This is a genomic window from Hymenobacter segetis (assembly GCF_054776495.1).
On sequence record NZ_BAAHBV010000002.1, the window covers coordinates 1,437,969 to 1,495,639 of the forward strand.

Below are 57,671 nucleotides of genomic sequence, written 5' to 3' on the forward strand. Positions count from 1 at the left end.
AGTGCAGATAGTAGGCGTTGGTGAGCCAGTCGTACTGCCAGGCGTTGCGCTTCACGTCGAAGGTACTGTAGCGGGCCGGGGGCGTACCTTTTTCGGCGGGCCACCAGTAGTAGTAGTCGCGGTAGGGACTGGTGCGCGAGCTGCGCGACTGCTTAAACCACTCGTGCTCGTCGGAGCTGTGGTTCACCACCAGGTCCATCACCAGTTTCAGGCCGCGCTGGTGCATGCCCTTGAGCAGCGCATCGAAATCCTGCATGGTGCCGAACTCGGGCATAATCTGCCGGTAGTTGCTGATATCGTAGCCGTTATCATCATTGGGCGAGGCGTAGATGGGATTCAGCCACACCGCGCCCACACCTAGGCTTTTCAGGTAGTCGAGCCGCGAATTGATGCCTTTGAGGTCGCCCACGCCGTCGCCGTTGCTATCCTGGAAGCTGCGCGGATAGAGCTGATACACCACCGTTTCCTTCCACCAGTCGGGCTTTTTGGCCACCGTGCTGTCCGTCACGGCAGCCGCGCCCGTTGTGGGCTTTTCGACAGTTTCAGCTTTTTTCTCGCTATGCCCACAGCCCGCCAGCGCCAGCAGCAACGCGCCGCCCGGCACCAGCCGCCGCAACAGCAGCCCGGTGGTATTCAGCAGGAAGGAAGCGGATGTGGAAAGTGGCATCACTCGAAAAGTTAACAGAAATTATTTTCTTTAACAAACAGTTTTTTAAGGCGTTACCGATTGACTGAGGTCAACCAGACGTAAGCTGGTCAGTTGCGCTGGGCCGTCAGTGACTATGGTGATGCGGCCGGTGTGCTGCCGGGGAAAAACCAGGTCCGTGAGGGTAGTTTCGCCATCCTGGGCGAAAACCTCGACCACTGACTTGTCCACTAGCAGGCGCAGTTGGAGTTGGCCGTCGCGCAGGGGCACTTTCGCAGTTTCGAGACTCATAGCGAACATGGGATGGAAGGCCACGTTGCCCGACTGCCGCCGGTCGAGCGTGAGTTCCTGTTTGGCTACGTCATAGCGCAGCACGGTTTTCTCGTCGGCGCTTTGCAGCAGGTTCAGGGTAAGCAAATTGGCTTTGCCGGGTTTCAGGGTCAGCTCCAAATCGTAGGATTCTCCGCGAAACGGCAGCTCGTAGCCGGCAGCGCCGGGCTTGAGGTCGCGGCTTTTCACGGTCAGGGTTTCCTTGCCCAGGCGGCGCAGCTCGGCCAGGGGCTGCTGGGCAAGCACGAGGCCAGCGGCGGTGCGGTGCAAACTCAGCTCGCGGGGCACGGCGAAGCTGCCGCGCCACTCGGTACCGGTGGGCACGGCCTGAGCGTAGGCCCAGTCGTTGGCCCAGCCCACCAGTAGGCGGCGGCCATCGGGGACGTTGTTGAAGGTGACGGCGGCAAAGTAGTCCTTGCCGAAGTCGAGGTAAGCCGGCTCTTCGTAAGCCTGGTCGGGCGTAAACGTCTTGCCGTCAAAATGCCCCAGAAAATACTGCTGCCCCCGGAACTGCTCCACCGGGTTGCCGGCCGAAATCAGCAGCACCCACTTGGTGCCGCCGCCGGGCACGGGCAGCTCGAATAAATCGGGGCATTCCCACTCCTTCACCGTGTTGCCGGCGCGGCCCCAGCGGCTCAGGAAGGTCCAGTTTTTCAAGTTCTTTGACTCGTAGAGGTACACCTGTTGGCGGTCGGCTTTCACAGTGGCCATCACCCACTTCTGCTGCGGCGCGTACCAAAACACCTTGGGGTCGCGGAACTCCTTGCTGCCGATGTCGAGCACAGGATTGCCGGCGTAGCGCTGCCAAGTGCGGCCACCGTCCTGGCTGCTGGCCAGGTTCTGGTGCTGGGCCACTACCGCGCCGGCACGCTCTTGGTGGCCGGTGTAAAAGGCCACCAATCCGTCGGTTTTGCCGGCCGGAAACAGGCCCGAGGTGTTGTCTTTATCGACCACCGCGCTGCCCGAAAAAATCATGGTATTGCTGCCGTCGGGGCTGGCGTACTCGGTCAGGGCTACGGGCTGATGCGTCCAGCGCAGCAGGTCGGGACTGGTGGCGTGGCCCCAGGCCAGGTGGCCGGGCTGGGCGCTCTGCGGGTTGTATTGATAAAACAGGTTGTACTGCCCATTGCTGTACACCAAGCCGTTGGCGTCGTTTATCCAGTTTTTGGGGCCCGTGAAGTGGTACACCGGCCGGTACGGGTCGGCGGCCGGCACCGGAGTTTGGGCCGGGCTGGAGATGCTCACGAGCAGAGGCAAAGCGCAGAGGAGCAATCGGTTCATCGGGTGGGAAATGGACAGCTTGAGGCAGATGATAGAGTCAAATAATCAGGCAGTAGCGGCGGCCAGCTCGCGCACCATACTTTCGGAGATGGCCGGCGTGGCTCCCTGGAAAGTGGCCACCAGCGAGCCAGCCGCGCAGGCAAAGGCGAGGTTGTCGGCGGGCGGCTGGTGGCTGAGCAGGCCCCGAAGCAGGGCCGCCAGGAAAGCATCGCCGCTCCCGATGGTGTCCTGCACGGCCACGGCGATGCCCGGGCTGCGGTAGAACTGCCCGCCGGTCCAGAGGGCGGCCCCGTCGGCTCCTTTGGTCACGCACACGGCTTGCAGCTGGAAGCGGGCCGCCAGCCATTCCAGGGCCGTTTCCTCGGCCGGACTGGCTCCGAACCAGTCCATGATTTCGGTGAGCTCGTGGTGGTTGAGCTTCACGATGTCGGCGTGGCGCAACAGGTATTGCACCACGTCGCGCGAATAATGAGGGGGCCGAAGATTGACGTCGAAGACCTTCAGTGGCGCCTGTTGCAGCAGGCGATACAAGGTTTCGCGGCTCACCGGACTGCGAGCAGCTAAGCTGCCAAAGACGAAGGCTTCGGCCCCCTGAACCAAGTCGCTAAGCGCGGGTTCATATTGAATGTAGTCCCAGGCCACCGGCTGGACTATCTTATAAGTCACTTCATTGGTATTGCTCACGTTGGCTTTCACCACGCCCGTCAGGTGGGTTTCGCCGCGTTGCACGTACTTCGTGCTCAAGCCTTTGCTTTCTACAAAAGCCAGCAGCTCAGTCCCCAAATCATCGTGCCCCACGCGGCTGATAAGCTGCGCTTCGAGCCCGAAATTGCGCAGGTGCACCGCCACGTTGAGCGGGGCACCGCCCGGTTGCTTTCCGGTGGGCAGCACGTCCCAGAGCATTTCTCCGAAGCAGGCAATGGCCATGGCGTGAGGGGTGGGTTTTGGAGGTGAGAGTGAGTGGCGGCGGGCGGTAATGACCGTGGTCGACGCGCTAGTGCATAACCAAAGCTTTATCGACCTGCTCCAGACTAGTGCCCTTGGTTTCGGGCATAAAGCGCAGGACGAAAATGAGTTGCAGCACCATCATGCCGCAGAAAAAGGCGAATGTGTTGCCCCCACCTAGGTGCTCGGCAAACCAGGGGAAGGTGAAGGCGATGACCGTGGCCATCACCCAGTGCGTGCTGGAGCCCAGCGCCTGGCCCTTGGCCCGCACCGCGTTGGGGAAAATCTCGGAGATGAAAACCCAGATAACCGCCCCCTGCGAGAAGGCGAAAAAGGCGATGTACACGAACAGCAGCACCGGCACCAGCACCCCGCCAAACTGCTGCGTGTAGAAGGCCCGCGCCACCAGCCCCAGCGTGGCAATGAGCCCCACCGAGCCCACCAGCATGAGCGTGCGCCGCCCAAACCGGTCAATCAGATTGACCCCCAGCAGCGTGAAGATGAAATTGACCAGCCCAATTCCCGCCGACGACAGCAGCGAAGCACCCTGCCCTAGCCCGGTCATCTCAAAAATGCGCGGCGCGTAGTAGATGATGGCATTGATGCCAGACACTTGATTGAAGAAGGCGAAGGCCACGGCCAGCAGCACCGGCGTGCGGTACTGCGTGCTCCAGAGCGACTCATCCTGCCCGGCATCATGCGCCTGGGAGGTGAGGATGGCCGTTACATCAGTATCCACGGTGGCCGGGCTGATGATGCGCAGCACTTCGCGGCCTTCTTCGAGGCGGCCGTGTAGCAGCAGCCAGCGTGGGCTTTCGGGCACCCGGAACAGGAACAATAGAAACAGCACCGCCGGCACGGCCTGCACGCCCAGCATCAGGCGCCAGGAATGCTCGCCCACATTGGCCAGCAGGTAGTTGGAAAGGTAGGCGGCAAGGATGCCGAACACGATGTTGAACTGGAACAAGCCCACCAGCTTGCCCCGCGATTCGGCCGGCGAAATCTCGGAGATGTAGAGCGGTGCCGTCACTGACGACGCCCCTACTCCCAGCCCACCCAAAAACCGAAACACCATGAACGGCACCCAAGCCGGGGCCAGCGCCGCCCCTACCGCCGATACTAGATACAAGACCGCAATCCACCGCAGCGTTTGCCGCCGCCCGAGCGCATCGGACGGAATGCCGCCGAAAATGGCCCCCAGCACCGTGCCGATGAGGGCAATGGAAATGGTGAAGCCGTGCTCGACCGCGCTCAGGTGCCAGAGCTGCTGAATGGCTTTCTCCGCGCCCGATATTACCGCCGTATCGAAGCCGAACAGGAAGCCGCCCAGTGCCGTGACGATGGACCAGAAAAGGACTTTGCGCTGCACCATGAGAATGCGGGACGAGATGAGGTTTGCTCAAAAGTCCGGTGCGGGCATCCCAATGGCTTGCTCGTTTCTTTCAATTCCTTACAGAATTCTTACATAAGCTCGCACTCATCACAAATAACTTATTATCTGCGACTTAATTTCATCCAATCAACGTGCTACTTCAGCCTGGCTTTCATTAATCCGACCCGATTTGCAAAAATATTTCAGGTGCGCCCGGGCGTATGCAGGGCTTTAAACTCCGAGGGCGACACCTGGTACTTGCCTTTGAAGGCCGTGGAGAAGTACGAGGGCGAGGAGAAGCCGGTGAGGTAGGCTATTTCGGCGATGGTGCTGCCTTCCTGCAGCAGCAACAGCCGGGCTTTGGTAAGGCGCAGGCTCTGGATGTAGTCCGACACGCCGGTGCCGAGCAGGGCTTTCACCTTGCGGTAAAGCTGCATTTGGGACACGCCCAGGCTGCGGGCCACGTCGTCCACGCTTAGGGTAGGCTGGTCGAGGTTGGCTTCGATGATGGCGGTGAGGTCGGCGAGGAATTTCTGGTCGACGCGCTGCGGGGCTACGGTGGCGGTGTCCACGCTCAGCTCGCGGCGGAAATGCTCGCGCTGCTGGTCGCGGTTGCGCAGCAGCGTGCGCAGGCTTTCTACTAAGAAAGTGGGATTGAAGGGCTTGGTGAGGTAGAGGTCGGCTCCGGCCTGCACGCCGGCCACCTGCTCCTCGGGGGCGCTGCGGGCCGTGAGTAGCACCAGCGGGATGTGCGAGGTGCGCCAGTCGGCCCGCAGCTTAGCCACCACTTCCAGGCCGCTCAGGCCGGGCAGGTTCACGTCGCACACCACCACATCGGGGATGGTTTCGCCGGCCAGGCGCAGGCCGGTGAGGCCATCGGCGGCGGAACTGACCTGAAAGTACGGTTGCAACTTCTGGAGCAGGAAGTTGCGCACGTCGTCGTTGTCCTCAATCACCAGGGCGGTGGCATCGGTGCGGGCCAGCGGCGGGGCGGGCTCGGCGAGCTCGTCATCGGGCAGGAGCTCGGCGGTGGGGGCTGAGCGCGACTCGGGGTCGGCTTCGAGGAAGGTGGCGGGCCGGGCCAGAGGCAGCTTCACTTCGAAGGTGGTGCCATGGCCGTGCTCGGTCCGAAACGTGAGCGAGCCCTCGTGCAGCCGCGTCAGGCCCTCGGCCAGCGCTAGGCCGATGCCCGAGCTGTTGGCCGACGACCGGGTGCCCTGGTAAAACCATTCAAACACGTGCGGCTGGTCGACTTCGGCAATGCCCCGGCCGTTGTCCTCCACGCTCACGCGCACCACGTGGGCCACCAAATCAGGCTGCAGACTCACCGTGATGTGGCCGCCATCGGGCGTGTACTTGAAGGCATTGGATAAGAGGTTGAAAAACACCTTGTCCAGAATTTCGCCATCGAACCAGAGCTGCACCACCGGCTCGGCCGGCAGAAACCGGTAGGTGATGTTGCGCCGCCGCGCCGTTTTTTCAAACACGTCCATCAACTCGCGCACGAAGTCGACGAGGTTGCCCTCGGTGGCCCGCACCGACATCCGGCCCACGTCGATTTTACGGAAATCCATGAGCTGGTTCACCAGCCGCAGCAACCGCTGGGCGTTGCGGCGCACTAACTGCAGGTCCTGACGCTGCCCGTCCGAGAGGTCGGCCCCATCGGTCAGCAGCTCTTCCACCGGCCCCAAAATTAGGGTGAGCGGCGTGCGCAGCTCGTGCGAGAAGTTGGTAAAAAACCGCAGCTTGGCTTCCGAGGAGCGGCTGGCTTCTTCGGCCGTGCGGCGGCCGGCCTCGGCCAGCTGCTCAATCTGGTTGCGCTGGGTGCTGATTTCGGCGTTCTGCTGCTCCAGCTGCCGCCGGATGCGTCGGTTGAGGCGCAGCGCCCGCCACGCCGACGCGCCCAACAGCGTAGCAACCAGCAAGCTGGCCAACAGCAGATACACGGCGGTGCGCTGGCTGGCATAGCGGTGCATCTCCGATTCGAGCTGCTGCTGCTGCCGCCGCAGGTCGTGCTGTTGGATGGCTAATTGCTCAGTCTGAGCGCGCATCGGCCCCACGTTGGCTGAGTCGATGACCATCGTTTCCAGCATATTTTCCTTGGCGAAAGGCTCGTGGCGCAGGATGTGCAGCGCCGTCCGGATAGCCTCCTCGCCGCCCGTTGGGTAGAGCATGGTGGCATTCAGCACACCATCTTCCACCAATTGCAGGCCATTGCCGGGCCCGGCCAGCCCATCAACCCCGATGATGCGGATGGGGTGGGGCAGCGCCAGTTGCGTCACCACCTGGTAGGCGGCGCGGGCCATGGGGTCGTTGTGGGCAAAAATCAGGTCGGTTTCGGGGTGCGCCCGCAGCACCGCCGGCAGCTGGCGCAGCACCGAGGCGGGCTGCCAGTCGCCGGCTATCTGCGCCGTCAGGCGGATATCGGGGTAAGCGACCAACACTTGGGCAAAGCCCTTGGCGCGGTCGGTGGCGGGTGAGGAGCCCGGCCGGCCCAGTATTTCGAGCACCTGCCCGCGCTGGTGCAGCAGCTGGGCCACGTAACGCCCAGCGGTGCGGCCCACCTCCAGGTTGTTGCCGCCCACGTAGGCGGTGTAGAGGCGCGAAGTGGTGCGGCGGTCCAGTATCACCACTGGAATCCCTTGGTTGTAAGCCGTTTCGGTGAGGGCCGTGAGCGGGCCGGACTGGTTGGGAGAAATAATCAGCAGGTCGACTTTCTGCTTAATCAGCTGCTCGACCTGCTGGCGCTGCAACTCGCTGTTATTGTGGGCATCCAGTACCTGAAACTGCACATTGGGATGGAAGCTCAGCTCCTTTTCCATGCCCGCCAGCATGGCCCGCCGCCAGTCGTCGCCCATGGTGCACTGCGAAAAGCCGATGCGGTAAACGGGTTCGGGCGGAGCAGCGGCGCAGCCTCCCAATAAGGCCCCTACTTGCATCAGCAGCAAGATTCGACACCAAAATAAGCTCAGGTAATCAGCCACTTATATATTGAAAACAAGAAACTACGGGGTAAACGTATGAGCCAGGTGAGCCAACAGCTCATGCCTGCTGCAAACTACACATTATATGATGATTCAGGTGAATTGTAGAAACCAGCAACCCTTTAGCCATGCCAAATGCGCACAAAGTCAACCCAAGCTATATCGAACCTGTGGCATTCAACTATTCACAGCAATTACTATCCTTAATCTATTAAAAATGCACCCATTGGTTTGCAAGGCGTGCAGCAGATGCTCGGGGCTATGCGCCGGTTTGAATGCGATGGGTGCGCCCTGAAGCCGCGGCAGGCAATGACCCACTCCGTGAAAACGAAGTAGATTCGTTGACCGGAAACTACCGAACCTGACTGATAGTCTTGGCGAACAGTCACGTTAAGGCATAGTTGGCAGGCTGACCGATAGCTGGTTACTGGCGGTGTTCCTCGATAATTCTATGGCCAAAGGCAGCAAACGTATTTCTATTCAGGACCTGGCGGCGGAACTGGGCCTTTCCGTATCGACCATTTCCCGGGCGCTCAACAATGCGGTCGATGTGAGCGATGCCACGAAGGCCCAGGTGTGGGCGCTGGCCGAAAAGCTAAACTACCAGCCCAATAGCATGGCCGCATCGCTACGTAGCGGGCGCAGCAACGTACTGGGTGTCATTGTGCCCCACATCAACGGGGCCTTTTTTCCGGCCGTCGTGCACGGCATCGAGCGCCTGGCCAGCCAGGCAGGTTTTAACGTGATGATATGCCAGTCGAGCGAGGAGGTGGACCGCGAAAAGAAGCACATCAACGCCCTGCTGAAGGCGCAGGTCGATGGCGTGTTGGTGTCCATGTCCAACACCACCCGCGATTTTGCGCACTTTGAACAGGTGCGCCGCAAAGGCATTCCGCTGGTGTTTTTCGACCGCATGCCGGATATCCCTAACGTGTGCGGCGTGGTGGCCGACGACTACCGCGGGGCCTACCAGCTCACCGAACATCTGATTGCGCAGGGCTGCCGGCGCATTGCGCACTTGGCCGGCCCGCAGCACCTCAACATTACATTCAACCGCCACCAAGGCTACCACGATGCCCTGCTAAAACACGGACTGCCTTATGAGAAGGCCCTCGTGATTCCGCTGGCCAACTCCCGCGAAAAGGCCGGCGCAGCGGCAACGGAACAGTTACTGGCAGGCCCGGCACGGCCTGATGCCATCTTTTCGGCCTATGATTTTGCGGCGGCCGGGGCCCTGCGGGTGCTGGAGGAACACGGCATCCGGGTGCCGCAGGACATGGCCCTGGCGGGCTTCAGCAACGAGCCGTTCACCACCATGGTGAAGCCCCAACTGACTTCGGTAGACCAGCACGGCGAGCTGATGGGCGAGGCGGCGGTCCAGCTATTCCTGCAGCTGCAAAAGCGCTCCGACACATTTACCGGGCAGCGCATTGTGCTCAAGCCCAAGCTGATGATTCGCGAGTCCTCGCTGCACGGGCAAGCAGCCACCACGAAGTCGCAATAGCTCACGGGCAACAGGCTACTGCGGCGCGCCATTCCACCGCAGCATGTTCAGCAGCAGTTGCTGGCCCACGAGGTTGGCCCGGTTGCCGCGCGAGGTGTCGAGCGAAGTGAGGGCGGCATTTTCGCCGTCGCCTTCGGCTTTTTTGCCCACTTTCACACCGCGCAGGGTCGAGAACATATCCAGAGCGCAGAGGATGATGCGGCCGCGGCCGTGCGGCACCACGCTCAGGGCTGAGTACACTTCCTTCTTGTGGTCGGACACACACCCCACAATGGTTTCGCCATTGAACAGGCGCAGGCCCAGCCGGGCACGGTCGTAGGTGGCAAAGCACTGGTACTCCCAGTTGAAAACCCCGGCCGGCGGCAGACCGGCAAACAACGGGTGGCTTTTGGCGAAGTAGTTGCCGCCGTACCAGCTGGTGCCCAGTTCCTTGGAGCCCCGGTAGTCCACCACTTCCTTGCGGCCCAGATGGGTGGCCCATTTGTCAATGTTGTTCACCACGATGAGCGTGTGGCCTTCGTTCACCCATTCCAGAATGTCGGTTACCAGCGGGTTGCCGGTTTGCTGCGGATTGAAGGCGCCCACCAGCAGATAGTCGCCCACTGGCCGGCCCGATTTAAATTCTTTGAACGAGTTGACACCGACGGATTTGAGGTAGCCGGCCAGTACGCCACTGGTATCGGCCACCATGCCGGTGGCGGGCAGGCCGGCGGTATTCAGGCGCACGGCGTAGAGCTTATCGTCGCCGTTGGCCACGGCAGTGCTGCCGCTCAGCAGCTCGGCCCGCACGGTAGTGTAGCCGGCATTGGTGGGGATAATGGGCAGCCCGGCCGTCAGCAATTCGCCGTAGGTGGTACCGCCGGTGGCTTTTACGGACAGGGTTTTGGTGAAAACTACCTTGCCTTGCTCGTCGGTGGCCTGCACGCGCAGCTTGTATTTACCGTGCAGGTTGACTTCGTTGATGAGGTAGAAATCGGCGCGGGCGGTGTCGCCCACGCCCAGCACTTTGCGGGTCAGCTTCACGGCCACGTACACCGGGCGGTTGTAGCGGGCGATGAGCTGCACGTCGCCCTTGGGGTTGCGGTAATTGTCCACGATGCCGGAGTGGTTTTCCAACATCATGCTTTCCCAACCGTTCACGGCGTAGCCATCGGCCACGTTGTTGAGGCGCACGTTTTCGATGGCCCGACCCTGGTAGTAGTAGGCAGTATTGCCCATGGCCGTGGTCAGGGCATCCACCGTCGGAAAGACCTGGCGGAAGCCGGGCGTGTTGGTCAGGAATTGGTCGTAGGCATTGTACCACTGCAGATAGCTGGCGCTTTCCCAGCCAATGTCCTTCCCGGTTTTCAGAATTTCGTCCCGAATGAGCTGCAGGCGCGGCGGCGTGCCGATGGCCCCGTCCTCGCCCCAATAGATGATTTCGTCCTTGTGGTCGGTGAAGCGCAGGTACTTGCCGGGGCCGGAGTACAGGGCATTGTTGTACACGCCTGGCCCACCGGCGTGGTGCTGGTCGAACCAGCCGTAATCGTAAAATTTCGCGTCGTAGGGCCGCAGGTGCAGCTTGAAGCGCGGATTGGGCTTGAGGGTGGGGTCGCCGTTGGAAGAATTATAGGTGAGCAGCCGCGTTTCGTCGAGGGCGTGGGCGGCGCTCATCTCGGTGCGGTCCTGCGGTTCGGGTGGCGCGCCGCGCTCGTTGTGGAAGTTGTAGATGATGAGCGAGGGGTGGTTGCGGTCGCGGCGCACCATGCGCAGCACCTTTTCGGTGCGGGCGGCCAGGTAAAAATCCGCCTGCTTTTTGCCCAGCGAATCGGTGGCGTTCATCAGGTTGGCCGGGTACTGGTTGCCGCCGGGCTCCTCGAAGTAGAGCAGGCCCAGCTCGTCGGCGTAGTCCAGCACGTTGGTCTGGCCGATGGTGCGGTGGAAGTTGAGCATGTTCAACCCCAGCGCCTTAGCGGTTTCCACCTGCTTGCGGGCCAGCGCATCGCTCGGCGCAATGCCATTCACCGGCCAGAAGCCCCAGGAAATGGCCGTGCGCAACACAATGCGTTTGCCATTCAGGAAAAACTGCCGGTCGCCGCCCGCCACGTCCCGCGCCTCAAACCAGCGGAAGCCGAAGCGCTGGTGATAGGTATCGGTGGCGTTATTGGCACCCTTCCAAGTGGCCGTGAACTGGTATAGGTTGGGGCTTTCGACGCTCCAGAGCTTGGCTTCGGGCACCTTCACCTTCACGGTTTGGGTGCTCTGCCCTGCCGGCACTTGTGCCAGGGGCAGTTCCTGGGTGAAAACCGTCTTTTGCGCACCGCCAAATTCCTTTACTTCCAGCCGCAGGGTCCCGCTGGTGGGCTGGCTGGTTTGGTTGGCGGTGGTCACCTGTACGTCGACTTCGCGCAGGGCGGGCTTGTTTTTCACGAACACATCCTGCACAAAAACCAGCGGCGTGGCCACCAGTTCCACCTTGCCCGTGATGCCGCCGAAGCCGTGCGTGGGCTGGGTGCGGTAGCTGCCCCACATAAAATTCTGCGAGTCGCGCCAGTCGAAATTGCCGTTGGGGTCGGTGATGCGCACGGCCACGTCGTTGGCCTGCCCGTAGTGCAGCAGTTTCGTTACGTCGATTTCAAACGGCGTGCTGTTCACCAAGTCGTAGCCCGCCAGTTGCTGGTTCACAAACACCTCGGCCCGAAACCGCACGCTCTCGAAGCGTAGGACCACTCGCTGACCTTGTAACGCGGCCGGTACCGCCAACCGCGTACTGAACCACGACACGCCGAGGTAATTGCCGCTCAGCCCGAAGCTATTGCCATTCTGCCCCCAGTAATACTGCTCCACCGTGGCCGGCAGGCGCACGATTTTCCCTTCGCCTTTGGCCAACGTCGCCCAACCGCCCGTGGGCTGGTTTACTGGCAGTTGACTGATGTTCACTGGTGGCGCATAAAGGCGGTCCATCGCCCAAGGTGCAGCCTTATCCAGCCACATTCGCCAGTCCTGATTCGATAAATCCTGCACGAATCGGCCATTATCGGATTGAGCATTAGCCGTGAAGCCGAGGCTACACAACCCGGCGAGCAATAACCGGCGGAAGGCAGTGAAAACGGGCATAAATTGAGGAATGATGGCTGGATTAGGCTTTAAGAATGGTCGGCAATGGCACAAAGAAGCCGTCCTGCGGCGCGCCGCCGAAGCAGCTCGCACGTAGTGAGTAATCCAATCGCAATAAGAGAATTACCACCACACGCGAGCTGCTTCGGCGGCGCACCGCAGGACGGCCTTTGGGTCCGGTCGAAAGGCGCTAGATGTAGCGGTTCAGCAGGTTTTCCATATACTCCTGGCGGCCGCTGATGATGGCGGGCTCGCCGTTTTCGGCGGCGTAGTCGCGCAGCTGCTCCAGCGTGAGCTGGCCCTGCTCGAAGGCCTTGCCCGCGCCGCTGTCGAAGGAAGCGTAGCGCTGCTGGCGAATCTGCTTGTAGTCAGATTTTTGCAGCACGTTATCGGCCGTAATGAGGGCGCGAGCGAAGAGGTCCATGCCCCCAACGTGGGCGTGGAACAGGTCCTGCACGTCGGTCGAGTTGCGACGGATTTTGGCGTCGAAATTGATGCCGCCGCCCTGCAGGCCACCGGCTTCGAGCACCACCAGCATGGCCTCGGTCAGCTCGTAGATGTCGTTCGGGAACTGGTCAGTATCCCAGCCGTTCTGGTAGTCGCCGCGGTTGGCGTCCATGCTGCCGAGCATGCCGGCGTCGGCGGCCACCTGCAGCTCGTGCTGGAAGGTATGGCCGGCCAGCGTGGCGTGGTTCACCTCCAGGTTCAGCTTGAAATCACCCAGCAAATCGTATTGGCGCAGGAAGCCGATGACGGTGGCCGCGTCGTAATCATACTGGTGCTTGGTGGGCTCCATGGGCTTGGGCTCGATGAAGAACGTGCCCGTGAAGCCGTTGCGACGGGCGTAGTCCTTGCAGGTGTGCAGGAACTTGGCAAAATGCTCCTGCTCGCGCTGCATGTTGGTGTTCAGCAAGGACATATAGCCCTCACGGCCGCCCCAGAACACGTAGTTTTCGCCGCCCAGCGCAATAGTGGCGTCAATGGCCGCCTTCACCTGGGCCGCCCCGTGGGCCAGCACGTGGAAGTCGGGGTTGGTGGCCGCGCCGTTCATGTAGCGGCGGTGCGAAAACAGGTTGGCCGTGCCCCAGAGCAGTTTCAGACCGGTTTCGCGCTGCTTTTCCTGGGCGTATGCCACCATGGTCTGGAGGCGGCGCTCGTTGTCGGCCACGTCGTTGGTGTAGTCCACCACGTCCACGTCGTGGAAGCAGTAATACGGCAGGTTGAGCTTGGTAAGGAATTCAAAAGCGGCATCCATCTTGGCCTTGGCGGCGGTGATGGGGTCGCGCTCGGTATCCCACGGAAACAGGTGCGTAGGCTCGCCAAACGGGTCGGCCCCGCTACCGTTGAAGGAGTGCCAGTAGGCCCCGGCAAAACGCAGCCAGTCTTTCATCGGCTTGCCAGCCACCACACGCTCGGCATCGTACCAGCGGAAAGCCAGCGGGTTATCGGATTCCAGGCCCTCAAACTTGATTTGTGGGATGCTGGAAAACAAAGTTTTTTCGCTTGTGAGGATGCTCATATTAGGGGTATTTTAAAGGTTCGTATGAAATGATTCGGCGTGTTATGCCGGCTGGTGTTGGGATATAGCTGCCAGATTTAGCCGGCTCATCAGCAGCGCTTTCCATTGCTGATACGCCTGCTCGTAAATATCGACTTCGTCATCGGGCTCAATGGTTTGCAGGCGCTCCATGCGCTGAAAAGCCTCAGCGGGTGTGGTGTAAGCCCCTACCCCAATGCCCGCGCCCAGCGCGGCGCCCACGCTGCCATCGGTCTGGTACAGCTCTACCGTGAGGCCGGTGGCATTAGCGAAAGCTTGGGCGAAGACCTCGCTCAGAAACATATTGGTTTTGCCGGCCTTCACCACCGTGGGGTGCAGGCCGTTTTCGCGCATCAAATCCAGGCCGTAGCGGAAGGCGAATGCCACGCCTTCCTGCCCGGCGCGCAGCAGGTGGCCGGGCGTGTGCAGATTCAGGTCGATGTTGTGCAGGTGCGCGCCGACCTGCTGATTAGCCAGCATGCGCTCGGCGCCGTTGCCGAAGGGCAGGCAGAGCAGGCCGTCGGAGCCGGCGGGCACGGCGGCAGCGCGCTCGTTCATCTCGGGGTAGCTCAGCTGCGGACCGGCAATGCTCTTCATCCAGCGGTTGAGGCTGCCCGTGCCGTTGATGCACAGCAGTACGCCCAGGCGGGGCTGCTCAGCGGCGTGGTTGACGTGAGCAAAGGCATTCACCCGCGACTGCGCATCGACAAACAGCTGGTCGGTCACGGCATAAATCACGCCCGAGGTGCCGGCCGTAGCCGCCACCTCGCCCGGCTCCAACACACCCAATGACAAGGCGTTATTGGGCTGGTCACCCGCCTTGTAGGTCACCGGAATGCCCGGTCGCAGCCCCAGCTCTGCGGCCACCGCCGCCAGCACCCGGCCGTGCGCCGCAAAAACCGGCTGCACCGGCGGAATCAACTCCTTGTCAAACCCGAAAAAGCGGAACACGTCCTCAGAAAGCGCGTGCTCGGCAAAGTCCCAGAAAATGCCTTCCGACAGCGCCGAAATGCTGGTAGTGGCTTTGCCGGTGAGCTGCAGGGCCAGGAAGTCACCGGGCAGCAACACCTTGTCGATGCGGGCGTACACCTCTGGTTCCTCGGCTTTCACCCAGGCCAGCTTGGCGGCGGTGAAGTTGCCCGGCGAGTTGAGCAGATGCTCCAGGCTGCGGGTTGCGCCGATGGCGGCGAAGGCCTCCTCGCCGTAGGGCACCGCCCGGCTATCGCACCAAATGATGGCGTCGCGCAACACGTGCTGCTGCGCATCCACCACCACCAGGCCGTGCATCTGGTAGGCAATGCCGATAGCGCCAATCTCCTGCGGGTCATAGGCTTGGGTGGCATTGGCTTTCAGAATAGCCTGCCGCACATCGAGCCACCACTGGCGCGGGTCCTGCTCAGCCCAGCCGGGCTGGCGGGTCAGAATTTCGCGCTCCGTGTCGGGGTAGCTCACCGAGGCCAGGCACTGGCGCGTGTCGGCATCTACCACCGACACCTTGACGGATGAAGTTCCCAGGTCTATTCCGAGCAGCAGCATAGTTGAAAATCAATGAGTAAGAACAGGATAACAAGCCACTACAACCGGCTTATTTATCAATGCGAAACCAGTCAACATCGGCGCTGCCGGCATCGTTGAACTTGGCCGTGCGCGAGCAGAACAAGCCCACCTTCGCGCCAATCCACTTGCCTTCGCGGGCTATGAACTCCGCCCCGAGCGGCTGAAAAGTCTGCCCATCGAAGCTGTAGCTGAACTGGCATTTGGCCCCGGCCTTGGTAGTCACGCGCAGGTAGAGCGGCTTGCCGGCCAGCGCGGCGGGCACCTCCACCGGGGCCGTCGTGGTTTCCGGCTTCAGCTTGTCGGCATCCTTGCAAACCGTTTGACTGAGCTGCAGCTTGCCTCCCTGGTTGGTGAGTGAGAGGTACGCATAATCAAGCCCCATCATCATCAGACCCACTTTTTCACCTTCGATGCGCGACGTGAACGTCAGTTTGGTGGTGACAGTGAAGGTTTCAGCGGGCAGCTTTTGCAGCAGCAGGTTGGGCACCTGCCAGTAGTTTTTGAAGCCCTCGGGCAGAGCTACCGAATACAGGCGCAACTGGCCCTGCGCCGGGTTCAGGTAGGCCCAGTAGTCCTGCGGGTTGGCGTGCCACTGCCACTGCAGGCCCAGCTTAGCGGCACTGAACTCGTCGGAGGTGGGCGGCGTGGCCAGCGGCTGCGCGGGGCTCTTGATGCGGGGCTTGCGGTGCGTGAGCACGGGCTGGCCCTTGCCGTCGCCGTCCGGGTCTTCGCCAATTACGGGCCAGTCGTTTTTCCACACCATAGGCTGCAAATGCACCACCCGGCCATAGGCGCCCTGGTCCTGGAAATGCAGAAACCAGTCCTCGCCCGCATCGGTGTCTACCCACGCACCCTGGTGCGGACCGTTGATGGGCGTTTTGCCCTGGTCCATTACAATCTTCTCTTCGTAAGGCCCGTACACGTTCCGGGAGCGCAGCACCAGTTGCCAGCCAGTGGGCACGCCACCGGCCGGCGCGAAGATGTAGTAGTAGCCGTTGCGCTTGTAAAACTTCGGGCCTTCCAGCGTGGGGTGGCCGGCGTGGCCATCAAATACCAGCACATCATCACCGGTCAGGCGCTGTCCGTCGGGGCTCATCGGGCTCACGGCCAACACGGTTTTGATGCCGGCCCGCGAGCCCGCAAAACCGTGCACCAGATAGGCTTTGCCGTCGGCGTCCCAGAGCGGGCAAGGGTCAATCCAGCCGCTGGCCTGCTTCACGCACACCGGTGCCGACCACGGGCCGGCCGGGTTCTTAGCCTTCGTGACGAAGATGCCTAAATCCGGGTCGGGGTAGTAGATATAGAACTCCTGGTTGTGGTAGCGAATGGCGGGCGCCCACACGCCATTGCCGTGCTGGGGCTCGCGGTAGCGGGCCAGCGGCGGCTGTTGCTTAAACACCGCCCCAATAATGGACCAGTTCACCAGGTCCTTGGAATGCAGGATTTGCAGGCCCGGCACCGCGTTGAAGCTGGAAGACGTGAGGTAGAAGTCGCTGCCAACCCGCACTACGTCGGGGTCGGAATAGTCGGCGTAGAGCACCGGGTTTTTATAGGTGCCATTACCTAGGTCGGGTACCCAGACTTTGGAAACGCCGGGCGGCAACGACTGCGCCTGGCCATCCTGGTGGTAGCTCCCTACGAGTGCTAGCAGCAGGATAAACCGGTAGCGGATACTACTCTTTGCCATAAAAGGAAGCAGGAAGCTATAGAGCGGATGGAAGCACTTCATGATTGAGCAAAGCTATCGAAACAGCTGCTGAATGAGTCATTAATTGATTCACAAATTAACGACTCTTTTATGATTTTATACAATTCGGTATCGATACCGCATTGTTGAACCAATCGAATTTAGCAGCCAATTATCTGTACTGTGTACACATTCTTTGATTTGTGATAAGACAGTCAAAATAATAGTACTTTACTTATTTTTGGCTCGATTATATCGAAGCAACGAACGCATGACTGCTAATTTTTAATTGCAATCAATTGTATAGCAGCATCTTTTACATTCGTTAAGAAGATATTTAATACGCTCCTGCAAAAGCAAAAACCACTTCGCCCCGCTCCCTTTACATATTGAATCATCTTTCGGCATCGTTCCCGGCATCGTTCCCGACGATTTATATCCCAACTTTGTTGTTTCTATTAAAAATGATATTCACATTTACTTCATGAAGGCTGAGTCCACACTTTCATTCCATCCTTACCCCACCCACCCGGACCATGAAAAACAGACCGAGCAACAGTCAAAAGCTATTGCATTCCAACATCGGTGTTATCCCCGTATTTGCGGCCCTGTTTTTCGGCGCGCTGACTGCTCAAGGCCAGCGGCTCATTGCTTTTCCGGGGGCGGAAGGAGCTGGGAAGTACACCTCTGGCGGGCGCGGTACGGCCGCCGCCCCAACCACAGTGTATGAGGTGACGAGTCTGGCCGACACCAATACGGCGGGCACGTTACGCTACGCGCTGAGCCAGTCGGTCACCACTGTGCCCAACCGCACGGTGGTGTTTCGGGTGTGTGGCACCATCCACCTGCTCACGCAGCTGCGCATTCCGGCCAATACCACGCTGGCGGGCCAGACCGCTCCCGGCGATGGCATTTGCCTGGCCGACCGGCCCGTAACGGTGAACGGCAACAACGTGCTGGTGCGCTTCGTGCGTTTCCGCATGGGCGACCGGTATCAGAACCAAGGCATGGTAGATGGTGCCGGCTCCGATGATGCTTTTGGGGGCCGCTTCAATGTGAAAACCATGGTGGACCACTGCACCATGAGCTGGAGCACCGACGAGGCCTGCTCCTTTTACCAGGGCGACAGCACTACGCTGCAATGGAATCTGATTTCGGAGCCGCTGGACTATTCCTACCACTTTGAAGCGGGCGATACCGATTTTGAGCACCACGGATTTGGCGGGGTGTGGGGCGGGCGGCACGCATCCTTCCACCACAACCTGATTGCGCATTGCAAGGGGCGCATGCCCCGGTTCTCGGGCAGCGGCGGCCTTACGCCAGCAGTGGCCGGCGCGGAAATGGCCGATTTCCGCAACAACGTCATCTACGACTGGGGCTCCTACAACACCAACGGCGGCGAGGGCGGGGCCTACAACCTGGTGAACAACTACTATAAGTATGGCCCGGCCACTTCCAGTGGCTCGACCAGCGGCGTGGCCATCAAGTCCATGATGTTTTACCCGTTCTTCAGCGCGGCCCTACCCTTCCCGCAGGCCTACCTGAGCGGCAACTACGTGGACAATTACCCCGCCGTGACCCGCAACAACTGGCTGGGCGTGGCCCCCGGCAGCGCCCCCCGCTCCGATACCACGCGCATAAAGGTGACCGTGCCGTTTGCCACCACGCCCCTGCCCACCCAAACGGCGCAGGATGCCTACACGGCCGTGCTGGCCCAGGCTGGCTGCGTGCTGCCCGTGCGCGATGTGCTGGACCAGCGCATTATCAACGACGTGCGCAACCGAACCGGCGGGCTGATTGACGTGCAAGGGGGCTACCCGGCTCACGTTACGCCTTACAGCGTGTCGCAGGCGGCCTGGCCGGTACTAAGCTGCGGCACCGCGCCCGCCGACTCGGACCACGACGGCATGACCGACGCCTACGAAACTGCCAACGGCCTGAATCCTAACAACGCCGCCGACCGCCAGGGCGTGGCCGCCAACGGCTACACGAACCTCGAAAATTACCTCAACGGCATTGCCAGCGTGCTGCTGACTACCAAAGCCGCCGAAGGGAAAATGGGCCTGGAAGCCTACCCCAACCCGGCTACGGCGCAGTGCCTGCTACTACACCCGGCCGTGGGCCGCGAGGCCAGCATTTCGCTGTACTCGGCCACGGGCCAGCGGGTGGCCACGGTGGCCTGCGCACCCGGCACCCAGCAAACATCGCTCGACCTCCACGGCCTCGCAGCCGGCCGCTACCTGGTGCGCTACACCAGTGGCGCAACTCAGTTTGCGGTGCCCCTGCTCAAGGAATAGCCCTGCTTCAGATTCAAAATTCCCACTCTCAATGACCTTTATTATGAAACGAAATTTCCTGCTTTACTGGCTTTTGTTCTGCCTGAGCATTAGTCTGGCGGCGGCCCAAAACCGCTCGCTTTCCGGCACGGTGAAGGATGCCAAGGGCGATGCCCTGCCCGGCGTGACCGTGCTGGTAAAGGGTACCACCAGCGGGGCCTCGACCGGCCCTGATGGCCGCTTTCAAGTGGCCGTGCCGGCGGGCACTGCGGCCCCTACGCTGGTATTCAGCTACGTGGGCTTCCTGTCGCAGGAAGTGGCCGTGGGCAGCGGCACCACCTACGACGTGACCCTGACGGCCGACAACAAGCAGCTCGACGACGTGGTGGTGATTGGCTACGGCTCGGTGCAGCGTAGCGAGCTGACGGGGTCGGTATCATCGGTGAGCGCTGCCCAAATCAAGGATATTCCGGTAAACTCCGCCGCCGAGGCCCTTACGGGCCGACTGGCCGGGGTGCAGCTCACGTCATCGGAAGGCACGCCGGGGGCCAACGTCACCATCCGGGTGCGCGGCGGCGGCTCTATTACCCAAGACAACTCGCCGCTGTACGTGGTGGACGGCATTCAAATTGAGAATGCTTTGAACGTGATTTCGCCCCAGGACATTGCCTCGGTGGATGTGCTGAAGGACGCGGCTTCTACGGCCATTTACGGCGCTCGCGGGGCCAATGGCGTGGTTATTATCACCACCAAAAACGGGATTGAGGGCCGCACTACGGTGGCGTACAGCGGCTTTGCCGGGGTGCGGCGGCTGGTGAAAAGCCTGGACGTACTGAAGCCCGGCGAATTTATCGACCTGCAATACGAGCGCGCCGCACGCAGCAGCGCGGATTTGGCCGCGTTTCGCGGGGCGTATGGCTCGCGAAACTTCCTGAGCGATACGCTGGCGCGGGCGCGGCAGTCGCCGTTTACCGACTGGCAGAATGAGGTGTTTGGGCGCGATGCCTTCCAGCAAACCCACAACCTGACGGTGTCGGGCGGGGGCAAGGGCACGGTGTACTCGCTGAGCCTGACCAGCAACCGCGAGCAGGGCATTCAGCTGGCCTCGGACTTCGACCGCAAGCTACTGAACTTCCGCCTCGACAACAAGGCTACCGATAAGCTGCGTCTTGGCTTCAACGTGCGTTTGAACGACCAGACCATCAATGGGGCCGGCACGGCCAGCGGCGGGCTGGCCAGTTCGTCGCGCCTGCGCAACACGGTGCAGTACCGCCCCTTCACCACCAACCTGGGCACCGGCGTAGTGCTCGACCCTACGCAGGAAGACGAGGAATACTACATCCTGAGCGGCGGCAACAACGGCTTGATTAACCCAATCGTGCTGGCCAATTCGGAGTATCGCCGCGACGGCCAGCGCCTGGTGAACTCCAGCGCTTACGTCAACTACAACTTCACCAAGAGCCTGAGCTTCCGCTCCACGGTGGGCATCGACTACCGCGCCACCCGCACGGAGGCATTCAACAGCAAGGTGACCGGCGTGGCCCGCCAGAACGGCAACCAGCCCACGGCCTCCATCGGCACGGGCACGCAGTTCACGCTCAACAACTCGAACGTACTGACCTACAAGCTGTTTTCCAAAAGCAAGCACAGCTTCGACGTGTTGCTGGGCCAGGAAGTGTACCAGACCCTGAACAACTCGCTCAACATCTCGGCCTTCTACCTGCCCACCGACATCGAGCCCGAAAAGGCGCTGGCCAACTTCAACCAGGCCCAGGCTCCGGCCGGCTTCGTGCAGCCCTCCCCCACCACCAACGAAGACCCCAACCGCATTCTGTCGGGCTTCACCCGGGTGAACTATGCCTATGATGATAAATATCTGTTTACGGGCACGATGCGCGTGGATGGCTCGTCGAAATTTGCGGAGGGCAAGCGCGTGGGCGTATTCCCGGCGGCTTCGGTGGCCTGGCGCTTGTCGAAGGAAACCTTTATGCAGCCCCTGACAGCCGTGTCGGACCTGAAGCTGCGCCTGAGCTACGGCCTGGCCGGCAATAACCGCATCAGCAACAACCTGTTCCGCGAAACCTACTCGACCAGCGGCGTGGAGTATTCCGTTGAAAACGGCCGCACGCCGGGCCTGGCCACCTCGGCCCTGGCCAACCCCAACCTGAAATGGGAAACCACCCACTCCCGCAACCTGGGCGTGGACCTGGCCCTGTTCAGCAACCGCGTGCAGCTCACCGCCGACCTCTATTACAACTCGACCTACGACCTGCTCATTGCCCAGCCCGTGCCCGTGACGTCGGGCTACGCCACGCAGCTGCGCAACATCGGCGAGACGTCTAACCGCGGCATTGAGCTGCAGCTGAGCGGCACGGCGGTACGGACCCCAGACTTCACCTGGAACATCAACGGCAACATTTCCTTCAACCGCAACCGGGTGGAGGACCTGGGCGGCCAGGCTTATTTGCCTGGCATCAACTCGGGCTGGACCAGCGACACCGGCACCGACTACCTGGTGCAGCCCGGCAAGCCCGTGGGCCTGATGTACGGCTACGTGTCGGACGGCTTTTACAAAGTGAGCGACTTCAACGCCACGCCCAACGGCAGCGGCGGCTGGAACTACGTGCTGAAGGACGGCGTGCCGAACAACAACGGCGTGGTGGCCGACAACACCGGCTACACCGTGCCCACCGTGACCGGCGTGCCGGCCCCCAAGGGCGGCTACCTGCAGCCCACCCCGGGCGCCATGAAGTTCAAGGACATCAACGGCGACGGCGTGGTGGACACCAACGACCGCACGGTGATTGGCAACGCCAACCCCAAGTTCACGGGCGGCCTCAACCAGCAGTTTGCTTACAAAGGGTTTGATGCCAGCATGTTCCTCAACTTCGTGGTGGGCAATGACATCTACAACGCCAACAAAATCGACTTCACCAGCGGCTACAACGCCAACCAGAACGTGCTGGGCCTGATGCGCGACCGGTTTCGCACGATTGATGCCGCCGGCAACCTCGTGACCGAGCCCACGGCCCTGGCCGCCCTCAACGAAAACGCCCAGGTGTGGCGGCCCACCCGCGGCCGCTACCTGCTCAGCTCCTGGGCCATCGAGGACGGCTCGTTTCTGCGCGTGAACAACATCACGGTGGGCTACTCGCTGCCGAAGTCGATTATTCAGCGCGCCAAGCTCACGCAGTTGCGCTTTTACGTGACGCTGAACAATGTGTACACCTTCACCAAGTACTCGGGCTACGACCCCGAGGTGAACACCCGCCGCGGCACGCCGCTCACGCCGGGCGTCGACTACGCGGCCTATCCGCGCAGCCGCGCTTTCCTGGCCGGCCTGAACCTGACCCTTTAATTCCCACCCGCTTCCTGATATGAAATCTTCCTTCATCCTTCGCGCCGCCCTGGCCACCAGCTCTTTGTTGGGTGCCACGGGCCTGCTCACGGCCTGCAAAGACTACCTCGACGTAAGCCCGGCCTCGTCCTACATTTCTGACGACGTATTCAGCAGCGTGGCCAACGTGAACAGCGCCGTGATTGGCGCCTACGACCCGCTGTCGGGCGACAACGGCTACGGCGTGCGCCTCTCCACGGGCTACCCCTCCGACACCGACGAGGGCCAGAACCGGGCCGGCGCGGCCGACGGTGGCAGCCGCGACATCAACCGCTACCGCGTGACGGCCGGCACCACCGAGCTGATTGGGCCCTTCACCACGCTCTACCAAGGCGTGGAGCGCGCCAACATCTGTATACAGAACATCCCGCAGATGGCGCTCTATAAAAACGGCACCGCCGCCGAGCAGAAGGCCCTGCGCCGCGCCTACGGCGAAGTGCTGGCCCTGCGGGCGCTGTACTACATGGAAATAGTGCGGAACTGGGGCGACGTGCCGGCGCAGTTCAAGCCCTCTTCGGCCTACACCGACCTGAACCTGCCCCAGACCCCGCGCAACGAGATTTACGACCAGATTCTGGGCGACCTCGCCCTGGCCTCGAAGCTGTTGCCCTGGCGCCGGGAGTCGGACGTGAACGCCTACGAGCGGTTCACCAAAGGCGCGGCCAAGGCCCTACGCGCCCGCATTGCCCTGGCCCGCGGCGGCTGGCGTTCCAGCGCCCGCACCGGCCAGATGGAACGCCCCAGCGACTACCTGACCTACTACACCATGGCCCGCGCCGAATGCGACACGCTGCTGCAAAACCGCAGCCAGCACACCCTCAACCCCAGCTACGAGCAGGTGTGGCGCAACATCAACGAGGCCAAGTTCGACACGCAGTACGGCGAAATCATGTTTGAAGTGGGCATGGGCTCGGGCTCGGCCGCCTCGGACAGCAAGCTGGGCTACAACAACGGCCCGCGCCTCGACGTGGCCTCGAAATGGGGCCAGGGCGGCGGCTCCTACACCATCAACCCGAACTACTTCTACACCTTCGACTCGACTGATGTGCGCCGCGACGTGACTGTGACGCTCTACCAGACCGTGGCCGCCACGCCCAACACCCAAACCAGCACCACGCTGAACGCCTTGCGCGACGGCAAATTCCGCCGCGACTGGCGCGTGCCGCTGCTCACCGGCTCGTCGCAAACTCTGGGCCTGAACTGGCCCATTGTGCGCTTCGCCGACGTGCTGCTGATGTTTGCCGAAGCCCAGAACGAACTGGCCGACCCCGCCACGGCCTACCACGGCACCACACCGGTGCAAGCCCTGGAAGAAGTACGCCGCCGGGCCTACCCCGCCAGCCGCTACGCTGCCCTGCCCACCACCCAGGTGGGCACCAAAACCGGCTTCTTCGACGCGCTGGTGAAAGAGCGCCTGCTCGAATTCGGCGGCGAAGGCATCCGCAAATACGACCTGATTCGGTGGAACCTGCTGGGCGCGAAAATCGCCGAAGCCAAGGCCATCATGACCGATATCCGCAATGGCACGGGCATCGGGGCCAGAGTTCCGCTGTATGTGTACGGCTACGCCGTGAACGACCAACTGCGCTACGTCCGCTCGCTCTACCGGCCGTTTGACGTCAGCACCAACACCATTCCGATTCCGGGCTCCACCGCCACGGCAGCCAAATTCAGCTGGCGCCAGGCGCTGACGGGGGGGACGACGTCCACGTTCATCGACCTGTTTGCCGCCAACTACGTGCCCAATTCGGGCGACGAGCTGCTGGCGTTCCCGCAAACCGTGGTTGATTCCAACCCCAACCTCAAGCAGAATTTCGGCTACCTGTAAGCCTGAAACGACATGAACAGCCTCATTCGGGTGGGAGTCCAAATGGGGGCTGTTCGGGCAACTCCAACCGGTGCTGTAAACGAGCATCGGGTGGGGTTGCCCACCGTTTTTTTCGCCCTGTTCGCTTGCTTTTTCCACGTTATTCTTTCCTGATGAAAGTAGTGCCGCTGCGCCGGAAGGCCTCCACGTACCTGTCCATCGGCCTGGGCCTGTTGGCGGCGGGCGTATCGCCCGCTGCTGCCAAACCATTGCCAGTCACGCCGCTCAAGCTGTGGTACGACCACCCGGCCGCCAACTGGAACGAGGCCCTGCCTATCGGCAACGGCCGGCTGGGCGCAATGGTCTTCGGCACGCCCGAGCGCGAGCGGCTACAGCTGAACGAGTCGACCATCTGGGCCGGCGGCCCGAACAACAACGTGAAGCCCGACGCGCTGCCCATCATCCGGCAGTTGCGCGAGCAGCTGAAAGCCGGCCAGCAGGTAGAAGCCCAGGCCCTGGCCCAGGAAAAAATGCTGCCGCAAGGCAACAGCGGCATGCCCTACCAGATGGCGGCCAACCTCTACCTAACCTTCCCCGGCCATGAAAAAGCCACCAGCTACTACCGCGACCTGGACATTGGCCGCGCCGTGGCCTCGGTGAGCTACCAGCTGGACGGCGTGAGCTACAAGCGCGAAATGTTCAGCTCGTTTCCCGACCAAGTGATGGTGGTGCGGCTGACGGCCAGCAAGCCGGGCAAAATCGACTGCCAGCTCAGCGAAGAAACGCTGGTAAAATCCACCCTGCGCACCGAAAATAATCAGCTGATTCTCGACGGCAGCGGCAACGAGCACGAAGGCCAGCCCGGCCAAATCAAGTTCCAGACCCGCGTGCAAGTGGTGGCCGAGGGCGGCAAAGTGCTGGCCGAGCCGCAGGGCCTGCGCATCGAGCACGCCACCAGCGCCACGCTCTACATTTCCATCGGCACCAATTTCATCAACTACCACGACGTGAGCGGCGATGCTGCCCAGCGGGCCAGCGCCTACCTGGCCCAGGCCGTGGGCAAGCCCTACGAGCCCGCCCGGGCCGCGCACGTGGCCGCCTTCCAGCAGTATTTCAACCGCGTGAGCCTGAGCCTGGGCGTGACGCCCGCCGCCCAAAAGCCCACCGATGTGCGCCTGGCCAACTTCGCCAACGGCCAGGACCCCGCCCTGGCGGCCCTGTATTTTCAGTACGGCCGCTACCTGCTCATCAGCTGCTCGCAGCCGGGCGGGCAGCCGGCCAACCTGCAGGGCATCTGGAATGACAAGTTGAAAGGCCCCTGGGACAGCAAGTACACCGTGAACATCAACACGGAAATGAACTACTGGCCCGCCGAGCCCACCAACCTGCCGGAGATGCACCAGCCGCTCTTCGCCATGCTCAAAGACCTGAGCGTGACCGGCCAGCAAAGCGCCCGCACCATGTACGGCGCCCGCGGCTGGGTGATGCACCACAACACCGACATCTGGCGCATCACCGGGCAAGTCGATAAGCCCAATTACGGCCTCTGGCCGATGGGCGGGGCCTGGCTCTCGCAGCACCTCTGGGACCATTACCAGTTCACCGGCGACCAGGCTTTTCTGCGCGAATACTACCCCGTGCTGAAGGGCGCGGCCACCTACTACGTGGATGCCTTGCAGGAGGAGCCCACACACAAGTGGCTGGTGGTGAGCCCGTCGATGTCGCCCGAAAACTCTTACCAGCTTGACAATACCAAAATCAGCATCGTGGCCGGCACCACCATGGACAATCAATTGGTGACGGACCTGTTTTCCAAAACCATCCGGGCCAGTGAGCTGCTGGGGACCGATAAGGCCTTTGCCGATACACTGCGCACCATGCGGGCGCGGCTGGCCCCCATGCAGATTGGCCAGTACGGGCAGGTGCAGGAGTGGCTGCAGGACCTCGACAACCCCAAGGGCACGCACCGGCATATCTCACACCTCTACGGCCTGTTCCCGAGCGGGCAGATTTCGCCCTACCACACGCCCGAATTGTTCGAGGCCGCCCGCGTCACGCTCACCCAGCGGGGCGACATTTCCACGGGCTGGTCGATGGGCTGGAAGGTGAATTTCTGGGCGCGCATGCAGGACGGCAACCACGCGTATAAGCTGCTCACCAACCAGCTGCGCCTCCTGCCCGGCACCGTGGAAAAGGTGAACGAAGCCACCGGCGGCGGCACCTACCCCAACCTGCTCGACGCCCACCCGCCGTTCCAGATTGACGGCAATTTCGGCTGCACCTCGGGCCTGGCCGAGCTGTTTGTGCAGAGCTACGATGGTGCTATCGACATCCTGCCGGCCCTGCCCGATGCCTGGCCCACCGGCGAAGTACGCGGCCTCGTGGCCCGGGGCGGCTACGTGGTGGACCTGGCCTGGGAGCAGGGCAAAGTCACCCGCCTGCACATCACCTCCCGCCTCGGCGGCAACTGCCGCGTGCGCCTGCACAGCCCCCTCAAAGCCACCGGCAAAACCCAGCTCACGGCCGCGCAGGGCGATAACCCCAACCAATTCTACCAAATTCTGCCCGTGAAAGCGCCGCTCATTTCAGCCAAGGCCACGGCCGCCAAACGCAGGCTGGCCGCTTTCACGCTCTACGATTTGGCCACCCAGGCCGGCCAGTCTTACGACCTAACTGCGCAATAAGCGCCAGTGCCAGCTATGCCGCTTCGCCTCCTTCTTTTTTGCTTGCTAAGCCTGAGTTTCCGGCCCGTGATGGCCCAGGAATTCCTGCCGCTGTGGCCGCGGAAGAAGATGCCCAATTCAAAAGGTCTGAAGCTGGAAGACAAGATTGAGAACGAGCGAATAGTGCAGGTGGGCACGCCAGGCATATATGCTTTCTTCACCTCGAAAGAGGAAAACAAGGGCTGCGCCGTGCTCATCTGCCCGCCGGGCGGCTACCAGAAATTGACGTACCTGGTAGGCGGCACGCAGTTGGCCAAGTGGTTCAACACCATTGGCATCACGGCCTTTGTGCTCAATTACCGCCTACCCAACTCGCCCGACCTGAAAGAGCGCAGCATCGCCCCCGAGCAGGACGCCCAGCGCGCCATGCGCCTGATTCGGGCCAACGCCGCCCGGTGGAAACTCGACCCCAGCCGCATCGGCATCATGGGTGCCTCGGCGGGCGGGCACCTGGCTTCCACCCTCGGCACTCACCCGGAGGATGTGTCGGCCATCGGCGATTCGCTGGACAAGCAGCCTTTCGCGCCCAGTTTCATGGTGCTGGTTTCGCCGGTTATCACGCTGGGGCAGTACGCGCACGTGGGCAGCCGCAACGCGCTGCTGGGCGAGAACGCGCCGCCGGAACTGGTGGCGAAATTCTCGAACGAGCTGCACGTGACGGCCGCCACGCCGCCCACTTTCCTGGCCCACGCATACAACGACCCCACCGTTAATCAGCGCAACAGCCTGCTGTTCTACCAGGCGCTGGTGGAGCACGGCGTGCCCGGCTCGCTGCATATTTTCCCGCAGGGCGCGCATTCCATCGCCGTGCGCAACAACCCCGGCTCGGCCAACCAGTGGACGACGCTGTGCGAGGCCTGGCTGCTGGAAATGGGCTTTCTAACCGCGAAAAAGTAGCTCGACCAATATGCCTTTGCGGTGCCTTGCTTATCCGGCCTCACGCCCTTCCCCCATTGGCGGACGACCGGAAGTTTTTCCTTCTCTCTTTCTATGAACAAGCCGCTAATAGCCCTGTCGCTGTCCCTACTGGCCGGTTGCGTCGCCAGCCAACCCACCCAGCCAACCGCCAGCGCCCCGCCCACTACTACCCCAGTCGTCGCGGCCGAGGCTCCGGCCAACCTGCCCTTTCGCAACCCGGATTTGCCTTTTGATGAGCGCGTGAATGACTTGATGGGGCGGCTGACGCTGCCGGAGAAAGTCTCGCAGATGCTGAATAACTCGCCGGCCATCGACCGGCTGGGCATTCCGGCCTACAACTGGTGGAATGAGGCCCTGCACGGCGTGGCCCGCACGACCCTGAAAACGACGGTGTTTCCGCAGGCTATCGGCATGGCCGCCACGTTTGACCAGGACGCTATGCTGCAAATGGCCACCATGACGGCCGACGAGGCGCGGGCCATTCACCAGGAATACCAGCGGCGCGGCGAGCGGGGTAAATACACGGGTCTCACGTTCTGGACGCCCAACATCAACATCTTCCGCGACCCGCGCTGGGGCCGGGGCCAGGAAACCTACGGCGAAGACCCCTACCTGACCGGCCAGCTGGGCATGGCCCTGGTGAAAGGCTTCCAGGGCGATGACCCGAAGTATTACAAAATAACGGCCTGCGCCAAGCACTTCGCCGTGCACAGCGGCCCCGAGCCCCAGCGCCACGTATTCAACGCCCAAATCAGCGACTATGACCTGTGGGACACGTATCTGCCCGCCTTCCGCGACCTGATTGTGGACGCCAAAGTGGCCAGCGTGATGTGCGCCTACAACGCCTACGCCGGCCAGCCCTGCTGCGGCAGCGACAAGCTGATGAACGAGATTCTGTACAAGAAATGGCAGTTCACGGGCTACGTCACGTCCGACTGCGGCGGCATCCTCGACTTCTACCGCACTCACAAAACAGACGCCGATGCGCCCGCCGCCGCTGCCACCGGCGTGCTGCACGGCACCGACCTGGAATGCGCCAATGGCAAGCTATTCACCTATAATTCCTTGCAGGAAGCCATCAAGCGCGGGCTGCTAACCGAGCAGCAGGTGGACGTGTCGGTGAAGCGGCTTTTCAAAATCCGTTTTCAGCTGGGCATGTTCGACCCGGTGGAGCGCGTGAAATACGCCCAAACCCCCATGAGTGTGGTGGAAAGCGCCCCGCATCAAGCCCACGCGCTCAAAATGGCGCAGGAATCCATCGTGCTGCTCAAGAATGAGCAAAACACCCTGCCACTGCGCCGGGACCTGAAGAAAATTGCCGTATTCGGCCCCAATGCCGACAACGAAACCGTGCAGCTCGGCAACTACAACGGCTTCCCGACCACCAACGTGACGCCGCTGGCGGGCATCCGGGCCAAGGTGGGACCCAGCACCGAGGTAACTTATACGCAAGGCGTTGACTACGCCAGCGACATCATTTACGAAACCTTCGATGTCAACAAACACCTGGCCTACGACGGTAAGCCGGGCTTTAAAGCCGAGTATTTCAAGGGCACCAAGCTGGAAGGGCCGCCCGTGGCCAGTCTGCAGGAAGCACGCCTGAACCGCAACCTCAGCGACCCCGACCAGGAAATCGCGCCGGGCCTGCGCTCGGAGAACGTTTCTGCCCGCTACCTCACCACCTTCACGCCCGACAAAACCGAGGAGCTGGCCTTCCAGCTCGCCGGCGATGACGGCTACCGCTTGTTCATCGACGACCAGTTGGTGGTAGATAAATGGGCAACGCAAAATGCCTCCACCAGCCAGTACACCACCAACGTACAGGCCGGCAAAAACCTGAATATCAAGCTGGAGTATTTTCAGAATAGCGGCCGGGCCACGCTGAAATTCGGCGCTGCCCACGTGCTGCCCTTAGATAAGCAGCGCGTGTTGGCCCAGGCTAAAGCGGCCGACGTGGTGGTGTTCGTGGGCGGCATTTCGCCGCGCCTCGAAGGCGAGGAGATGAAAGTGGACATCGAAGGTTTCGGCGGCGGCGACCGCACCACCATTGCCCTGCCCAAGGCCCAAACCGAGCTGCTGAAGCTGCTGCACGCCACGGGCAAGCCGGTGGTGTTTGTGATGATGACGGGCAGCGCCATCGGCTGCACCTGGGAGGCAGCAAACTTACCGGCCATCGTGAACACCTGGTACGGCGGGCAGGCCACGGGCACGGCCCTGGCCGATGTGCTGTTTGGCGACTACAACCCTTCGGGCCGCCTGCCGGTGACGTTTTACAAATCGGAAAAGCAGTTGCCCGCGTTCGATAACTACGACATGGCCGGGCGCACCTACCGCTATTTCAAAGACACTCCGCTCTACCCCTTCGGCTACGGCCTGAGCTATACCACCTTCAAATACAGCAACCTGAAAGTGGCCGCCACGGCCCCCACCGGCCAGCCCGTAACGGTGAGCGTAGAGGTGCAGAACCGCGGCCGCCGCGCCGGCGACGAGGTGGTGCAGCTCTACGTGCGCCACCCCGATGCCCGGGGCCCGGTGGCGCTGCACGCGCTGGAAGGCTTCCGCCGCGTAGCCCTCCAGCCTGGCGAAAAGAAAACCGTAACCTTCACCCTCACGCCCCGCCAGCTCTCGCGGCTCAATGCGCAGGCCCAGCGGGCGGAGCGGCCCGGCAGGGTCCAGCTTTTCGCCGGTGGGGGCCAGCCGCTCAGCCAGTCGCTGGCCGATGGCCGGATATTGAAGGCGGAGGTGAAGCTGACGGGCAGCAGCGTAGCTATTGACTAAGCGCAATTTCAGACCTTTGAAAATCACCTCATTCAACTTTCAGCCCATGACTAATTACGTGCTAAAAAGCGCCGCCGCGCTGGGCCTGTTGCTGCTCACGGCGTTTGCGCCGCCGCCCCGCAAAATCACCGTGTACCTTATCGGCGATTCCACCATGTCGATAAAGGAAACCAAAGCCTACCCGGAAACCGGATGGGGCATGCCGTTCGTCTACTTTTTTGATGAGACGGTGACCGTGGACAACCGCGCCCAGAACGGCCGCAGCACCAAAAGCTTCGTGGCCGAAAACCGCTGGCAGCCCGTGGCCGAGGGCCTCCGGGAAGGCGACTACGTCTTCATCCAGTTCGGGCACAACGACGAAGTGCCCACCAAAAGAAGCTACACCCCGGAAGCCGATTATAAGAACTACCTCATCCGCTTCATCGCCGAAACCCGCGCCAAAAAGGCCTCGCCTGTGCTCATCACGCCCGTGGCCCGGCGCAAGTTTGACGCCGCCGGCAAGGTGGAGGGCACCCACAACGTGTACTCCGAAATTGTGCGCGTCACCGCCCGCGAGCAGCAGGTGCCGCTCATCGACCTCGACCGCGAAAGCCAGGCCATGCTGCAGCAGTTCGGCGTCGAAAACTCGAAGCTGCTCTTCAACCAGGTGGTGCCCGGCGAGCACCCCAACTACCCCGACGGCAAGGAAGACAACACGCACTTCAACGAACTCGGCGCGCGCAAGATGGCCGAAATCGTGCTGGCCGACATCCGCGCGCTCAAGCTGGAGCTGGCCACCCGCATTGTGCAGCGCACCGCCGCCAAAACGGTGGACCCGCAAGCACGCTAACCGGTCAGGTCGAATCATTCATAATTAATTCTATTGATGCGCTTTAGAAATCTTGTAGCAGTCATCAGCCTGTTGCTGACTGCCCCGCACCTGCACGCTCAGGTAGCGCCGCCGGCGGCCCCGGCCAAGGCATCGGCTAAAATCGAAACCTTCCTGGTGCCCGTGCGCCTGACGGTGGCACCCGATGGCAGCGGCGACTACCGCACCATTCAGGAAGCAGTAATGGCCGTGCGAGACTTCATGCAGGTGCCGGCTACCATTTTCATCAAAAACGGCACCTACCACGAGAAGCTGCTGGTGCCCTCGCAGAAAACCAACATCACTCTGCTGGGCGAAAGCAAGGAGGGCGTGGTCATCACCTTCGGCGATTATTCCGGCGATGCCGAGAAGCACAGCACCTACACCTCGGCCACGGTGCGCGTGCAGGGCAACGACTTCACGGCCGAAAACATCACCTTCGAGAATTCGGCCGGGCGCGTGGGGCAGGCCGTGGCCCTGCACGTGGAGGGCGACCGCGCCACCTTCCGCCACTGCCGCCTGCTAGGCAACCAGGACACGCTGTTTTTGGCCATCGAGAACAGCCGGCAATACTACCAGGACTGCTACATCGAGGGCACCACGGATTTCATCTTTGGTTCCAGCACGGCCGTGTTTGAGGGCTGCACCATTTTCAGCAAAACCAATTCCTACATCACGGCCGCTTCTACCTGGCCCCGGCAGGCGTTTGGGTTGGTGTTTCTGAACTGCAAGCTCACGGGCGGGCCGGAGGCCACCAAGGTTTACCTTGGCCGGCCCTGGCGGCCCAATGCCCGCACCGTGTTCCTCAACACCGAAATGGGCGCGCACATCCGGCCCGAAGGCTGGGACAACTGGGGCAAAGCCAGCAACGAAGCCACGGCTTACTACGCCGAATTTGCCAGCACCGGCCCCGGCGCTGCGGCCAAGGGCCGCGTGGCCTGGAGCCGGCAGCTCACGCCCAAAGAGGCCCGGCGCTATACCCTCCCGAACATCTTCGCGGGCACTACGCCGTGGCTGCCGAAGTAAAACCAGCGCCATCAAAGGTGACCCGCCAAACTATTTTCCCTGCTTATGAAAACATACCTCTCCTTACCGGTGGCCCTCCTGACGGCTGCGCTGCTGGGCTCGTCCCGGCCGGCCCTGGCGCAGGCTGCCGAAACCTATTCCTGGGCGCACCTGCCCACGGCTCAGTTGCCCACGTTCAAAGCCGACACGTTCGATATCAAGCGTTACGGGGCCAAGCCCGACGGCATCACGCTCAATACGCAAAGCATTAACGAAGCCATTGCCGATTGCAGCCGCAAGGGCGGCGGCGTGGTACTGGTGCCCCAGGGCTTGTGGCTGACGGGGCCGGTGGAGCTAAAAAGCAACGTGAACCTGCACCTGGTGCGGGCGGCCGTGCTGCAGTTCACCACCGATTTCGACCAATATCCGCTGGTGTTGGGCAGCTTTGAGGGCAAGCCCTCCTACCGCAATCAGTCGCCGCTGTCCGGCACCGGCCTGACCAACGTGGCCATCACCGGCCGCGGCATTGTGGACGGCAACGGCGACGCCTGGCGCATGGTGGGCCGCGACCGACTGACGGACAACGAATGGAAGAAAAAGGTAGCCTCCGGCGGCCTGGTGAGCGAGGACGGCAAGAAATGGTACCCGTCCGAAAAGACGCGCTTGGGCTCCGTAACGCCCAACCCCGGCGACGTGGTGCCGGGCAAAACCGCGCAGGACTATGCGCCCATCAAGGACTTTCTGCGCCCCAACCTGCTGGTGCTGACCAGCTGCAAAAAGGTGCTGCTGGACGGCGTGACGTTTCAGAACTCGGCGGCCTGGTGCCTGCACCCGTTGATGTGCGAGGACCTGACGGTGCGCAACGTGCTGGCCCGCAACCCCGATTACGCCCAGAACGGCGACGGCCTCGACGTGGAGTCGTGCCGCAACGTGCTGGTGGAAGGCTGCACCTTCGACGTGGGCGACGACGGCATCTGCATCAAATCGGGCAAGGATGCGGAGGGCCGCAAGCGCGGCATGCCCACCGAAAACGCCGTCATCCGCCGCAATGTGGTGTACCGGGCGCACGGCGGCTTCGTCATCGGCTCCGAAATGTCGGGCGGGGCGCGCAACCTGTTTGTGGAAGACTGCACGTTTATGGGCACTGACATCGGCCTGCGCTTCAAAACGGCCCGGGGCCGCGGCGGCGTGGTAGAGAATATTTTCGTGCGCAACATCGCCATGAAGGACATTGTGCACGACGCCATTCTGTTCGACATGTACTACTTCACGAAGGCTCCGGCCAAGCTGGCCGACGGCCAGGCCGCCCCCGAAACCATTCCGGCCGTGACGGAGGCCACGCCACGGTTCCGAAATTTCACCATCAGCAACATCGTCTGCAACGGGGCCGAGCGCGGCCTTTTCCTGCGCGGCCTGCCCGAGATGAGCGTGCAGCAAATCAGCTTCGATAACCTCGTACTGAAAACCAACAAAGGCGTGGAGCTGATTGAGGCGCAGGACATTCGCATCAGCAACCTGCGGCTGGAAACCCAGGCGGCCGCGCCGGTGGTGTACGTGGAAAACAGCCGCAACATCAGCTTCGACGGCTTGCGGGTGACGGCCCCCGCCGCCCAGCCCTTGTTCAGCGTGAGCGGCAGCCGCACCGAAAAGATTACGGCCGCCCGCACCGAGGCGGGCAAAGGGCGCATGGCCGTTGAAGCCAAAGCCGGTGCCAATGCCAAAGCCGTCAAAGTCAAAAGCTAGGCACTGGCGAGACTCATTATTTCGATTTCTTACAGATGCACATGTCCTTTCAAAAATGCTTTTTCCGGCTGACCGGGTCGGCCCTGCTGGGCGGTGCTTTGCTGACGGGCCCGGCCCAAGCCCAGCAGCTGCCGGCGGCCCGCGATACTTCCTTCACGGTGCGGAGCGCTTTTATCAAAGAGAAGAAGCGTCACCCTGAAATCAGCATTGCCCAGCCCGCCCTGCCCGCAACGGTGCAGGCCGCTTACAACCTGACTTATTGCACTTTGGGCACGCGCGCTTTGCAGCTGGACATTTTCTACCCCAAGGCCAAGCGGAAGAAAGGTTACCCGGCGGTGCTGTTCATTCACGGGGGCGGCTGGCGCTCCGGCAATCGGTCGAACCACATTCCCATGGCCCAGCAGCTTGCGGCCCGGGGCTACGTAACCGTCACGGCCGAATACCGTCTCTCGACCGAGGCCCAATACCCCGCGGCCGTGCACGACCTGAAGGCCGCCATCCGCTGGCTGCGCGCCAACGCGCGGCATTACCCCATCGACACGACTCGGATTGCCGTGTGGGGCTTCTCGGCCGGCGGGCAGCTGGCGGCCCTGGTGGGCACCACCAATGGCGATAAGCAGCTGGAAGGCAGCGCCTGCAACACCAGCCACTCCAGCAGCGTGCAGGCCATCGTGGACGTGGATGGTACGCTGTCGTTCACACACCCCGAATCGGGCGAAAGTGCCAACAACCAGCCTTCGCCGGCCTCAGCGTGGCTGGGCGGGCTGAAAACGGAAAAGCCGGCGCTGTGGGAGCAGGCCGGGGGCCTGAGCCACGTCACGCCCCAAACCCCGCCCATCGTATTCATCAACAGCGCCGTAGACCGGATGCACGCGGGCCGCGAGGACCTGATTAAGCAGTTGGATACCTACCACATCTACCACGAAACCCACGCCTTCCCCGATTCGCCCCACACGTTTCCGCTGTTCAACCCCTGGTTCGAGCCCACGCTCCAGTTCACGGCCAATTTTCTGGATAAGGTGTTTAAAACCAGACGATGAATTGCCGACAACCGGCCCCGCCGCTGTGCGCTTGGCTTGTACCACGGCGCTCGTCGGGTTGTATTCGTTTTTTCTACTGAAAGCTTACAACCCGCCCCCCGCCTACTGGGTGGCCGGGCTACTTGCGGCAGCAGCAGCCAAGAGGGGCTTGAGCGCCGGTGGGGAGGTGCGCAGGTGCTGCAAAATGATGCCCCAGAGCAAGGGATAGGGAATTATCTCGACTTCCGCAAAAGCCTCTCCGGGCGGTGGGGTATTCGCCAGCTGGTGCAGGAGCGGCGCGGCGCGCTCCGCACACCGGGCGGGGTCAAACTGCTCGTCGGCGATGAGCTGCAGCAAGCGCAGAAACAGGCGGGTGCGTTGGTTTGTCGCTTCCCGCAGGTGCCGCAGCCGGTATTTGCGCAGCGATTCCACTCGCAGCACCACGGCCTCAGCATCCTGCTCCTGCAGGAAGTAGAGCACTTGGCCAATCAGAATGGCGACGTTGAGCCCGCGCTTATCGCGGCTGTATTCGGGCATCATCAAGGCGAGCTTGCCCAGCTCCCGGCGGCGGGCCGGGCTGGGCTTGGTGGGCGGCAGTACGAAGTCCAGGTAAGCACCGAACAACTCCCAGCGCTGTTGCGCCCGCTTGTTTTGGCGCTCAAAAACCGGGCTGAGATGGGCCCGCTGCACCACCCGCCGGGCCAGGTCGAACTGGCCGGCGTGCATAGCCAGCAAAAGGCGATGCTCCTCAAAATACATCCAGTTCACCGCCGTTGGGTGAAAATGCTTTTCGGCTTCCCTGGCCACCTCAAGCCCCCTTTCCGGTTGCTGGGTCAGCAGGTAGGCATACATCCGCATGAACAGATTAAAGCGGATATCGAACCGGTGCGCATTGAACTGCCCGCGGGCCAGCTGGCGCTCCGCTTCCAGGGTAAAATCAATGATACCCTGGTAATCACCGGATTGCTCCAGGTACACTATTTGCACCCGGTAGTAGATATCGGCCGTGCCGGGGGTCTGGGCCTGAAGGTGCAGCTGCCGCAGCCGTTCGAGCTGGGGCTTCAGCGCGGCAAGCATGGTAGAAAGCGGCGTTACCGGGCCGGTGCGCGCCAGCCGCACGTCGGCGTATATCGCTTCGGCTTGCTCCTCCAGCCGCCGGAGCCCCTGCAGGCGCTCCAGTTCCTTCACCACGGCCCGGAACTTCTTCACCTCCTGCATTTCGGCATACACGGTGCGCAGCTGCTGCGCGGCCTCAATGGCATAGGCCGTAAAGCCGTCCTGTATGGCCTTGGCCAGGCAGCTGGCACACACCCGCGCCGACAACGCCGAGGCCCCTTCCTGATACAGAATCAGGCCCTTGTGCAGCAGGTCGAGGCATTCGAGCTGATACCGGCGAGAAACCGAATAACGGGGGTCCGAATGGTCGAGGAAGTAGAGGTGGTTGAGCAGCTTGCCAAAAACGCGGGCGTGCAATTGGCGAAAAGCCGCATCATTCTTCACCGATGGCTGGTCGTAGAGCGTGCGAATCAGCTGGTTCCGGGAGGGCTCTTTCGATTCGGCCAAGGCCGATACCAACCGGTTTTCCTTGACCTTATCGCCGGCCTCAAAATCAAGCAACGGCCCTTGCCCCTGCCGGCGATTGATGATAATGCGAGCCAGATTGCGGGAATCTTTCATTGGGTAACGTAGCCGACAGAAGAGAAAAAAGAGCGAATAATTATATGCTCCCGCTCAATCAGTGAACAAATGATTAATATATACGAGCATAAAGAGTGAAATTAAAGCTGGGCCGTCGCAAGTTCTGCTTTCTCCTACCTTTACCCGGCAACTGGAAATCGTCCCGTTGCCTGGAATCACCTCGTTTGCGTCATGCAACGGGATTTCCACCGTTCTGGTACTCTACTCTCAATCTGTCCGCATGGCTCACACGCCTCGTCTCCTGCTGCTCGCTTCCCTGGCCGTACCGGCCGGCTTCATGAGCAGCTGCTCCTCGCCCTCGAAGCCCCAGGCCGTTGATGCCCCGGTTCGCATTCGCTGGGCCCGCGACCCGGAATCATTGGACCCGTTTACGCAGCCCAACCAGAATGCCGTCGAGGCGCAGGGCCTGCTGAGCGGCGGCCTGCTGGCCGTCAACCCCGAAACCAGAAAGTACGAACCCTTTCTGGCCGAAGCCTTGCCCCAGGTCAGCTACAGTGGCGATTCGCTGACCCTGCTTTCCTATCGCCTGAAGCCCGTGGCCACCTGGGACTCGGGCCAGCCCATCACGGCCGCCGATGTCGCGTTCACCCTCAAGCTCATTTTTTGCAAGGGCGTGCCCAACGAAGGGTTTCAGCTGCAGGATGCCTTCATCCGGGAGATAAAATCGGACCCGCGCGACGCACGCCGGTTCACACTCGTCTGCAAAGGCAAAGCCCCGGATTACGTGCAGGCCTCCGGCGATTTTCCCGTGGTCCCGGAGGCCGCCCTCGACCCGGAAGGCCGCCTGCGAAAGTATTCATTGGCCGAAATTCAGGGCCGGGCCAGTGCCAGCCGGCGCGCGGAGCTGGCCCAGGTGCAGCAGCTTATAGCCACGCGGTACACTGCCGCCAGCCCGGCGCAGCACCCGCAGGCCCTGGGCGGGTGCGGCCCCTATGCCCTAAAGGAATGGAGCCGGGACCGGCAGGCAATCTTCACGCGCAAGAAAAACTGGTGGGGCGACAAAGCCGGCAATTCCGTTTTGTTTCAAGCCAAAGCATCCCAGCTGGCGTACGTCATCATCCCGGACGAATCTGCGGCCGCGCTGGCGCTGCGTAGCGGGCAGCTCGACGTATTCCCCAACGTACCGGCCCGGGTATTCGAGCGCCTGAAAAATTCTTCGACAGCACAGCAGCAACTCGCCTTCTACACCTCCCCCACCTACGAAGTAATGACGGCGGGCTTCAACACCAGCCGGCCGGCCCTGCACGACGCGGCCACCCGGCAGGCCCTGAGCCGGCTCTTCGACGCCGAACAGCTGCGCCAGGCCAGCCAGCTGGGCAAAGGCTTCCGTACGGTCGGCCTCATCAGCCCGCAGGAGAAAGGCAAGTATAACGACAGCCTGAACCTGATACCCTATAGCCCAAGCGCGGCCGCCGAGCTGCTAACAAAAGCCGGGTGGCACCGCAGCCCGGCTGGGTGGAGCCGGCAGCTGGGCAAAAGCCCCGCGCAGCAGCTAAGCCTGCAGCTGCGCTACCGGGGCAGCGATACCAATTACGAGCTCGTGGCCCTGCAATTTGCCAGCGCCGCCAAGGCCCTGGGCATCCCGGTCGCCCTGGCCCCCACCGAGTCGGGCGTGCTGCGCGGCCTGCTGCAAAGCGGCGACTTCGATATGTACGTGCAGAGCATCAAAGGCAACCCCTTTCTATTCAACTTTTTGCCCATCCTCGGCACCGCTGGCATTGGCGAAGGCAACCTGACCCGGTTTGCCTCGCCGGCCGCCGACCAGCTCATGCAGCAGGTGGCCGCCGCCGAATCGTCGGCCGAGCGCGATGTGCTGCTGCGCCGGTTTCAGGCCCTGATGCAGCAGCAGCTGCCGCTGGTACCGCTGTACTTCGTCGCCAACCGTGTTATTGCCAGCAAAGACGTAGCCGGCGTAAACGTCATGAGCCTAAAGCCAGGCTACCTGGCCTCAACCATTTACCACGTAGTCCCGGCTAAATAACGGTCTACGGGGCACCCATGCAAAGGCCTGACTACTGCGCAGTAGTCAGGCCTTTGCATGGGTGCCTATCGGCTGTTGGGCCAGAAGCCCAGTTCATATGTCTTCCAGGCGAGCCTCCAGTTTAACTGATTTGAGTTGCGCACCGAAGCCAAGCTTCCTTACCCGAGAAATCAAACTGCCCAAAAACTCACTTATAATCAGCATTTTATAAACAACATAATACGAGCATTTTCTTCAGCTGCTGTTCAAATCATTGCCAGGTTTCTTTTTCGTTTAACGTCGGCAGAAAGCGTTTGATATGTCACAAAACATCGCATTCAGTGTAAAATCCATCGACCTATCTTTAATTTATTTTGTTGAAAACCAATTAATTATTAATTCATATCGCAATATTATCAATAAATTCATTGCCATATCAATAATAACAGCATCACAAACATATTCCTTTTACACGGATTATGCCCCGGGTATTTTTGCGATGAAAAGCAGCTCCTATATCAAAATTACTGGCTGTTTGCCAAAGAGTTATTCTAATACGCATAGCCCAATCAGGTGCTATGCATTTGACAATATAGCAAAATCACTCTTTCCACTTTTCAGCCTACCGAGCCGTATTGTGAACATGGACCCTTTCCGTCCAGTCAGGCCCTTCCAGTTTGACTAACAATGCGGCTCGCAATTTAAAAAAAGGCCCAACGCATGCGTTGGGCCTTTTTTTTTAAAGACAGTAAGTCATCGGGAGCGGGCAGGGTGCTATACCTACACAAAAAAGGCCGCTGCATTAATGCAACGGCCTTCTAAGTAGCAGGTTTAGCCTAGAGGTGTCTACCCCACCTGTTCAACTAAACCATGCGGCACGAGAAGGTCCTTCCTTTCCACATTTCCAGCCCGTGCGGGTTACTTATGGGTCAAAGATAGCAAAATGGTGAGCGGTACCACCGAATAATTTATGCAGATGGGGGCATTTACTCGCCTAACAGCCACCAATAAACGACGAACGCTGCTTCTGCCGGGGAAGGATATACCAACCCGGCGAGGCTTTTTATAGAATTGCCGCACCATTAGTCAGGGTGAGGAAGGAAAGATATGCCCCTGCCGAAGGGACTTAGGACGTTGCAAAAGTGTATAGCCCCAACAATGATGGTGTGTTTTCCGGGCTAAAATTCATTTTGCTGGCCTATAGCCACGCCAAACGCTTGAAGACCTTGCGAGGGCTAACTCCGCATGAATTTGTCTGTGCCCAGTAGCCAAACAACTCCTCTATTTTTATCCGTTATCCGTGCCCCGCTCCACTTTACACTGGAGCTATACAAGCGGTATAATCTGCACCCTGATAATAATTATGCATTCTGATAATCAGGCACTCTGCGCACCTTGCGGTGCTCAGAAACTACCGCCGCAGTGCTAATTCCCCCCAAACCTTGGTCATGCGTCAAGCACCTGCACTGTTGAGCCCAACAGCCGGGCCTCGGCCGATGCGGTGAGGGTACTGAGCGAGGTACCGCCCGCTTCGGACGCGGAGGCCCGTGAGGCCACCTCGCCTTCCCTTCCCAGACGGAGCACCGCCCATGGCCATGCCGGCCACCGTACAGCAGCCACCACGCGGGTTGCAGTGCTGCCCGTTTCGGCGCGCGCCGTGCGGCGAAGGGGCAGCAGCTTATTATTTACCAATAACGTCGTTGCCCCAGCCGCCGCTGCCGACAGTCGTATCGTTGCAGGTTACATCGTTGCCCCAGCCACCGCTACCCACCGTTCCATCTGCCGCTATTACGGAGGAAGTCGATTCGTTGGCATTCAGTTGGTCCGTGGGAGCGTAACCAAATACGGTGGCTAGCTGGAACAGGGCGATGGCGAAGAAGTCGAACATGGTCGATGGGGTGTAAGTGTTTGTGTATTAATTAAGAACACAACAAAATTAGGGCACCCCCCGAGGCTAAAAAAGGACACTCTCACCCTAAATCAGACCATGAATAATACAAGTAATTCTTTAATATTCTTAAGAAGATAGTAAACACACCCTCAAATGCATTAAGCCCACCGGGTTTTTATTTTCGTATTTCTACAAAATATCGTCAATTTGCGACATATCAGCCGATTATTGGCTGTAAAATCACGGTACAAAGGTGAGTGGTGCCCACGAATGAAAAAAGGAAACATTCCTCGTTTTTAAGACACGGGGTTTTGCAGATTACCAAGGCTGAAAATGCCAATTCCAGCCCGTTATGGCTGTTTTTACATGAATGATATTTCCAATCTTGCGCGAATTGTGACATCGCGGGCGCTGCATTCGGTGCCGGTGCTGGACCTGTCCGCCGAGCATAAAACCAAGGAATATCAATTGGTGCAAGCACTAATTGATGCACCCGACGCTACGCAAAACCAACTAGTTAAGGCCTTATACGGTAAGGCATCAGCGCCCAACGTTCGGGCATTGCAGAAGCTCCAATCGCGGGTACGCGGCAAATTGCTCAATCACCTTTACTTCCTCGACCACTCCGATTCGCGCCACCTGGTTTCGCGGCGGTACCAGAGCGAATGCCTCGATTTGCTGCATAAAATCAGCATTCTCTTCGCCGAGGGCGAATACGTGCTGACCGAGCAGTTGCTCAAGCGCTGCCTGAGCATGGCCCAAAAAGGGGAATTCACGCAGTACGTCGTGCAGTGCGCGCGGATGCTGAGCACGCTCTACGCGCAGATGCGCAAGGCCCACTTGTTTGAGAAAATGGATAAGGTGCTCCAGCAGGCTCAGCACATCCAGTCTCTGGAAGACGAGGCCGAACGGCTGCACGCCCAGACGCAACTAGCCCTGGCCAGCACGGTGAGCAGCCGGCGGGCCGTGCTGCCCCTGCTGCCGGCGCACCTGGAGAAACTGGAGGCGCTGCATCGGCGGGCCAAAACATTCAATACCTACAACTACCTCTACCGGCTGCGCCTGGCCATCCACGAGCTGCAGGGGAACTACGCGGAGATTATTCGCCTGACCGCGCTGGCCACCAAGCAGCTGCGCGAGGGCAAGCTCAATGAGCGCCGGTTCGACAAGCGCTACAATCATTTCATGACCGTTTTTGCGCACTTGCGCAGCCGCCAGCCTACCAAGGGCCTGAAATTAGCGCAACTGGCGATGTCGGACTTCCATCCGTCTTCCAGTAACTGGCTGTTTTTTCAGGAAAACCACGTGCTCCTGGCCCTGCACGCCCAGAACTACGAATACGCGCAGCAGCTATTCACCACGGTGATGAAAAACCCGGCTTTCTCCAAGCAGCGGCCGGCGGCTTTGGAACGCTGGGATTTGTACAAGGCTTACAACGACTTCGTGCATCCGACGCAGCGGATGGGCCCCGCGCGGCGGGTGCAAATGGCCCGGTGGGCGCTTATGCTGCCGGAGTTCAGCCGCGATAAGAGCGGGCTGAACGTTGCCATCCTGGTCCTGCAAATGCTGGTTTATATGCGTGAGCGCAATTTCGAGGAAATCATGGTGCGCCTGGAGCGCCTGCGCAAGTACCAACAGCGGCACATGGTGGGCAGCGGCATGATACGCAGCAAACTGTTTCTGCGCCTGCTGCGCATCATGGTGGACAAGGGATTCAATTCGAAACAGGCCGCAGAAGGCGGAAAGGCCATTTTGCAGCAGCTGCAAAGCACCAATCCTCCTGGTGAAGCCTACGCTGAAATTGAAATCATTCCGTACGAGCACCTGTGGGCGCTCATTTTGGAGATGCTACGCGACCAATTCCCCGTACCGACGGCCTTCGGAGCGCAGGGCTAGCCATAGTCCCCCATTCCCGGTTCGAATTTCGGCCTACCTCATCATGGAGCGGATAGAATTGCTCATACGATTCAGAAAGCCATGTCTCCTCCAGTGGAGCCAATAGCCAGGAGGTGTTAACAATGGCTATTACCCTGGAGCATGGGAACACGGCTCGCCGACGCGCAATGGGCGCGGTTGGTGCCACTGTTGACGGGTCGGGAAGGCACGAGTGGGGGTCGCGACTGCACCAAACCTGTTGAGGCACCGATGGAGTTGAAGCGGTGATGACTTTGCCAAGACATTCATTGAGCCAGGCCCTCACCACACACAGCATTGAGAGTAGCTATTTTAGGGTTACAACCCCTCCTGATTGTGCCGTGCGTTTGTTTGAACCAGCGCTTAAGCCAAAACAGCCACCCAGCTTATTAGTTAAATAACTGTTCATCAATGAGCAAGGAACGAGACTCGAACTCTCGACCCTCAGCTTGGGAAGACACGAGACGGGGGTTATCAGCAGTTACTAAAACTGCCTTAACGCTATCAAAAACACGGTTTTTACCTCTCTCAACTTATCGTCATTTATCGTTGTTACCCCCTTCTACTACATTGGTTTAAACAAACGATGGTGGCTGTTGCAGAAGCCATGGATTCGCTCCCCTATCGGCGGCCTTGCGCATTGGGTCGTCCAGAATAGCCTTTTCATCCTTTTTGGCGCTCAGGCCTGAGCCTTTCAGGTTCAAAAATCGTTTTGCGGGAGTTCTGCAACAGCCATGTTTAGTAGCGTTCGGCATCGGGCGGCTGTCCGAAGGCGATGCCCGGGCACCAGCCGGCTCAGGTATCGGCCAGTAGGTCGAAGTATTCGTCGTCCTCGTTTTTGCCCCCGAACCCTTTGCCAATGGCGGTATGGCTGGCAATAAACTCGACCCGGCAGACCCACTTCACCATCTTGTAGCCCAGTTGGTTTTCCACCCGCAGCCGCAGCGGCGCGCCATGGCCTTGGGAGAGCGGCGCGTAGTTCATTTCCCAGGCCAGGATGGAGGCGGGCTTGAGGCAGTTGGCCAGCGTGTGGGTGTCGTAGTACGCGCCGCCGTACAGGCCCTCACCGAAGGAGTAAAACGCCACGGTGGTCACGGAGGCGTGGGGCCGGACGAGCGCGGCCAGCTTGCTGATAGGCAGCCCGCCCCATTCGGCGATGGCCGACCAGCCCTGAATGCAGTGGTGCATGGTGATATTCTGCTCCAGGCCCAGCGCTTTCAGCTCGGCCAGCGACAGTTCCACGGGGTTCTCCACTAGCCCACCTACCACCAGCTTGAAGTCCTGGAAGTTGTTCGTCATCAGGGCGTGCCATTGCTCGGAATCCGGCAGTTTGCCGTTCAGCCAGAAATAGGGCGTGATGTCGGCTTTCGTGTAATAGGTCGTCGGGTGAAACGTGTCAATCGACCAGCGCCACAGATTGCCGTTGATGGCAGCGGCAGTTTTTTGCAGGGCGCGGGGCCGCTGCCACGATACCCAGTGCGCCCCGAGCGCGGCCGCCACGGTCAGCAGCAGCACGCTGGCCCCTATCCACAAGCCGGTATGGCTCCCCGAATCGTCCTGGCCGGTACCCATGTGGTTCATGTTGCGGGTGAGGCCAGTGGCGGCCACCATCGCAACGTGAATGATAGTGAACGCGACGTAGGCCACCATAACCAGAAAATGTACCGAGCGCGCCCCCTGCCGGTTGCCGAACAGCTTGGGAAACCAATGAAACCGGTTTTCGATGGCCGGCGACATGGCCATGCCGCTCAGCATCGAGATGGGTGCCAGCAGAAACACGACCGCGAAGTACGCGAGCTGCTGCAGGGCGTTGTAGTGGAAAAAGCCGTTGGGCTCTACTGGCAGGTGGAAAGTGGCGTAGTGGACGAAAATGCGCCAGGCATCGGGCAGCACCTGCCACGACGTGGGCACCAGTCGCTGCCACTGGTTGGTAAAAAAAAGCAGGACAATGAACACCGCCCCGTTGAGCAGGAAAAAGGGCACCGTGATAAAGTGCCAGTGCCGGGCCAGCCCGATGGTGTGCCGGTAGCCGGGCAGTCCCAGCACGGGGCTCAGGTAGCGGGCGTCCTCCTTGGCCGTCCACACCCGGTCGGTGGGCACGGCCACGGGCGTGAAGCGGAGCCAGTCGGTGCCCGGCGCGCAGCCATTATTCCAGTACAGGCGGGCATGGTCGGCCAGAATGGACAGCCCACTGCGGACGATGAGCACCAGGAAAAAGAAATTCACCCAGTGGCCGAGGCGCAGCCAGGCCGGAAAGCCCTGCGGGTCTGCCGCAGTGGGGGCCACCAGTAGGGCCGAGGGGTCGGCAGGCAGCCCAAAGGTCAGGTACTGTGCCCAGGCCAGTCCCACGGGCACCAGCACCAGCGCCGCGCATACGGCCAAGGCTCCCGGCTGGAAGCGGACCACCAGCCGGCGGTCGGCGGGGTAATGCACGGCCCGTTGGGCCGCAGTGTGGGTGGTAAACATGGGGATTTGCGGGAAGGTGAAACGGATTTACCAACGGCTGGCCCTACTTCGACACGGCCAGCGTGAGCAGGAATGCCGCCTCAGTGACGGCCCGCACGCTGTGCGGAATGCCGGCGTGCAGCGTCAGCAGCTGCCCTGGCGCTAATTCTGCCGCTTGCTCCGCCGTACAGAACGTCAATTGGCCGTCCAGCACCTGTACACTAATGGGGCCGGGGGCAGTGTGCGTTTTCAACTCGGCGCCGGCGTGCAGGGCCAGCAGCACGACGCGCAGGGCATCCGTCTTGAACACGGTCAGGGAATTGCGGTCGCCGGTCTGGTAGGCGGGCTCCTGCCGGACCTGGGCTAGCAGAGCAGGCAGGTCGAGCACCCGCAGCGGCACGTCGAGGGAGTGGCCGCCGGTCGGGCGCTGGGGGGTAGGGGTGTTCATTTGGGTTTCCATGGTTTTTTTAGGTTTTGACCGAATGGCCCCACGGGCCGAAGCCCCTGGGGCAGCGGGGAATATGCAATAGGCATCCCCGTTAAAAGTGGCGCTGTTTTCGGGGGCAGCGCCGCTGGGGCGGGCCGCGTCCCTACGCCCGCCCCAGCTCGGGGGTGGGCGCTGGTTTAGCGGGCACCAGCAAGTGGTGCAGCATGCCCGCCATCGTCGACAGCCAGGCCGCCAATGCAATGAAAATAAAATAGGTCGGGATGAGTTGAAGGGCCGGCAGGGGCAGGTCCTCGGCGAGCTGGCCGGTGGCGGCCGTGTACATGCCCAGCGGAAACACCATCGTCCAATAAGCCGGGGTGTAGACAAACGTCGGGCGCGTGGTCCAGTGGTTCCAGAGCCGCAGCCCAAACACCAGCGGGAGCCACCAGGTACTGACGGCCCAAAACAAGACGCAGTAGGCTTTCACAAAGGGCCGCAGGTCGGCCAGCGCCGGCGTGTGCTGCATGGCCCCCACTAAACTGGCGCCGGCCAGCACCGTAATGGCCCCCGCCCCGATGCTCACCCAGTACGCAGCCCCTACTTCCTCGCCCACCAGCCGCACGAAGGCCAGCCGGTAAAAGAGCAGCGTACTGAGCACTACGTATAGCCAGCTACCCAGCAAAAACAGCCCCAGCACCCCAAACACGCCCACGTCGGCGGGCAGGCGGCTACCGGGCAGCAGCTTCGCACCCAGCACGGCCAGCCCCTCGGTGGCCACCACCAGCAGCAGCCACCGCCCGCTAAAGCCCCGCTCCAGGGTCGGCTTTTTCGCCCCCGTGCTGATGCCCCACAAAAAGGCGTAGAGCAGCAGCGCCCAACCACCGGCCGCGCCTAGCCACAGTACGCTGCCCAGCCCCTGCTGGCCGCGCAACTGCACGAGCTGGCTGCCGAGCAGCGTGGTGGCCGGCACCAGGGCCAGGAAGCCGGCCCCGGTTTCGTGCGCGGTCAGGGCCCGCCAAAACGCCTTCGGGAACAGCACAAGGCGCAACAGCAGCAGCCCCACGAACAGCGGGTACAACCCCAGATTCAAATAAAAGAACCCTTCCGCTACCCACGTCAACTTGAGTGCGTGCGCCGCCAACGAAATAATGCCCGTGGACATCACCAGCGCAAAATAGGCGGGCGAAAACTGCTCGATGGCGGATTTCATCGGTGGGGGAAGGCATTAGGGTTTCTGTTCGCTGAGATGACCCGAACAGCCTCGGTTAGATGGCATGAAACCCTGCCCGGGCTTTCGGACGGACCAGCTGGCTATACGCTTAGCGTAGCCGGGCCGAACTCCTCGAAGTGAATGGCCGCGCGGGGCACCCCCAGGGCGGCCAGGTCCTGCACCTGCTTGCGGATGAAGGGGGCCGGGCCGCACACGTAGTAGTCGGCCTCCGGCATCAGGGTGCCGCCGTTGAGCTTGTTCAGGTCCACGAAGCCGGCGTGGTAGCCTTCCTGCTCCAGGCCGGGGGCCAGTGTGTCGTAAAAAATGTGCTGCTGCATGTTTTCGTGGTGGCCAGCCAACTGGGTCACCGTCTCGCGGAAGGCGTGCACCTGCGTATCGCGGCTGCCGTGCACCCACACTACCTCGCGGGGGCTGCCGGTGCTCATCAGGTAGTCGAGCATGCTCAACAGGGGCGTCTGGCCCACGCCGCCGCTCACCAGCACCACGGGGGTTTGCTTGGAAGTGTCCAGGGTGAAGTCGCCGGCCGGCGCGGCCAGCTCCACGATGCCGCCCTCGGCCACGAAGTCGTGCAGCCGGTTGCTAATCAGGCCATCCGGGGTGGGGCTGCCGGCTTCCTTCTTCACCGAGATGCGGTAATATTCGCCGTTCGGGGCGCTGGAGAGGCTGTACTGGCGCGGCTGAAACAGGTTCAGCTCAGGCAAAAACAGACGCAGGCTCACGTACTGGCCGGGCTGGTAGTCCGCTACTTTGCCGCCGTCGGTCGGGTAAAGGTAGAACGAGGTGATTTCATCGGATTCGGCCACTTTCTGCTTCACCGCAAACGGCCGCCAGCCCGTCCAGCCGCCTTCCTGGTTGGCGGCGTGCTGGTAGAGGCCGCTTTCCAGGCCACTCATCAGGCCGGCCAGCTCGCCGTAGGCCGTGGCCCAGGCCTCGAGCAATGCAGGCGTGGCGGCCTCGCCCAGCACCTCGCCGATGGAGGCAATCAGGTGCCGGCCCACGATGGCGTAGTGTTCGGGCCGGATGTCGAGGCTGACGTGCTTGTGGCCGATTTTGGTCACGGCGTGCACCAGCACCGAGGGGTCTTCGATGTTCTCGGCGTAGGCCAGCACGGCTATCGCCAGCGCCATCTGCTGCTTGCCGTTCTGCTGGTTGCTCATGTTGAAGACATTCTTCAGCTCGGGGTTGTGCTCGAACATGCGGCGGTAGAAATGGGTGGTCAGGGCCACGCCGTGCGCTTTGAGGGTGCTCACGGTCGCCGTAACGAGGGCTTTTTGGTCAGAATTCATAACGATAAAAGGGTTGTTAAAGGACATTTTTGTCCGGTATAGACGCAAAAAAAAGGTTAGCTGAATTGCTTCAAAAAGCCCAGGCCGTCGTGCACCTTGCCGGCGAGCTCGCCCAGGGTGTGGCTGCCCAGCACCTCGTTGAGCTGGTCGCGGATGGGCAGAAACTGGTAATGCATGGGGCAGGGCTGCTTGGCCGAGCACTGCGGCAGGCCCAGAGCACAGCCCTGCAGCATCGCGCCCCCGTCGATGGCCACCACAATCTGGCGCAGCGTGACGGTGCGCAGCTGCTCGGCCGTCAGCTCAAAGCCCCCGGTGGGACCTTTCACCGAAGTGATGAGTTGCGCGCGCACCAGCTGCTGGAGCACCTTGGCCGTGAAAGCCTCCGGCGACCCGATTTCGGCGGCAATGTCTTTCAAGCCCACGCGGCGGCCGGAGTCGGCTGACTGCTGCCCGAGGTAAATCGCGGCCCGAATCCCATACTCACACGCTTTGGAGAACATTCCCATTATGGGGCAAAGGTACGGCCATATTCTATACCGGACAAAATTATCCGCTAATTATGTGTTGTGCTTTTGAGCCTTGCTGCCTTAATATGTAAGCGTCCAAGAAAATGGTGAGGCCGTAGACGCGCTCCGTTCATTTAATGAATACTTTATTTATTAATAGTGGCGAAGGGATAAGCTTACTCTAAAGAGAGCATCAAAGAGTATGAGGCAACCCTGTCTTTCAGTCGGGTTAAGCGGAACCAGAGCCAACAGACGCTTAACCCGAAATGGCATTGCCCGCACTCAACGGCCCTTGAGGGGAAAATCCTGGAGGCGGGCAAACTGGTAGCCCTGCCCACGCAGCACGGGCACCGCCTGGCGCAGGGCCTCGTAGGTATTCCAGGCCGGCCGATTGAAGTGCATGATGACCAGGGCCCCCGGCCGCACGTGGCGCAGCACGTTGTCGCGGATGACGTCGGCCGGGGTGCCGGCCACGGCGTCGCCCGAGAGCACGTCGAAGCTGATGACGGTGGTGCGCAATTGGCCGGCCAGCTTGGCGCAGGCCTCGTCGAGGTACGCCGTGGCCGAGCGGAAGAACCGGGGCCGGCGGCCCGTCAGGCCTTCAATCTTGCGGGCGTTGGCCTCAATCTCATCGAAGGCATCGGAAGCGGTGGCCGTGCCGTGGATGCCGTACTCGCTCTCGCCGTCTACGGAGCAGGGCCGGTGGTTGAAGCCGTGGTTTTCGATTTCGAACAGCGGGTCGGCGGCCAGTTCGCGGAAGTGCGCCGGGTTTTCGTCAATCCAGCGGCCGGTCACGCACAGGGTGGCCGGGATGTGCTCGCGGCGCAAGTAGTCAATCAGCTCGGCGTCGTAGCCGCTGCCCCCGTGCGGGCCGCCGCAGGCGTCGAAGGTCAGGGCCAGGATTTTCTGGCTGGTGACCAAATCTTCGTCCACGCCCTTCACAAATTCGCCCCACTGCCCCGGCCGGGCGTGCGCAAACTCGCGGGCCACCCGCGCCTTGAGGGCCAGGTACTCCGGGTCGGCATAGAGCCGGGCCAGAAAGGCGGCGTTGGTGTAGTCAATGGGGGCCCTGGCCGAAGAACTGCTGAGTAATCCCAACCCCACCAAAGTGGCGTAGCGGCGCACGAAGGATGCTTTCGGCATACAGGACGAAGAAGAAAGAATAGATAAGCCCAATGATACACCAATACCCGGCTGGTCCGGCGGCCAGTGGCGAAAACGTCGGAACATGATGGGTATCTGGGCAAGGTATGATTTACATCAAGGCATTTGCCTGGCGATAATTCTACCTTTCACCACTACGTCCCAAGCCGTAGTCATTACTATTTTCTTATTGCAATAGATTGATTGCTATTAAGCTGTGTTTGTGAGTTGGCTGCCATCCGAAATTTTATTTTTCGTCCATGTCTACTGCCGCTGAGTCTAATCCCCAAGTTTTTCAGAGCTTTTCCCCCCGGCGCTGGCAATGCTTCGTCTGGGGCGCGCGCGCCGCGACGGTCCTCGTACTGCTGGCGCTGGCCGGGCTGGCCTGGGCCTTGTTCCAACAGTCGGCCACGCTGTTGCCGGGCTCGTTCGGGGCCAATGAGATGTACCGGCAAGTGCTCCGGCCCACGCCCCTGACCACGCTGGCTAACCGCCACAACCGCACCTTTCAGGCCCTGCGTCAGCAGCTGCCCCGGCACGCACACGGCTACCAGGACCGGCGCAGCCGTGCCCAGCCCATTAGCCCGGTAAATCATCGCCCGGCCCCGGCCTTCCGCAACGGCCTGCCCATCCGGGCGGGCTTCTACGTGAACTGGGACGCGCAGTCCATGAGCACCTTGCGGCGGCACGTGGACCAACTGAACATGGTGCTGCCCGAGTGGCTGTTCGTACCCGACCGGGCCGGCCAGCTCAGCCTCGACATCGACACGGCGGCCCTGGCGCTGCTGCGCCGCCACCCCGGCGTGGCCGTGGTGCCCATGATTTCGAACTACTATAAGGAGAAGTGGAACGGCGGCAACGTCCGCCGTATGCTGGCCACCGAGCGCACCCGCCAACTGTTCATCGCCAATGTACTGCAGGCCATCCGGCGCTACGGGTTTCAGGGCGTGAACATCGACTTCGAAAACCTGAACCTCGACGACCGCGCCCCGCTCGAAACCTTCCAGCGCGAGCTGTATGCCGCCCTGCACGCCGGCGGCTACCTCGTGACGCAGGACATCGCCCCGCTCAACGACGACTACGACCCCGCCACCCTGGCCCGCGCCAACGACTACCTCGTCCTGATGGCCTATGACCAGCACGAAACCGGCAGCGCCCCCGGCCCCGTGGCTGCCCACAAGTGGGTAGAAGACATTCTGACCAAGATGGAGGCGCAAGTGGACCCGCGCAAGCTGGTGCTCGGCCTGGCCGCCTACGGCTACGACTGGCGCACTGACGGCGGCAAAAAACACATCGAAGGCACCGACCTCACCTACCAGGAAGCCCTGACCACGGCCAAGGAGGCAAAGGCCCCCATTCACTTCGACAACGACACCTATAACCTCGATTTCCGCTACGCCGACGAGCACAACCACCCCCACCAGGTGTTTTTCACTGACGCGGCTACCAACTTCAACGCCCTGCGCGCCGCCGATGACCAAGGCCTGGCCGGAGTGGCCTTGTGGCGGCTGGGCTCCGAAGACCCGCGCCTGTGGGACTTTTTCCACCGCAACCTGCGGGCCGATAGTTTACAGAAATCCGGCCCCGTGCTCATGCGGCACCTGCGCCGGCCGGTGGGCGCTACCGATGTCGACTACATCGGCGAGGGCGAGGTGTTAAACATCCTCAGCGGCCCGCAGAACGGGCGCATCGGCCTCACGCTCGATGCAACTGACCAGCTCATCAGTGAGGAAAGCTACGCCGTGCTGCCCACCAGCTACGTGGTGCGCAAGCTGGGCCTGGCCCCCAAAACCGTGGTGCTGACCTTCGACGACGGCCCCGACGAAACCTACACGCCGCAGGTTATCAAAATTCTGCAGCGGGAGCAGGTGCCGGCCGCCTTCTTCGTGGTGGGCGAAAACGCCGAGAACAACGTGCCGCTGCTGCGCCAGCTCTACGACGACGGCTACGAAATCGGCAACCACACCTTCTCGCACCCCAACATCGCCGACGTGAGCGGCGCCCGGGCCCGGCTGGAGCTTAACGCCACCCGCCGCCTCATCGAGTGCGTGACCGGCCACAGCACCATCCTGTTTCGCCCGCCCTACAACGCCGACGCGGAGCCGCAGAACCTGCAGGAAATTGAGCCCATCTTCCGGGCCAAGCACGAGAACTACCTGACCGTGGGCGAAAGCATCGACCCGCAGGACTGGCGTCCGGGCGTCACGGCCGACCAGATTTTCAACCAAGTGGTGAAGGAGCAGGCCAACGGCAGCGTGATTCTGCTGCACGACGCGGGCGGCAACCGCGCCGCCACCGTGGCCGCCCTGCCGCGCATCATTCACTATTTCAAGCAACACGGCTACCGCTTCATCACCGTCTCGGAGCTGATGCACCGGCCCAAAGCCGAACTGATGCCCGCCCTGGCCAATGACCGCGACCGCGACCTGGCCGAAGCCAACTGGTTGACGGTGGAAGGCCTGTATTTCCTCGAGCACGGCCTCTACACGCTGCTGCTGCTGGGCATCGTCCTCACCCTGGGGCGGCAACTGGCCGTGGCCGTGCTGGCCGGGGTGCAGCACCGCCGCACCCGCGCCCGCGAGGCCGCCGCGCCCATGCCGCCCGCCGAAACCGGAGGCCAGTGGCCCCGCCTGAGCATCATCGTGCCGGCCTACAACGAGGAGGTGAACGCCGTGCGCAGCCTCGACAGCCTGCTGCGGCTCGATTACCCTGATTTTGAGGTGGTGTTTGTGGACGATGGCTCGCAGGATGCGACGTACGCGCTGGTGTCGGCCGCCTTCGCCGACCACCCGCAGGTGCGGGTGCTTACGAAGCCCAACGGCGGCAAAGCCTCGGCCCTGAACTACGGCATTGCCCGCACCGCCAGCGACTTCGTGGTGTGCATCGATGCCGATACCCAGCTCGACCCTGCCGCCCTGCGCCACCTGCTCAGCCACTTCGATTCGCCGCGGGTGGGGGCCGTGGCCGGCAACGTGAAGGTGGGCAACGAGCGCAACCTGCTCACCCGCTGGCAGGCCATCGAGTACATCACCAGCCAGAATTTCGACCGCCGCGCCTTCGCGCTGCTGGGCGGCATCACGGTGGTGCCGGGGGCCATCGGCGCGTTCCGCACGGCGGCGTTGCGGGCCGTGGGAGGCTTCACCACCGATACGTTGGCGGAGGACTGCGACCTCACCATCCGGCTGCAGCGGGCCGGCTACGGCGTCACCTACGCGCCCCGCGCCCTGGCCGTGACGGAGGCGCCCGAAACCGTGGCCATGTTCCTAAAGCAGCGCTTCCGCTGGTCGTTCGGCATCATGCAGGCGTTCTGTAAGCACCGCGCCGTGTGCCTCAACCCGCGCTACGGCGCGCTGGGGCTGGTAGCCTTCCCCAATCTGCTGGTGTTCCAGCTCATCCTGCCTTTCCTCAATCCCCTGGCCGATTTGCTGATGCTCTACTCGCTCGTTACCGGGCAGGGCGGCCCGGTGCTGGGCTACTACCTGGGCTTTTTGGGGGTCGATGCCGCGGCGGCGGCCCTGGCCTTCGGCTTCGAGGGCGAGCGCCGGAGCCGGCTGTGGGGCCTGTTGCCCCAGCGCTTCGCGTACCGCCAGCTGATGTACGTGGTGCTGCTGCGGTCGGTGCTGCGTGCCATCAAGGGCGAGCTGCAAAGCTGGGGCGTGCTCCAGCGCACCGGCAACGTGGTGGTGCCGGGCGAGGTAACCATCCCCGGCATGCGGTGGTCCGGTTAGGCCAACCATTTCGACCTCTAGTCCCGGCCGTCTCCCTCCCGTTCACACGCTCCCTTGGCAGGCCCCACCACGGAGGTTTGAGCCCCGCCCGCAGGCAACTTTGCGCGGGGCGGTTACAAGTTTGCTGGGTGGGGCCGCGTTCCTTTTTCGGCGCGCTCCCCAGCCCCGCCGCGGGGCGCTTGGCGTGCCTTGGGGCAACGGCGCGAATTTCCTGTACGTCGCCAATTTCAAAGGCCGGACCATCGACGTGTTTGATAAAAACTTTGCCCCGGTGACGGATAAGCCGTTTGCGGACCCGACGATTCCGGCCGGGTTCGGGCCGTTCAACATCCAGGCCCTTGAAGGCAAACTGTACGTGGCCTATGCCAAGCTGAAAGCTCCCGACAACGAGGACGACGAGGCCGGCCCGGGCAACGGCTACGTGGACGTGTTTACGCCGGCGGGCATCCTCGAGAAGCGCCTCGTGACGGGCGGGGCCCTCAATTCCCCGTGGGGACTGGTTCGGGCACCCGCCAGCTTCGGCGAGTTCAATAATGCCCTGCTGGTGGGCAATTTCGGGGACGAGCTCATCCATGCCTACGACGAACAGGGGCAGCTGCTGGGCACCCTGAAGGACCAACAGCAGCAACCCATTCACATCGACGGGCTGTGGACCCTGGTCTTCCCAACCACCGGCCTGAGCGCCGAGGACCAGCAGCACCTCTACTTTACGGCCGGGCCGCAAGGGGAAACCCACGGCCTCTTTGGCTACCTAAAATAGCCCCTCGGGCCAGCTTTCAGAGCGGGCCACGCCGGTCCAGGCAGCTCCTGCAGCGATGCTGCCTGAACAACTTGGCCCGGCGTGGCCCGACTTCCAGCCGCCTATAAGCCCCCGCGCGGCGTGCGGTTATCCGCAATTACCGGCCCCGCAGGGGATGTGCCGGCCTGGGGCAGCGGGGACTCAACGACGGGATGAGCGGCAATACGGTTTCGGGCGATGTGGTCCTGGTGAAGCGGCGAGATTACATCCCAGCCGGTGAGAAAGATAGGCACGCCCGGCTCCTGCAGCGCCCCGTACCGAGCCGCACCGCAGGAGCCGGGCGTACCCAAAATCCGTAGTAATCGGTCGGTATATCCGTATTTATGCATAGAAATTATTGGCAGAGTGCCAGCCAACTTTGTGATAGTAATTATATTCACATTTTAATTTTTCTATGCTCTTATTCCTCTTGACTCAGGCCGGTTTCTTTCCCATCAGCTGGACGCCCGTCGAGGGCACGTCTCCGGGCCGCACCTACGTACGGCCCAGCGCCAAGGGCATCGTGCGGGCCTTTGTGCCGGACGGCCACCAGGAGGTCGAACTCTACGCCGGCCGGGCTGCAGCGGGCGAATTGCGCTACCGCGGCCCGGTGGGCAGCGACGCCGAACTTCAGCGGTTGCTGACAACCGTTGGCTAACCGCCCCAATCCCCTTACCATCTTTTCGCGCCGCCGATGACACCCCCTCCGTTTGCCCTCCGCGCCCACGTAGCCCGGGCCCATGCGCCCGCCCGTCTCCACCTGGACGACCCCATTGCCGTGCAGCGCGCCCGCTGCGCCCCGCCCCGCGGGCCCCTGGTCATCGACTGCGGCCAGTTGCAGTGCCAGCGCCTGCGCGGGGTGGCCCACGTCGTCTCCCAGCTGTTGCTGCTGCGCCAGGCCGGCGCTACCGTGTGGCTGCGCAACGTCAACGCGCCCCTGCGCGCCTGCTTGCGGCGGTTGCAGTTGAGCCCGCTGTTTCCCCTGGACGAGGCCGGCTAGCACGCGGGGGCACTGCCGTGGGCCCGTCGGAAGGCGGTTCGCATCCGGGCAGCACCGCCGCCTCCCGGCGGGAAGCGGCCACGCTTGCCGGTCCGACAGGAAGCCCAAGCGCGGGCCTGGCAAGTTTCGCTTATCGTTCTGCCCAAACGTTGGAACGGTAAGAGGGGAATGAGGAGTGTTCAGCGTTGGTCCTTGGCCTGCCGCAGACTAAGGACGATGAAGAAGGCTCCGATGCCTTGCCCGGCGTACTTGAGAACGTAGGCCAGCACGTGGACGGGAGCATAGCCCACCGGGCCGAGCTCTGGCCGAAACCCCAGCAAAACCACGGGGATGCCGACCACCACCAGCCCCAAAAACAGCCACTGCGCCCAGCGGCGCCCCTGGCCGATGCAGTAGTAGTACGCCAGGATGGCGAGCAACGCCAGGAACATGCCCAGCTTGTACGCTGCGGGGCCGTCGGCGAAGACCCCGCGGTGGGTCAGGGCATCAAAGACGCGGTTGAGCACAAAGCTGAGTACCAAGGTCGCGCCCGCTAACGTGTCGTACTTCTGGGAAAGGGAATAAGGAGTCATGCGGCAAAGAACCGGCACCGGACGGTAATCGCGTTAAAAGTAAGGGGGAGAATGCTGATTCGTGCTGCGCTTGGTCAATCTACGTACAGCTCCCATGTCCAACGCCCTGCCCGTCCACCCCACCGAAGAGCGCCTGTTCCTGGGCGCGTGCCTGGCCCACCTCAAACGCGCCGATGGCAGCCAGGCCAACGACTGGTCCTTGGCTGAAACGGCCCGCCGCGGCGCAGCGGAATTGCTCACCACGTACCTGGCCTCGCCCCGGCTGCCCGACGCGCTCACCGAGCGGGCCCACGCCGCGCTGGAAGACTTGCGCTTGGGCACCCCTGAGGACCGAGACTGGCCGGCAACCCAAGCCCAAGCCGAGCGGGTGTTGCCCGTTGCCATGCAGCTGCTATATGTACTGGCGACTACCTAAACAGTCCGAATTGCCAAAGGCGGATTTTAATTTGGCAGACTCGCGGACCGGTGAGTTTGCGCGGACATACTTTTGGGTGACCATCGTTGGCTTCTGCCAAAGAGGTAAGGAACCTACGGCCGCATACGCGTTTGAAACCCCCGAATTTGGCCTCGATGAGCAGGGCCTGCACCGGCTGCGCAGTCGCTTTGCCTTCGAGCACGTGGCGTATGCGGACCTGACCGAGGCCACGGTCACCCGGGGGAAATCCGTGCAGCATTGGGCGTTACTCTTGCTCGTGGGCCTGTGCTGCCTTGGCTTTTCCGCCTTTACCGCCTACCGCTTATACCTGTTCTTAACCTACGGGCGGGGCCATTTTTATGTGCAGACCCTGGCCACTCCCTTCTTTCCCGGGGCCATTGGCCTGGCGGCGATTTGGCAGGCCCTGCGGGTGACCGACATTTTAGCCATTCGGGTGGGACGTCGCCGCTTGGTGTTTCCCTTGGAAACCTTGAAGGGTGGACAGAGCCCGATGGCGCTCGAAAGCTACCTGGCCAAACGGGTCGGTTCTAGAACATCTTCCTAAGCCCGTTCACCCAAAGGGTCGTGGCTGTTGCAGAACTATTGAACGCCTGTAACACAATTGTCTACGACGGCTCCTTGGAGCGAAGGTCCACTAAAACCTTCGGTTTTAGTTCTCGGCCACTAAAGGAAACCGAATCCTGAAAAATACAGGTCCGGGCTCAACTAGCTATCAGCGCTCCAGCAGGATTTCCGCACCTAAAATCACCAGGTCCACCCGGCCTTTCAGCGTCTGGTCGATGAAGGGCGTGTTCTGGGATTTGGATTTCATGAATTCCTTCGTGAAGGTCGTTTCCGCTTCGGTATCGAACAAAACGCAATTGGCTGGCTGGCCGACTTCGATGGCGGCTACCGGCAGGCCCATCAGGCGGCGGGGCTCCGCCGAATAGCGCTTCACCACCAGGTCCCACCCGAATTTTCCGGGCCCGACGAAGTAGTGATGGAGCGAAACAAGGGCCGTATCCAGGCCGGTGATGCCGTTGGGCGCGCTGATGAAATCCTGGGCTTTCTCAAACGGCGTGTGCGGCGCGTGGTCCGTGGCAATGATGTCGAAGATGCCTTCCTTGAGCCCTTCCAGCAGCGCATCACAATCGGCCTGCGTCCGCAGCGGTGGGTTCATCTTATAGTTCGTGTCGTAGTCGCCGATGTGCTCGTCGGTGAACAG

General features: G+C 61.6%; 38 protein-coding genes (2 of these 38 cut by a window edge). 19 read left to right on the forward strand and 19 right to left on the reverse strand.

Features of this window, described 5'->3' with window-relative positions:
• The 5 genes from ACYU70_RS16475 to ACYU70_RS16495 all read right to left on the reverse strand — a co-directional run.
• Window positions 1-667 carry the start of a glycoside hydrolase family 13 protein gene (locus ACYU70_RS16475; protein WP_342295340.1) on the reverse strand. The gene continues 1,166 nt to the left of window position 1, outside the view, so only the first 667 of its 1,833 coding nucleotides appear in the window; it begins with the start codon at window positions 665-667; its stop codon lies beyond the left edge, outside the window.
• 45 nt (window positions 668-712) lie between these two features.
• Window positions 713-2,257 carry a glycoside hydrolase family 32 protein gene (locus ACYU70_RS16480; RefSeq protein WP_342295020.1) on the reverse strand — a complete coding sequence of 515 codons (1,545 nt, stop codon included), beginning with the start codon at window positions 2,255-2,257 and terminating at the stop codon, window positions 713-715.
• Between the two features lie 45 nt (window positions 2,258-2,302).
• Entirely contained in the window at window positions 2,303-3,184 is an 882-nt protein-coding gene (locus tag ACYU70_RS16485) for a carbohydrate kinase family protein (RefSeq protein ID WP_342295019.1), read from the reverse strand.
• A gap of 67 nt (window positions 3,185-3,251) precedes the next feature.
• Complete coding sequence (locus ACYU70_RS16490; protein ID WP_342295017.1) at window positions 3,252-4,574, reverse strand: sugar porter family MFS transporter; 1,323 nt, start codon at window positions 4,572-4,574, stop codon at window positions 3,252-3,254.
• A gap of 203 nt (window positions 4,575-4,777) precedes the next feature.
• Window positions 4,778-7,513 carry a hybrid sensor histidine kinase/response regulator transcription factor gene (locus tag ACYU70_RS16495; protein ID WP_342295016.1) on the reverse strand — a complete coding sequence of 912 codons (2,736 nt, stop codon included), beginning with the start codon at window positions 7,511-7,513 and terminating at the stop codon, window positions 4,778-4,780.
• Between the two features lie 496 nt (window positions 7,514-8,009).
• Here ACYU70_RS16495 and ACYU70_RS16500 point away from each other — a divergent pair, with 496 nt between their 5' ends.
• Entirely contained in the window at window positions 8,010-9,062 is a 1,053-nt protein-coding gene (locus ACYU70_RS16500) for a LacI family DNA-binding transcriptional regulator (RefSeq protein ID WP_342295014.1), read from the forward strand.
• 15 nt (window positions 9,063-9,077) lie between these two features.
• On the opposite strand, the gene ACYU70_RS16505 is transcribed toward ACYU70_RS16500, so the two are convergent.
• From ACYU70_RS16505 to ACYU70_RS16520, 4 genes are all read right to left on the reverse strand, one after another.
• The gene (locus tag ACYU70_RS16505; RefSeq protein WP_342295013.1) at window positions 9,078-12,158 is read right to left on the reverse strand and encodes a glycoside hydrolase family 2 protein; all 3,081 of its coding nucleotides are present in this window, start codon (window positions 12,156-12,158) and stop codon (window positions 9,078-9,080) included.
• 190 nt (window positions 12,159-12,348) lie between these two features.
• On the reverse strand, window positions 12,349-13,677 hold the full coding sequence (gene xylA / locus ACYU70_RS16510; protein WP_342295012.1) for a xylose isomerase: 1,329 nt from the start codon (window positions 13,675-13,677) through the stop codon (window positions 12,349-12,351).
• A 42-nt stretch (window positions 13,678-13,719) separates the two neighbouring features.
• On the reverse strand, window positions 13,720-15,231 hold the full coding sequence (locus tag ACYU70_RS16515) for an FGGY family carbohydrate kinase (protein ID WP_342295011.1): 1,512 nt from the start codon (window positions 15,229-15,231) through the stop codon (window positions 13,720-13,722).
• 49 nt (window positions 15,232-15,280) lie between these two features.
• Entirely contained in the window at window positions 15,281-16,939 is a 1,659-nt protein-coding gene (locus tag ACYU70_RS16520) for a glycoside hydrolase family 43 protein (RefSeq protein ID WP_342295010.1), read from the reverse strand.
• A 536-nt stretch (window positions 16,940-17,475) separates the two neighbouring features.
• Between ACYU70_RS16520 and ACYU70_RS16525 the strand changes: the two genes are divergently transcribed.
• The 10 genes from ACYU70_RS16525 to ACYU70_RS16570 all read left to right on the forward strand — a co-directional run bounded on the left by ACYU70_RS16525 (window position 17,476) and on the right by ACYU70_RS16570 (window position 35,473).
• Complete coding sequence (locus tag ACYU70_RS16525; RefSeq protein WP_342295009.1) at window positions 17,476-19,236, forward strand: T9SS type A sorting domain-containing protein; 1,761 nt, start codon at window positions 17,476-17,478, stop codon at window positions 19,234-19,236.
• A gap of 43 nt (window positions 19,237-19,279) precedes the next feature.
• A complete protein-coding gene (locus ACYU70_RS16530) occupies window positions 19,280-22,573 on the forward strand; it encodes a SusC/RagA family TonB-linked outer membrane protein (RefSeq protein WP_342295007.1) in 3,294 nt (1,097 codons plus the stop codon).
• Window positions 22,574-22,592: 19 nt separating this feature from the next.
• Entirely contained in the window at window positions 22,593-24,440 is a 1,848-nt protein-coding gene (locus tag ACYU70_RS16535; protein WP_342295004.1) for a RagB/SusD family nutrient uptake outer membrane protein, read from the forward strand.
• 152 nt (window positions 24,441-24,592) lie between these two features.
• Window positions 24,593-27,103: a glycoside hydrolase family 95 protein gene (locus tag ACYU70_RS16540; RefSeq protein WP_460616044.1), complete on the forward strand. Its 2,511-nt coding sequence runs from the start codon at window positions 24,593-24,595 to the stop codon at window positions 27,101-27,103.
• Window positions 27,104-27,145: 42 nt separating this feature from the next.
• The gene (locus ACYU70_RS16545) at window positions 27,146-28,039 is read left to right on the forward strand and encodes an alpha/beta hydrolase (RefSeq protein ID WP_460616045.1); all 894 of its coding nucleotides are present in this window, start codon (window positions 27,146-27,148) and stop codon (window positions 28,037-28,039) included.
• 93 nt (window positions 28,040-28,132) lie between these two features.
• Window positions 28,133-30,838 (forward strand): glycoside hydrolase family 3 protein, encoded by a 2,706-nt coding sequence (locus ACYU70_RS16550; RefSeq protein WP_460616046.1) that lies wholly within the window; start codon window positions 28,133-28,135, stop codon window positions 30,836-30,838.
• Window positions 30,839-30,884: 46 nt separating this feature from the next.
• Window positions 30,885-31,667, forward strand: coding sequence for a rhamnogalacturonan acetylesterase (locus ACYU70_RS16555; protein WP_342298524.1), 783 nt, complete (start codon window positions 30,885-30,887; stop codon window positions 31,665-31,667).
• A 36-nt stretch (window positions 31,668-31,703) separates the two neighbouring features.
• Window positions 31,704-32,711, forward strand: a complete 1,008-nt coding sequence (locus ACYU70_RS16560; RefSeq protein ID WP_342298523.1) for a pectinesterase family protein — start codon at window positions 31,704-31,706, stop codon at window positions 32,709-32,711.
• Window positions 32,712-32,756: 45 nt separating this feature from the next.
• Window positions 32,757-34,433, forward strand: coding sequence for a glycoside hydrolase family 28 protein (locus ACYU70_RS16565; protein ID WP_342298522.1), 1,677 nt, complete (start codon window positions 32,757-32,759; stop codon window positions 34,431-34,433).
• A 41-nt stretch (window positions 34,434-34,474) separates the two neighbouring features.
• Window positions 34,475-35,473, forward strand: a complete 999-nt coding sequence (locus ACYU70_RS16570; RefSeq protein WP_342298520.1) for an alpha/beta hydrolase — start codon at window positions 34,475-34,477, stop codon at window positions 35,471-35,473.
• A gap of 102 nt (window positions 35,474-35,575) precedes the next feature.
• Here the strand turns inward: ACYU70_RS16570 and ACYU70_RS16575 are convergent, their stop codons facing one another.
• A complete protein-coding gene (locus ACYU70_RS16575) occupies window positions 35,576-37,129 on the reverse strand; it encodes a hypothetical protein (RefSeq protein ID WP_342298518.1) in 1,554 nt (517 codons plus the stop codon).
• A 241-nt stretch (window positions 37,130-37,370) separates the two neighbouring features.
• Between ACYU70_RS16575 and ACYU70_RS16580 the strand changes: the two genes are divergently transcribed.
• A complete protein-coding gene (locus ACYU70_RS16580) occupies window positions 37,371-39,131 on the forward strand; it encodes an ABC transporter substrate-binding protein (protein WP_342298516.1) in 1,761 nt (586 codons plus the stop codon).
• A 1,660-nt stretch (window positions 39,132-40,791) separates the two neighbouring features.
• On the opposite strand, the gene ACYU70_RS16585 is transcribed toward ACYU70_RS16580, so the two are convergent.
• Window positions 40,792-40,998, reverse strand: coding sequence for a hypothetical protein (locus tag ACYU70_RS16585; RefSeq protein WP_342298515.1), 207 nt, complete (start codon window positions 40,996-40,998; stop codon window positions 40,792-40,794).
• 369 nt (window positions 40,999-41,367) lie between these two features.
• Here ACYU70_RS16585 and ACYU70_RS16590 point away from each other — a divergent pair, with 369 nt between their 5' ends.
• Complete coding sequence (locus ACYU70_RS16590; protein ID WP_342298514.1) at window positions 41,368-42,897, forward strand: hypothetical protein; 1,530 nt, start codon at window positions 41,368-41,370, stop codon at window positions 42,895-42,897.
• An 813-nt stretch (window positions 42,898-43,710) separates the two neighbouring features.
• Here ACYU70_RS16590 and ACYU70_RS16595 read toward each other — a convergent pair.
• From ACYU70_RS16595 to ACYU70_RS16620, 6 genes are all read right to left on the reverse strand, one after another.
• Entirely contained in the window at window positions 43,711-45,381 is a 1,671-nt protein-coding gene (locus ACYU70_RS16595; protein ID WP_342298512.1) for a molybdopterin-dependent oxidoreductase, read from the reverse strand.
• Window positions 45,382-45,424: 43 nt separating this feature from the next.
• Complete coding sequence (locus tag ACYU70_RS16600) at window positions 45,425-45,808, reverse strand: cupin domain-containing protein (RefSeq protein ID WP_342298511.1); 384 nt, start codon at window positions 45,806-45,808, stop codon at window positions 45,425-45,427.
• A 142-nt stretch (window positions 45,809-45,950) separates the two neighbouring features.
• On the reverse strand, window positions 45,951-46,997 hold the full coding sequence (locus ACYU70_RS16605; RefSeq protein WP_342298510.1) for a tellurite resistance/C4-dicarboxylate transporter family protein: 1,047 nt from the start codon (window positions 46,995-46,997) through the stop codon (window positions 45,951-45,953).
• A 101-nt stretch (window positions 46,998-47,098) separates the two neighbouring features.
• Window positions 47,099-48,304 (reverse strand): NO-inducible flavohemoprotein, encoded by a 1,206-nt coding sequence (gene hmpA, locus ACYU70_RS16610; RefSeq protein ID WP_342298509.1) that lies wholly within the window; start codon window positions 48,302-48,304, stop codon window positions 47,099-47,101.
• Window positions 48,305-48,360: 56 nt separating this feature from the next.
• The gene (locus tag ACYU70_RS16615; RefSeq protein ID WP_342298507.1) at window positions 48,361-48,804 is read right to left on the reverse strand and encodes an RrF2 family transcriptional regulator; all 444 of its coding nucleotides are present in this window, start codon (window positions 48,802-48,804) and stop codon (window positions 48,361-48,363) included.
• Window positions 48,805-49,092: 288 nt separating this feature from the next.
• Window positions 49,093-49,953: a polysaccharide deacetylase family protein gene (locus tag ACYU70_RS16620; protein WP_342298505.1), complete on the reverse strand. Its 861-nt coding sequence runs from the start codon at window positions 49,951-49,953 to the stop codon at window positions 49,093-49,095.
• A 260-nt stretch (window positions 49,954-50,213) separates the two neighbouring features.
• Between ACYU70_RS16620 and ACYU70_RS16625 the strand changes: the two genes are divergently transcribed.
• The 4 genes from ACYU70_RS16625 to ACYU70_RS16640 all read left to right on the forward strand — a co-directional run bounded on the left by ACYU70_RS16625 (window position 50,214) and on the right by ACYU70_RS16640 (window position 55,459).
• Window positions 50,214-53,681 (forward strand): glycosyltransferase, encoded by a 3,468-nt coding sequence (locus ACYU70_RS16625; RefSeq protein WP_342298504.1) that lies wholly within the window; start codon window positions 50,214-50,216, stop codon window positions 53,679-53,681.
• 184 nt (window positions 53,682-53,865) lie between these two features.
• Entirely contained in the window at window positions 53,866-54,441 is a 576-nt protein-coding gene (locus ACYU70_RS16630) for a TIGR03118 family protein (RefSeq protein ID WP_342298503.1), read from the forward strand.
• A 433-nt stretch (window positions 54,442-54,874) separates the two neighbouring features.
• Window positions 54,875-55,117: a hypothetical protein gene (locus tag ACYU70_RS16635; protein WP_342298501.1), complete on the forward strand. Its 243-nt coding sequence runs from the start codon at window positions 54,875-54,877 to the stop codon at window positions 55,115-55,117.
• A gap of 36 nt (window positions 55,118-55,153) precedes the next feature.
• On the forward strand, window positions 55,154-55,459 hold the full coding sequence (locus ACYU70_RS16640) for a hypothetical protein (RefSeq protein WP_342298499.1): 306 nt from the start codon (window positions 55,154-55,156) through the stop codon (window positions 55,457-55,459).
• 179 nt (window positions 55,460-55,638) lie between these two features.
• Here the strand turns inward: ACYU70_RS16640 and ACYU70_RS16645 are convergent, their stop codons facing one another.
• On the reverse strand, window positions 55,639-56,031 hold the full coding sequence (locus tag ACYU70_RS16645) for a hypothetical protein (RefSeq protein ID WP_342298497.1): 393 nt from the start codon (window positions 56,029-56,031) through the stop codon (window positions 55,639-55,641).
• Window positions 56,032-56,125: 94 nt separating this feature from the next.
• On the opposite strand from ACYU70_RS16645, the gene ACYU70_RS16650 reads away from it, so the two are divergent.
• Together ACYU70_RS16650 and ACYU70_RS16655 are read left to right on the forward strand one after the other, a co-directional pair.
• On the forward strand, window positions 56,126-56,446 hold the full coding sequence (locus ACYU70_RS16650) for a hypothetical protein (protein ID WP_342298495.1): 321 nt from the start codon (window positions 56,126-56,128) through the stop codon (window positions 56,444-56,446).
• A 76-nt stretch (window positions 56,447-56,522) separates the two neighbouring features.
• Entirely contained in the window at window positions 56,523-57,011 is a 489-nt protein-coding gene (locus ACYU70_RS16655; protein ID WP_342298494.1) for a hypothetical protein, read from the forward strand.
• Between the two features lie 168 nt (window positions 57,012-57,179).
• Here the strand turns inward: ACYU70_RS16655 and ACYU70_RS16660 are convergent, their stop codons facing one another.
• On the reverse strand, window positions 57,180-57,671 hold the 3' portion of the coding sequence (locus ACYU70_RS16660; protein ID WP_342298492.1) for a dihydroorotase. Its footprint extends 786 nt past the window's final position; the window shows 492 of its 1,278 coding nt (coding positions 787-1,278); its start codon lies beyond the right edge, outside the window; the stop codon is at window positions 57,180-57,182.

Excerpts from the sequence above, each read along its gene's own strand:
- ACYU70_RS16480 (WP_342295020.1), bottom strand. The coding sequence starts at position 2,257 with ATGAACCGATTGCTCCTCTGCGCTTTGCCTCTGCTCGTGAGCATCTCC.
- ACYU70_RS16485 (WP_342295019.1), bottom strand. The coding sequence starts at position 3,184 with ATGGCCATTGCCTGCTTCGGAGAAATGCTCTGGGACGTGCTGCCCACC.
- ACYU70_RS16490 (WP_342295017.1), bottom strand. The coding sequence starts at position 4,574 with ATGGTGCAGCGCAAAGTCCTTTTCTGGTCCATCGTCACGGCACTGGGC.
- ACYU70_RS16495 (WP_342295016.1), bottom strand. The coding sequence starts at position 7,513 with ATGCAAGTAGGGGCCTTATTGGGAGGCTGCGCCGCTGCTCCGCCCGAA.
- ACYU70_RS16500 (WP_342295014.1), top strand. The coding sequence starts at position 8,010 with ATGGCCAAAGGCAGCAAACGTATTTCTATTCAGGACCTGGCGGCGGAA.
- ACYU70_RS16505 (WP_342295013.1), bottom strand. The coding sequence starts at position 12,158 with ATGCCCGTTTTCACTGCCTTCCGCCGGTTATTGCTCGCCGGGTTGTGT.
- xylA (WP_342295012.1), bottom strand. The coding sequence starts at position 13,677 with ATGAGCATCCTCACAAGCGAAAAAACTTTGTTTTCCAGCATCCCACAA.
- ACYU70_RS16515 (WP_342295011.1), bottom strand. The coding sequence starts at position 15,231 with ATGCTGCTGCTCGGAATAGACCTGGGAACTTCATCCGTCAAGGTGTCG.
- ACYU70_RS16520 (WP_342295010.1), bottom strand. The coding sequence starts at position 16,939 with ATGGCAAAGAGTAGTATCCGCTACCGGTTTATCCTGCTGCTAGCACTC.
- ACYU70_RS16525 (WP_342295009.1), top strand. The coding sequence starts at position 17,476 with ATGAAAAACAGACCGAGCAACAGTCAAAAGCTATTGCATTCCAACATC.
- ACYU70_RS16530 (WP_342295007.1), top strand. The coding sequence starts at position 19,280 with ATGAAACGAAATTTCCTGCTTTACTGGCTTTTGTTCTGCCTGAGCATT.
- ACYU70_RS16535 (WP_342295004.1), top strand. The coding sequence starts at position 22,593 with ATGAAATCTTCCTTCATCCTTCGCGCCGCCCTGGCCACCAGCTCTTTG.
- ACYU70_RS16540 (WP_460616044.1), top strand. The coding sequence starts at position 24,593 with ATGAAAGTAGTGCCGCTGCGCCGGAAGGCCTCCACGTACCTGTCCATC.
- ACYU70_RS16550 (WP_460616046.1), top strand. The coding sequence starts at position 28,133 with ATGAACAAGCCGCTAATAGCCCTGTCGCTGTCCCTACTGGCCGGTTGC.
- ACYU70_RS16555 (WP_342298524.1), top strand. The coding sequence starts at position 30,885 with ATGACTAATTACGTGCTAAAAAGCGCCGCCGCGCTGGGCCTGTTGCTG.
- ACYU70_RS16560 (WP_342298523.1), top strand. The coding sequence starts at position 31,704 with ATGCGCTTTAGAAATCTTGTAGCAGTCATCAGCCTGTTGCTGACTGCC.
- ACYU70_RS16565 (WP_342298522.1), top strand. The coding sequence starts at position 32,757 with ATGAAAACATACCTCTCCTTACCGGTGGCCCTCCTGACGGCTGCGCTG.
- ACYU70_RS16570 (WP_342298520.1), top strand. The coding sequence starts at position 34,475 with ATGTCCTTTCAAAAATGCTTTTTCCGGCTGACCGGGTCGGCCCTGCTG.
- ACYU70_RS16575 (WP_342298518.1), bottom strand. The coding sequence starts at position 37,129 with ATGAAAGATTCCCGCAATCTGGCTCGCATTATCATCAATCGCCGGCAG.
- ACYU70_RS16580 (WP_342298516.1), top strand. The coding sequence starts at position 37,371 with ATGGCTCACACGCCTCGTCTCCTGCTGCTCGCTTCCCTGGCCGTACCG.
- ACYU70_RS16585 (WP_342298515.1), bottom strand. The coding sequence starts at position 40,998 with ATGTTCGACTTCTTCGCCATCGCCCTGTTCCAGCTAGCCACCGTATTT.
- ACYU70_RS16590 (WP_342298514.1), top strand. The coding sequence starts at position 41,368 with ATGAATGATATTTCCAATCTTGCGCGAATTGTGACATCGCGGGCGCTG.
- ACYU70_RS16595 (WP_342298512.1), bottom strand. The coding sequence starts at position 45,381 with ATGTTTACCACCCACACTGCGGCCCAACGGGCCGTGCATTACCCCGCC.
- ACYU70_RS16600 (WP_342298511.1), bottom strand. The coding sequence starts at position 45,808 with ATGAACACCCCTACCCCCCAGCGCCCGACCGGCGGCCACTCCCTCGAC.
- ACYU70_RS16605 (WP_342298510.1), bottom strand. The coding sequence starts at position 46,997 with ATGAAATCCGCCATCGAGCAGTTTTCGCCCGCCTATTTTGCGCTGGTG.
- hmpA (WP_342298509.1), bottom strand. The coding sequence starts at position 48,304 with ATGAATTCTGACCAAAAAGCCCTCGTTACGGCGACCGTGAGCACCCTC.
- ACYU70_RS16615 (WP_342298507.1), bottom strand. The coding sequence starts at position 48,804 with ATGTTCTCCAAAGCGTGTGAGTATGGGATTCGGGCCGCGATTTACCTC.
- ACYU70_RS16620 (WP_342298505.1), bottom strand. The coding sequence starts at position 49,953 with ATGCCGAAAGCATCCTTCGTGCGCCGCTACGCCACTTTGGTGGGGTTG.
- ACYU70_RS16625 (WP_342298504.1), top strand. The coding sequence starts at position 50,214 with ATGTCTACTGCCGCTGAGTCTAATCCCCAAGTTTTTCAGAGCTTTTCC.
- ACYU70_RS16635 (WP_342298501.1), top strand. The coding sequence starts at position 54,875 with ATGCTCTTATTCCTCTTGACTCAGGCCGGTTTCTTTCCCATCAGCTGG.
- ACYU70_RS16640 (WP_342298499.1), top strand. The coding sequence starts at position 55,154 with ATGACACCCCCTCCGTTTGCCCTCCGCGCCCACGTAGCCCGGGCCCAT.
- ACYU70_RS16645 (WP_342298497.1), bottom strand. The coding sequence starts at position 56,031 with ATGACTCCTTATTCCCTTTCCCAGAAGTACGACACGTTAGCGGGCGCG.
- ACYU70_RS16650 (WP_342298495.1), top strand. The coding sequence starts at position 56,126 with ATGTCCAACGCCCTGCCCGTCCACCCCACCGAAGAGCGCCTGTTCCTG.